At 63.0% G+C, this 57,671-nt stretch carries 45 protein-coding genes, 1 tRNA gene and 1 pseudogene (1 of these 47 running past the window's edge); 17 read left to right on the top strand and 30 right to left on the bottom strand.

Annotation, left to right across the window (positions count from 1 at the left end):
• Nucleotides 1–715 carry the 5' portion of a thioredoxin gene (gene trxA / locus X730_RS138675; protein WP_023685085.1) on the bottom strand. Its footprint begins 293 nt before the window's first position, so the window shows 715 of its 1,008 coding nt (coding positions 1–715); it begins with the start codon at nt 713–715; the stop codon falls past the left edge of the window.
• Nucleotides 716–795: 80 nt separating this feature from the next.
• The gene (locus tag X730_RS138680; protein WP_023687634.1) at nt 796–1,293 is read right to left on the bottom strand and encodes a prolyl-tRNA synthetase associated domain-containing protein; all 498 of its coding nucleotides are present in this window, start codon (nt 1,291–1,293) and stop codon (nt 796–798) included.
• 216 nt (nt 1,294–1,509) lie between these two features.
• On the opposite strand from X730_RS138680, the gene X730_RS138685 reads away from it, so the two are divergent.
• A tRNA-Gly gene (locus tag X730_RS138685) sits at nt 1,510–1,584 on the top strand.
• A gap of 128 nt (nt 1,585–1,712) precedes the next feature.
• Nucleotides 1,713–3,935, top strand: coding sequence for an SAM-dependent methyltransferase (locus X730_RS1000000165515; RefSeq protein ID WP_023827420.1), 2,223 nt, complete (start codon nt 1,713–1,715; stop codon nt 3,933–3,935).
• Between the two features lie 20 nt (nt 3,936–3,955).
• On the opposite strand, the gene X730_RS138690 is transcribed toward X730_RS1000000165515, so the two are convergent.
• A complete protein-coding gene (locus tag X730_RS138690; RefSeq protein ID WP_023672127.1) occupies nt 3,956–4,636 on the bottom strand; it encodes a redoxin domain-containing protein in 681 nt (226 codons plus the stop codon).
• A 19-nt stretch (nt 4,637–4,655) separates the two neighbouring features.
• Nucleotides 4,656–7,908, bottom strand: a pseudogene (locus tag X730_RS01000000164830) (adenylate/guanylate cyclase domain-containing protein).
• Nucleotides 7,909–8,198: 290 nt separating this feature from the next.
• Between X730_RS01000000164830 and X730_RS138695 the strand changes: the two are divergent.
• Entirely contained in the window at nt 8,199–9,959 is a 1,761-nt protein-coding gene (locus tag X730_RS138695) for an adenylate/guanylate cyclase domain-containing protein (RefSeq protein ID WP_023827419.1), read from the top strand.
• 20 nt (nt 9,960–9,979) lie between these two features.
• Here the strand turns inward: X730_RS138695 and X730_RS138700 are convergent, their stop codons facing one another.
• The 3 genes from X730_RS138700 to X730_RS138710 form a co-directional block, all read right to left on the bottom strand.
• Nucleotides 9,980–11,353: a hypothetical protein gene (locus tag X730_RS138700; protein WP_031197357.1), complete on the bottom strand. Its 1,374-nt coding sequence runs from the start codon at nt 11,351–11,353 to the stop codon at nt 9,980–9,982.
• On the bottom strand, nt 11,353–11,871 hold the full coding sequence (locus X730_RS138705; protein ID WP_023672131.1) for a GNAT family N-acetyltransferase: 519 nt from the start codon (nt 11,869–11,871) through the stop codon (nt 11,353–11,355). Before X730_RS138705 ends, X730_RS138700 begins: the two co-directional genes overlap by 1 nt.
• A gap of 136 nt (nt 11,872–12,007) precedes the next feature.
• Nucleotides 12,008–12,904, bottom strand: a complete 897-nt coding sequence (locus tag X730_RS138710) for a hypothetical protein (protein ID WP_245261420.1) — start codon at nt 12,902–12,904, stop codon at nt 12,008–12,010.
• A 226-nt stretch (nt 12,905–13,130) separates the two neighbouring features.
• On the opposite strand from X730_RS138710, the gene X730_RS138715 reads away from it, so the two are divergent.
• Nucleotides 13,131–14,546, top strand: a complete 1,416-nt coding sequence (locus X730_RS138715; RefSeq protein WP_023685078.1) for an adenylate/guanylate cyclase domain-containing protein — start codon at nt 13,131–13,133, stop codon at nt 14,544–14,546.
• Between the two features lie 15 nt (nt 14,547–14,561).
• Here X730_RS138715 and X730_RS138720 read toward each other — a convergent pair whose 3' ends face one another.
• The 7 genes from X730_RS138720 to X730_RS138750 all read right to left on the bottom strand — a co-directional run bounded on the left by X730_RS138720 (nt 14,562) and on the right by X730_RS138750 (nt 24,131).
• Nucleotides 14,562–15,041: a class I SAM-dependent methyltransferase gene (locus tag X730_RS138720; protein WP_023754929.1), complete on the bottom strand. Its 480-nt coding sequence runs from the start codon at nt 15,039–15,041 to the stop codon at nt 14,562–14,564.
• A 147-nt stretch (nt 15,042–15,188) separates the two neighbouring features.
• Complete coding sequence (locus tag X730_RS138725; RefSeq protein WP_031196756.1) at nt 15,189–16,370, bottom strand: ABC transporter permease; 1,182 nt, start codon at nt 16,368–16,370, stop codon at nt 15,189–15,191.
• On the bottom strand, nt 16,367–17,365 hold the full coding sequence (locus tag X730_RS138730; RefSeq protein WP_023672136.1) for an ABC transporter permease: 999 nt from the start codon (nt 17,363–17,365) through the stop codon (nt 16,367–16,369). Before X730_RS138730 ends, X730_RS138725 begins: the two co-directional genes overlap by 4 nt.
• A 2-nt stretch (nt 17,366–17,367) precedes the next feature.
• Complete coding sequence (locus X730_RS138735) at nt 17,368–19,266, bottom strand: ABC transporter substrate-binding protein (protein WP_023827416.1); 1,899 nt, start codon at nt 19,264–19,266, stop codon at nt 17,368–17,370.
• Nucleotides 19,263–21,158 carry an ABC transporter ATP-binding protein gene (locus X730_RS138740; protein WP_023827415.1) on the bottom strand — a complete coding sequence of 632 codons (1,896 nt, stop codon included), beginning with the start codon at nt 21,156–21,158 and terminating at the stop codon, nt 19,263–19,265. Before X730_RS138740 ends, X730_RS138735 begins: the two co-directional genes overlap by 4 nt.
• Nucleotides 21,159–21,308: 150 nt before the next feature.
• Nucleotides 21,309–22,649, bottom strand: a complete 1,341-nt coding sequence (locus X730_RS138745; RefSeq protein WP_023805878.1) for an adenylate/guanylate cyclase domain-containing protein — start codon at nt 22,647–22,649, stop codon at nt 21,309–21,311.
• A gap of 303 nt (nt 22,650–22,952) precedes the next feature.
• Nucleotides 22,953–24,131, bottom strand: coding sequence for a DUF3095 domain-containing protein (locus tag X730_RS138750; RefSeq protein WP_031197356.1), 1,179 nt, complete (start codon nt 24,129–24,131; stop codon nt 22,953–22,955).
• Between the two features lie 74 nt (nt 24,132–24,205).
• On the opposite strand from X730_RS138750, the gene X730_RS138755 reads away from it, so the two are divergent.
• Together X730_RS138755 and X730_RS138760 are read left to right on the top strand one after the other, a co-directional pair.
• Nucleotides 24,206–25,294: a glycosyltransferase family 4 protein gene (locus tag X730_RS138755; protein WP_023827414.1), complete on the top strand. Its 1,089-nt coding sequence runs from the start codon at nt 24,206–24,208 to the stop codon at nt 25,292–25,294.
• Nucleotides 25,291–26,049 carry a polysaccharide deacetylase family protein gene (locus tag X730_RS138760; RefSeq protein WP_023827413.1) on the top strand — a complete coding sequence of 253 codons (759 nt, stop codon included), beginning with the start codon at nt 25,291–25,293 and terminating at the stop codon, nt 26,047–26,049. The genes X730_RS138755 and X730_RS138760 overlap by 4 nt, the downstream gene beginning before the upstream one ends.
• A 1-nt stretch (nt 26,050) precedes the next feature.
• Here X730_RS138760 and X730_RS138765 read toward each other — a convergent pair whose 3' ends face one another.
• The 3 genes from X730_RS138765 to X730_RS138775 all read right to left on the bottom strand — a co-directional run bounded on the left by X730_RS138765 (nt 26,051) and on the right by X730_RS138775 (nt 30,230).
• Nucleotides 26,051–26,902 carry an MBL fold metallo-hydrolase gene (locus tag X730_RS138765; RefSeq protein WP_023827412.1) on the bottom strand — a complete coding sequence of 284 codons (852 nt, stop codon included), beginning with the start codon at nt 26,900–26,902 and terminating at the stop codon, nt 26,051–26,053.
• Nucleotides 26,903–27,013: 111 nt separating this feature from the next.
• Entirely contained in the window at nt 27,014–27,481 is a 468-nt protein-coding gene (locus tag X730_RS138770; RefSeq protein ID WP_023672144.1) for a cyclic nucleotide-binding domain-containing protein, read from the bottom strand.
• 34 nt (nt 27,482–27,515) lie between these two features.
• Nucleotides 27,516–30,230 (bottom strand): ABC transporter ATP-binding protein, encoded by a 2,715-nt coding sequence (locus X730_RS138775; RefSeq protein WP_023732839.1) that lies wholly within the window; start codon nt 30,228–30,230, stop codon nt 27,516–27,518.
• A gap of 262 nt (nt 30,231–30,492) precedes the next feature.
• On the opposite strand from X730_RS138775, the gene X730_RS138780 reads away from it, so the two are divergent.
• Nucleotides 30,493–31,164, top strand: a complete 672-nt coding sequence (locus X730_RS138780; protein WP_081731654.1) for a class I SAM-dependent methyltransferase — start codon at nt 30,493–30,495, stop codon at nt 31,162–31,164.
• Here the strand turns inward: X730_RS138780 and X730_RS138785 are convergent.
• From X730_RS138785 to X730_RS138805, 5 genes are all read right to left on the bottom strand, one after another.
• Entirely contained in the window at nt 31,142–32,290 is a 1,149-nt protein-coding gene (locus X730_RS138785; RefSeq protein WP_023824401.1) for a glycosyltransferase family protein, read from the bottom strand. The genes X730_RS138780 and X730_RS138785 overlap by 23 nt on opposite strands.
• Nucleotides 32,287–33,531, bottom strand: a complete 1,245-nt coding sequence (locus X730_RS138790; RefSeq protein WP_023827410.1) for a glycosyltransferase — start codon at nt 33,529–33,531, stop codon at nt 32,287–32,289. Before X730_RS138790 ends, X730_RS138785 begins: the two co-directional genes overlap by 4 nt.
• A 1-nt stretch (nt 33,532) precedes the next feature.
• Nucleotides 33,533–34,747 (bottom strand): glycosyltransferase family protein, encoded by a 1,215-nt coding sequence (locus X730_RS138795; RefSeq protein ID WP_023827409.1) that lies wholly within the window; start codon nt 34,745–34,747, stop codon nt 33,533–33,535.
• A 230-nt stretch (nt 34,748–34,977) separates the two neighbouring features.
• The gene (locus X730_RS138800) at nt 34,978–35,238 is read right to left on the bottom strand and encodes a hypothetical protein (RefSeq protein ID WP_023732834.1); all 261 of its coding nucleotides are present in this window, start codon (nt 35,236–35,238) and stop codon (nt 34,978–34,980) included.
• A gap of 99 nt (nt 35,239–35,337) precedes the next feature.
• Entirely contained in the window at nt 35,338–35,778 is a 441-nt protein-coding gene (locus tag X730_RS138805) for an Lrp/AsnC family transcriptional regulator (RefSeq protein WP_023685065.1), read from the bottom strand.
• Between the two features lie 145 nt (nt 35,779–35,923).
• On the opposite strand from X730_RS138805, the gene rocF reads away from it, so the two are divergent.
• Nucleotides 35,924–36,859 carry an arginase gene (rocF, locus tag X730_RS138810; protein ID WP_023685064.1) on the top strand — a complete coding sequence of 312 codons (936 nt, stop codon included), beginning with the start codon at nt 35,924–35,926 and terminating at the stop codon, nt 36,857–36,859.
• Nucleotides 36,856–37,917: an ornithine cyclodeaminase gene (locus X730_RS138815; protein WP_023827408.1), complete on the top strand. Its 1,062-nt coding sequence runs from the start codon at nt 36,856–36,858 to the stop codon at nt 37,915–37,917. Before rocF ends, X730_RS138815 begins: the two co-directional genes overlap by 4 nt.
• Before the next feature lie 6 nt (nt 37,918–37,923).
• Here X730_RS138815 and X730_RS138820 read toward each other — a convergent pair whose 3' ends face one another.
• A complete protein-coding gene (locus X730_RS138820) occupies nt 37,924–38,925 on the bottom strand; it encodes a LacI family DNA-binding transcriptional regulator (protein WP_023752840.1) in 1,002 nt (333 codons plus the stop codon).
• Nucleotides 38,926–39,149: 224 nt separating this feature from the next.
• Here X730_RS138820 and X730_RS138825 point away from each other — a divergent pair, with 224 nt between their 5' ends.
• The gene (locus X730_RS138825; protein ID WP_023827407.1) at nt 39,150–39,821 is read left to right on the top strand and encodes a winged helix-turn-helix domain-containing protein; all 672 of its coding nucleotides are present in this window, start codon (nt 39,150–39,152) and stop codon (nt 39,819–39,821) included.
• 56 nt (nt 39,822–39,877) lie between these two features.
• Nucleotides 39,878–41,341 (top strand): ATP-binding protein, encoded by a 1,464-nt coding sequence (locus tag X730_RS138830; RefSeq protein WP_023827406.1) that lies wholly within the window; start codon nt 39,878–39,880, stop codon nt 41,339–41,341.
• 189 nt (nt 41,342–41,530) lie between these two features.
• On the opposite strand, the gene X730_RS138835 is transcribed toward X730_RS138830, so the two are convergent.
• Nucleotides 41,531–42,400 (bottom strand): helix-turn-helix domain-containing protein, encoded by an 870-nt coding sequence (locus X730_RS138835; protein WP_023827405.1) that lies wholly within the window; start codon nt 42,398–42,400, stop codon nt 41,531–41,533.
• A 106-nt stretch (nt 42,401–42,506) separates the two neighbouring features.
• Here X730_RS138835 and X730_RS138840 point away from each other — a divergent pair, with 106 nt between their 5' ends.
• The 5 genes from X730_RS138840 (at nt 42,507) to X730_RS138860 (ending at nt 48,803) form a co-directional block, all read left to right on the top strand.
• Nucleotides 42,507–43,775 (top strand): ABC transporter substrate-binding protein, encoded by a 1,269-nt coding sequence (locus X730_RS138840; protein ID WP_023726709.1) that lies wholly within the window; start codon nt 42,507–42,509, stop codon nt 43,773–43,775.
• 180 nt (nt 43,776–43,955) lie between these two features.
• The gene (locus tag X730_RS138845) at nt 43,956–44,816 is read left to right on the top strand and encodes a sugar ABC transporter permease (RefSeq protein WP_023745911.1); all 861 of its coding nucleotides are present in this window, start codon (nt 43,956–43,958) and stop codon (nt 44,814–44,816) included.
• Nucleotides 44,813–45,649 (top strand): carbohydrate ABC transporter permease, encoded by an 837-nt coding sequence (locus X730_RS138850; RefSeq protein ID WP_023672164.1) that lies wholly within the window; start codon nt 44,813–44,815, stop codon nt 45,647–45,649. The genes X730_RS138845 and X730_RS138850 overlap by 4 nt, the downstream gene beginning before the upstream one ends.
• Before the next feature lie 13 nt (nt 45,650–45,662).
• Nucleotides 45,663–46,742, top strand: coding sequence for a sn-glycerol-3-phosphate ABC transporter ATP-binding protein UgpC (gene ugpC / locus X730_RS138855; RefSeq protein ID WP_023726711.1), 1,080 nt, complete (start codon nt 45,663–45,665; stop codon nt 46,740–46,742).
• Nucleotides 46,743–46,769: 27 nt separating this feature from the next.
• Nucleotides 46,770–48,803: an aldo/keto reductase gene (locus X730_RS138860; protein WP_023827404.1), complete on the top strand. Its 2,034-nt coding sequence runs from the start codon at nt 46,770–46,772 to the stop codon at nt 48,801–48,803.
• 178 nt (nt 48,804–48,981) lie between these two features.
• Here the strand turns inward: X730_RS138860 and X730_RS138865 are convergent, their stop codons facing one another.
• Nucleotides 48,982–49,410, bottom strand: a complete 429-nt coding sequence (locus X730_RS138865) for an Lrp/AsnC family transcriptional regulator (RefSeq protein ID WP_023672167.1) — start codon at nt 49,408–49,410, stop codon at nt 48,982–48,984.
• A gap of 150 nt (nt 49,411–49,560) precedes the next feature.
• Between X730_RS138865 and X730_RS138870 the strand changes: the two genes are divergently transcribed.
• Entirely contained in the window at nt 49,561–50,664 is a 1,104-nt protein-coding gene (locus tag X730_RS138870) for a saccharopine dehydrogenase family protein (RefSeq protein WP_023754936.1), read from the top strand.
• Between the two features lie 161 nt (nt 50,665–50,825).
• Here X730_RS138870 and X730_RS138875 read toward each other — a convergent pair whose 3' ends face one another.
• The 5 genes from X730_RS138875 to X730_RS138895 form a co-directional block, all read right to left on the bottom strand.
• Nucleotides 50,826–51,692 (bottom strand): glycosyltransferase, encoded by an 867-nt coding sequence (locus tag X730_RS138875; RefSeq protein WP_023702534.1) that lies wholly within the window; start codon nt 51,690–51,692, stop codon nt 50,826–50,828.
• A 206-nt stretch (nt 51,693–51,898) separates the two neighbouring features.
• On the bottom strand, nt 51,899–53,287 hold the full coding sequence (gene lpdA / locus X730_RS138880) for a dihydrolipoyl dehydrogenase (RefSeq protein ID WP_023827403.1): 1,389 nt from the start codon (nt 53,285–53,287) through the stop codon (nt 51,899–51,901).
• A 235-nt stretch (nt 53,288–53,522) separates the two neighbouring features.
• Complete coding sequence (locus tag X730_RS138885; RefSeq protein WP_023754589.1) at nt 53,523–54,926, bottom strand: dihydrolipoamide acetyltransferase family protein; 1,404 nt, start codon at nt 54,924–54,926, stop codon at nt 53,523–53,525.
• Nucleotides 54,927–54,928: 2 nt separating this feature from the next.
• Nucleotides 54,929–55,942 (bottom strand): alpha-ketoacid dehydrogenase subunit beta, encoded by a 1,014-nt coding sequence (locus X730_RS138890; RefSeq protein WP_023745906.1) that lies wholly within the window; start codon nt 55,940–55,942, stop codon nt 54,929–54,931.
• Nucleotides 55,943–55,944: 2 nt separating this feature from the next.
• Nucleotides 55,945–57,177, bottom strand: a complete 1,233-nt coding sequence (locus X730_RS138895; protein WP_023710316.1) for a 3-methyl-2-oxobutanoate dehydrogenase (2-methylpropanoyl-transferring) subunit alpha — start codon at nt 57,175–57,177, stop codon at nt 55,945–55,947.
• Between the last annotated feature and the right edge of the window lie 494 nt (nt 57,178–57,671).

Here is a 57,671-nt window from a genome sequence, read left to right as displayed (position 1 = left end):
TGGCACGCAGCGCGGCAAGTGCCGGCGCATTCTTCTTGGCCTCCGGCGCCGTTGCCAGCAGCGCCTCGGCGCCGTCGCTGTCGCCGGCCTCGAACAGAAGCTCGCCCAGCCCGGCAATCGCCTCGATCGTCTCCGGCGCCTGCGCCAGGATGGCGTCGTAAATGTCGGCTGCGGTCTGCGCATCGCCCGCCGCATGCGCTTCCGCCGCCGCGGCCAGTGCTTCGGCGACGGGCGGCGCGCCATTGCCCTTGCCGCCGACCTTGGTGATGAACTCGGCGATCTGGCTCTCGGGGATGGCGCCCATGAAGCCGTCGACAGGCTGGCCGTCCTTGAAGGCGATGACCGCCGGGATCGATTGGATGCCGAGCTGGCCGGCGATCGAGGGATGATCGTCAATGTTCATCTTGACCAGCTTGACCTTGCCGCCGGCGGCCTTGATCGCCTTTTCCAGAAGCGGTGTGAGCTGCTTGCAGGGCCCGCACCACGGCGCCCAGAAATCGACCAGTACCGGCTGTTTGCGCGATTCCTGGATGACGTCGGCGGTGAAAGTGGCGGTCGTGGTGTCCTTGATCAGCTCGCCAGCGGCAGGTGCTGCGCCGGGTGTCGGGCCAAGTGCCGACTTGGCCGGCTCGGCGCCGCCATATTGCACGGACGTGGTGTACTGGCCAGAATTGCCGCCGAATTGGCCGCCAAACGGATTGTTGTTGTCGCTCATGTCGTCGCCCTTCCGATCGCGCCCAGCGGAGCAGCGCGACGTCCTTAACTAGAGGTCAGTTTTCGCCATCCATGTGGCGATCAAGCCGAGACTTTCAAGATAGCAGCATCATGTCCGGTTGCCTCGACGAATCTGATGAGGTCGGCGGACGCTATCGACGTCGTCGCCTCATTGGTCAGCGGATGCGCGTTGACTGTCGCATGTGCAATCAAATCCTGGTCGAGCACCACCTTGACCCGTCTTTCGGTGTCGTTGATCAGCCCGAACACGGTGACCGCGCCCGGAATGACACCGAGCAGCTCCATCAGCATCTCCGGCTTGCCGAACGACACCCGGCCGGCGGCGCCGATGATCGTGTGAATCTGCTTCAGGTCGACGACCGCCTCCTCGCCGACGCTGACCAGGAAGAAATTGTCCTTCTTGTCCTTGAGAAACAGATTTTTCGTGTGCCCGCCCGGTATCTCGCCGCGCAGCGACTGCGAATCGGCCACCGTATAGAGCGGCGGATGGCGCACGGTCGACACTGATATGCCGAGATCGGCAAGAAAGGCGAAAAGCTCGGCTTCGGTCTTCGGCATTGGTGGTCTTCCCCTGTATCGGCGCGCGGCAAAGCCGTTTACGGCCAATGATGCCGCCGAGACAAGACCGTCATGCGGGAAGTCGATGAACCACCCGCGTGGCCGACAAGGTTCCGCCAAGCGATTTGGCGCGACCAAAAAGCCCGTCATTTCCCTGTTGCAATCGCCGCGCTCTTCAGCCATATAGGCCCGGCTTGCGGCCAAAGGGCCGTGTGAGCGGGTGTAGCTCAGGGGTAGAGCACAACCTTGCCAAGGTTGGGGTCGAGCGTTCGAATCGCTTCACCCGCTCCAGTTTCCTCTAGGGGAATCAAGCGATGAAGAGGCGCCTTTCGGGGCGCCTTTTGCTTTTTCCAGACCGGCGATGTAAGCGCGTTGCGGGACACTTGTTCTCCCTCAGAACCAGGCGCAGGTAAGACGGCGTGGCGCACAATCCCTCGGGTTCAATTTCGGCGAAAGGCGGCACCGCATCCGAAGCGCTTGCTTGGCTGGCGTTGCGGAACGCCGCGTCCGAATGCGGCTCAGGCTCGCGCTCGATCGACCCGCAGCCCCTGCGCGCGCTGCCGGCGGGACGCAAGTGGGCGCGTGAGATCGCCAAGGTGATCTTCGATGGCCTTGTGGCAGGAAGCCTTTCGGTGCCGGGGCAACTGGCTGCCCGGTGGGACAGCTTCGGCAGCGCAACCACCGCATTGATCATCGAACTCGGCAAGGTCTGGGACAATCCCGCAGCGGCTCGCCGCGTCCAGTACCAGCTTGAGCAAATGCTTCTCGAACCCGACGATCTTGCCACGCCGCGCAGGCTGGCGCGAACGCTCGGAATTCGCGTCGACGCTCGCAACCCGACCGCGACCAAACTGCCGGAGGGCATCGATCAGATTTATGCCCATCTGATGCTGGATGGCCGGATCGAGGCTGTCGTGCTGTTCGCCGCACTCGGGACGGTGACAAGCGATCATTGGATTGAATTGATCCTGGATGTAGTGCCTGCTGAGCGGCTTGCGGGAGGATCGCCTGCACCGCAAAAGGGCGCCGGCGCGACCACGTCAAACACGCCTGCAGCCGAGACATCGTTAACCATGGCGGGAAGCGAGCCCGATCCGGACAGCCACTTCGGCAAACTCGCGCAATTGGCCGCACAGGCGCATGACCTGGTTCGGTCGAGCGCTGAACCGTCAGAGCCTGTTGCGCCGCGCCGCGCACGGGTCGCGGACAAGCACGACAAGGATCGCACGGCGTTCTGGAACAGCTATTTCGCGACCGAAGATCCGTGGAACTACGGTTCGTCCTATGAGCAGGAAAAATACGAGCGCCAGCTCGAAATCCTGCCTCCCGGTCCCATCGGGCGGGCGCTTGAATTGGCCTGCGCGGAGGGCCACTTCACGCGGCAGCTGGCGCCTCGCGTCGGCCATTTGACCGCAACCGACATTTCCGCCATAGCCGTCGGGCGAGCCCACGCCCGATGCAACGATCAGCCGAATGTCGAGTTCGGCGTACTCGATTTCGCTGCCGACACGCTGCCGGGTGAGATGGATCTGATCGTCTGTTCGGAAGTGCTCTACTACTTGGATGACCTCGCCGAGCTACGGCGCATCGCCAGGAAATTCGCCGAGGCGTTGGCGCCTGGCGGCAGCTTCATCAGCGCACACGCATTCGTGTTGTGTGACAATGTCGAAAAGACGGGCTTCGACTGGAACACATTCGGTGCCCAGGCGATCTCCGAGACGCTGGCAGGGACCGAAGGCCTGGTGCTCGAGCAATCGATCCAGACCGAGCTCTACCGCATAGACCGCTTCCGCCGCCTATCGCCGGGCGATGTGGCGACGGACCCGGTGATCGATCATGTGCCGATCCGCGCGCCCATCGAAATCGGCGTCGCGCGAAATATCGTCTGGGGTGGGGCGCGAGCCTTGCGCCGCGACGTCGCACGTAACGAGCAGCGCCAGCATATCCCTGTCCTCATGTATCACGGCGTTGCCGATGAAGGTCCGGCCGCGCTCGCTCGCTTTCGGCTCACGCCCGCCGCATTCGCCAGCCAGATGGGATGGCTGCGCGCCAATGGCTTTCACGCCATTGGCTCCGAGCAGCTGGAAGCATCCATCGCCAACCGTCAGCCTTTCGTCGGCCGCCCGGTGCTCATCACCTTCGATGACGGCTTCCAGAACTTCGCCGACCATGCCTGGCCGATCTTGCGCGCCAACGACCTGAACGCGGAAGTGTTCCTGGTGACGGACCTGGTGGGCGAAAGTGCAAAGTGGGACACCGACATCGGTCCGCCGACGCCGCTTATGGGCGCCGGGACGGTGCGACGCCTCGCTGCCGAAGGCGCCTTCTTCGGCAGCCACATGGCGACGCATCGCGCCATAGATGGTCTGTCGAGCGCTGACCTGGCCGCCGAGCTCCTGCGCTCTCGTCTGTTCATCGAACGCTGGACCGGCCGGCCAACCAGGGCGTTCGCGGCGCCCTTCTCCGTCACCGACCGACGGCTTGGCCGGCTGGCTAGGGAGTGCGGCTATCGAGTAGGCTTCGGCCGCAGGCACGGGCCGGCGGACCTCCATAGCGATCTCATCGACCTTCCGCGCATCGAGATTCGCGGCGACCGCTCGCTCGATGACTTTGTCGCCACTGTGGAGGCCGTGCTCGGATAAACGGTGAACTTGTCAGTTCATTATTGGGCGACTTGCGACACGGCTGACATCAGCTCCTTCGGGTTTGGGGCGCCAAACATGTATCGCCCACCCTCCGGGACCTCCGTGAAGCTCCAGCGGACGATCCCCTGCCGGTCCAGCAGGAACTGACCAACCAGTTGTCCGTGTCCCGTGGCCATCATCTGCTCGTCGGCTTCGGTCAGTTCGTAGTGGTCCTTCTTGTCGAGGATTGCGGCGGCTGTCATCGGATCCATGGGACCGGGCAATTCGCCAGGTATGTCGACCCGCATGTCCTGTGCCGCTGCCATCGCGACCTTGTACGGCCAGTTCGTCTCGTTCTCGGTGAATTCGAGATTGGGCAGTCCAAAAGCACGATGTGAAGCGCGTTCCGGGTCCGACGCCGCAAGCAGGTTCGGCATTGGATGGTAGCGGAAATAGAGCCGCGCCCGTTCGATCGGCGTGTTGACCACCGTCAGGCTCTCCACGCCCTTTTCGCGCAGCTCCGGATCGAGACGCGCCTGAGCGGCGATGTGGCGCCGGCAAAACGCACAATGCAGACCTCGAAACAGGCCGACCAGCACCGGTTTTTGCCCGCGAAAGTCGTCAAGCGCAATCTTGCCTTCCTGGGTAATGGCGTCGAGTATCAGGTTCGGCGCCCGGTCGCCCGGTTGAAGCGGTATCAATCCACTAGGCGCGGACATGTCCAACCCCCTATCCCGGCTAGTCGAGAAAAGGCAGCACCACAAGCGCTTCCGGGTCGAGCCCGTGCTGGGCGCATATACCCTGCGCCAGGGAAAAGTAGCGTTCGGCCTCGGCCAGATTGTCGAGGTCGAGATTAAGCGTTGCGAGTCCATCATAGCACGGAAACAGCAGTTGGGGCTCGCCCGTTTCGCGGGCTACCTCCAGTGCTTCGTGGAACAAGCCGATCGCCAGTTCCGGATGGCCGTTGCACTGGTGGATCTGCCCAAGCACGATCAACGGCACTGGCAGGTGCTCGCGCTGGTCGAGCGCCCGGTCAATCTCGATGGCCTTCTCGGCAGCAGGCACGCCCTCCGTTGGACAGCGATCCGTGAAAGTACAACAAGCTACCGCCAGATTGGCGAGGAGGCGCGCCTGACCGGGGACGATACGATTGGCGCGGAAGGTGGCGAACGGGGCCANTCGTGTAGAGCACCCCGAGATTGGTGTAGCCGCGGCAGGCCGCGCCCAGCAGACCGGCGGCTTCGGCCAATTCAATGCTGCGCTCAACCTCACGCACGGCTTCATGGTTTCGCCCAAGGCGAGCCAGCGCAACAGCCTTGGTATTAAGTGCCTCGGCGGTCACGAGGGTGGCATCATCGGAGACATGTTCCGTTGTCAGAGAGCGTACGCAATCCAGCGCCGCGTCTGCCCATTTTGCCGCGAGAGTGTGATCTCCGCTGCGGAACGCCTGTCGGCCACGTTCTTGCCAGAGATGCGCCTGCTCGATCGGGGCATCCGCTCCATCGAGGAGCGCTGCCGCTTCAGCGTAGCGCGATTCCGCGTCGTCCCGCTTGCCCACGTCCCAAAACAGCCGACCGATCTTGCGCAAAACGCGCGCCGCCGCGACACGATCGGCTGACTCGCGATAGGCCTGCAGCACCGCCTCGTAGTGGCGGTGTGCAATCTCGCGGCGGCCTGCCGGGCCGCTCAAATCCGCAATGCGCTCTGCAATTGCCAGTTTGAGCGGTGTTTGCCCGATCGCGCCCAACGCAATCAGTGCTCGCTCGTAGAAACGAAGGGCGTCGTCATTGGCGTATATCATGCCAGCGCGATCTCCCGCCGCCTGCAGGTAATGCGCGCCCCTCTCCCGCTCGGCGCTCTGAGCGAAATGATGACCGAGCACGGCCAGATCCTCGAACCGTTCCGGCTTGTCGCCGCCCAGTTGCTCCAGGGCGGCACCTACCCGGCGGTGGATGTCGGTCCGGCGTTGCAGGAGCAGATTCTGGTAGATCACGTCCTGCAGCAATGTTTGCGTAAAGCGGTAGCTTTGCGACGAGACCGAGCCTGATCCGGCAACTTCCTCGATGATTTCCGCATCGCAAAGCAGTTCGCAGCCCGCTTCCAGTCGGCCGGGGTCGGCTGCCACGGCTTTCAGAAGCGTGGCATCGAAGCGCGGGCCGATTACCGCGGCTTCCTGGGCCAACCGGCGCACCTCTTGCGGCAGCCGGTCGACGCGAGCAAGCAACATTGCCTGGATCGTGGCGGGGATGCCGGTTGCGACTTCGCCTGCCACGGTCCGCCATTGCTGGCCCTCGCGCACCAATACACCGCGATCGATAAGGCCGCGAACGATCTCCTCCAAGAAAAGCGGGTTGCCGCCCGCGCGCTCGAGGATCTGGTCGAGAAGCCCTCCTGCGGCGTTTACCCAGCTCTCGCCGAAAAGCGCCGCCACCAGGCGGCGTCCGTCATCGCTGTCGAGCGGCGAAAGCCTGAGCGCTGTGTGGCTGACCCGACTTGAGTCGAGTTGGTCGTTGTCCGACGCCGGACGATGCGTGACCAGCAACATCAGCCGCGTGCGTTCCAGTCTGTCCATCACGAAACGCAGTGCCTCGAGCGAGACGGAGTCGGCCCAGTGCAGGTCTTCGACGACAATCAACAGCGGCGACAACGCAAGCCGCCGTTCCATGATTGTGCGGACCGCGTAGAGAATTTGCCGCCGCAGCTGCTCGGGCTCGACATGCTGCAAGGTGGCATCGGGGTCGCCGAGGCCAAGCACATGGTAGAGCAAAGGCATCAGCCGCTTCGCCTCCTCGCCCTGCAGGCCGAGATCGGCAAGCAAGGCTGCGAGCTTGCCCCGCATTTCGTCCCCATTGTCGTTTTGCATCATCCCGGCAGCGCTGCGCACCACTGCACCCAGGGCGCCAAATGATTGTTCACCCAGCGGTGAGCACGTGGCCTGCCGCACGGCGACGTTGCGAAAACGATCCTCGTCGCCGACGCGGGCGACGAACTCCTTCACCAACCGCGACTTCCCGATACCGGCTTCGCCGACGAGGCGGACAAGCTGGGCCGAGCCGCCGCACGCCAAGTCAAGGCTCGCCAGCATTCTGTTGAGCTCCGCATCACGACCTATTATGGGCGCACTGAGGCCGAGCGCCTCGAGCCCGCGCGCTGCACGCGGCGCCGCAAGCGGTGCATCCAGTCGGTGGACGAGCACACTGCCAGCCTTGCCGCGAAAGACGACATCGCCCAGCGACTCGTACGAGAAGGCATGCCGGGTCAGCCTGTGCGTGAGTTCGCCCACCAGCACCTCACCCGGTGCAGCCAGCGATTGCAGGCGTTGCGCCGTATTCACCGTGTCGCCGGTCACCGAATAGGATTTGGCGGTGCCGATGCCCAATCCGCCAGTAACGACCGGACCCGTGTTTATGCCTATGTGGAGCAGCAGCGGCGAGCCGGAGTGGCGGGTGCTTTCACCGAGCCGCGCCGTCCGGGCGATCATGTCGAGAGCGGCTCGAAGCGCACGTTCCGGATCGTCCTCATGCGCGACCGGCGCACCGAACAAGGCGAGCAGAGCGTCGCCGATGAATTTGTCGACGAAACCACCAAAGCCTTGCACGGCCGCCGTCAATTCCTTGAACAGTTCGTTCTGCAGCGCCTGCATGACCTCGGGGTCGAGCTGCTCGCTGAGTGTCGTGAAGCCGCAGAGATCGGCGAACAGCACCGTTACCGTTCGTCGATCGGCGTCGGAGACGGAATGCGGCCCCTCTTCGCTTTCGATGTTCGGCGATGGAGCTCGAGAGGGCTGCGCAATGGTGCGGCTTGGTGTCGGAGCAGGCCGTTCGGCAGCTTTTGCGGACGCACCGACGCTTGCCCCACATTTAGGACAGAACTCGAAATCAGGTGCGCAGGCGTAGCCGCAACTGGCGCATGGCACGGGCTGGCGGCGGCCACACTTCGGACAGAAGGCGTAACCGCCCTCGATCTCGAAACCGCAGCCCGAGCAGTTCATGGACACCTCACCAGAGCATGATGCCGAAGAGTGTGAAGCGGTTTTCGGACGACATCATGCTCTATCTCTTTGACCTTGGGCCATGACGCGTGATCTCGCCACGCTCGTCACGGCCGGGGTATTCACAAGGATGAACCGATAGTCGTCAACCGGCAAGCGGCAGCGCAAATGGGCATCGGTCTGGGTTCGGCGGTGGAGCACTGCCGATACGGGCGGCTGCGTGGCCGTGATTTGCGAAAATTCCCTCGTCCCGCCGTCTTCCTGCTATGATGGAGATGAGGAGGCGACCCATGAGCGAGAACCGTAAGCTGGCCGCAATCCTGGCTGCAGATGTGGTCGGATACAGCCGGCTCGCGAGCGCGGACGAAGATCGTACCTTGGCGAGGTTGCGGGCACTGCGCAGCGACCTGATCGATCCGATCATTGCAGTGCACCACGGGCGGGTTATCAAGCGTACCGGAGATGGGGCGCTGGTTGAGTTTCGCAGTGTGGTGGATGCCGTGCGCTGCGCCGTTGAGATTCAAAACGGTATGGTTGAGCGCAATGCCGGCGTACCGCAGGAGCGCCGCATCGAGTTCAGGATCGGCATCCATCTGGGCGACGTGGTCGAAGAGAGCGATGGCGACCTGATGGGTGACGGCGTCAACATCGCCTCGCGTCTGGAGGGCGTTGCGGCGCCCGGCGCCATCTGCCTGTCCGAGGATGCCTATCGCCAGGTCAAGGCCAGGCTTGACCTCTCGGTCAGCGATCTCGGCAGCACACAGCTCAAGAACATCGCCGAGCCGATCCGGGTGTATTCGCTGCAGGTCGGCGCCGGGGCCAAGGTCGTGACCTCGCAAACCCCGACGAGCCCTCCGGCTGCGGCAGCGCCGCCGAAACTGTCGATCGCCGTGCTGCCGTTCGCCAATATGAGCGGTGATGCCGAACAGGACTACTTCGCCGACGGCATCTCCGAAGACATCATCACGGCGCTGTCCAAACTGTCACAGCTCTTCGTCATCGCTCGCAATTCGTCGTTCATCTTCAAGGGCCAGAACGTCCATGTGCAGGATGTCGGCACGAAGCTCGGCGTGCGCTATGTCCTTGAAGGCAGCGTACGCAAGTCGGGGAACAAGGTACGCATCACCGCGCAGCTCATCGATGCAATTTCAGGCGGCCATCTTTGGGCGGAGCGGTTCGATCGCGATCTGACCGACATATTCGCCGTGCAGGATGACGTGACGCAGCACATCGTCGGTGCGCTGGCGCTCAATCTGACCGAGGATGACCGTCTGCGGCTGGCGCCCGAACACCAGCGCAACCCGGAGGCGTATGACTGTTTCCTGCGGGGCCGGGAGCTGTGGCACCGGCTGACGAAGGACACGAACGTCGCGGCCCGCGAGCTCTTGCAGCGGGCCATCGAACTGGACCCGAAATTTGCCTCTGCCCACGCTTTCCTAGCCCTCACGCACGGGCTCGATTACCTCAACAGGTGGGGTGCGTTGGACTCGATGGCGCAAGCGGAAGAGGCAGCAACGCGAGCGGTAACGCTGGATGACAGCGATCCCTGGGCGCACTGGGCGCTGGCATCGGCCAAGCTTTACACACGACGGCATGATGAAGCCATCGGCGAGGTCGAGCGCGCGATAGCCCTCAATCCGAACTTCGCCGAAGCGCACGTCGCCCGCGGCGAGGCGCTGTATTATTCGGGTAGACCCGCGGAGGCGCTAGAGAGTTTCGCCCGGGGAAAGACCTTGAATCCATACTTTCCGGATGTGCTTCTGCACTTCCAGGCTTTGGCATCGTTTCAACTGGGAAGGTACGAAGAGGCCGTCGACCTCTTGCTGCAACGGCTGGCTCGCAACGCTGTCACCGACGTCTCGCGTGCGCTTCTGGCGGCATGCTACGGCCATCTGGGCCGTTTGGAGCAGGCCCATGCGGCATGGCAGGACCTGCTTCGCGTCAATCCCGCCTATTCGCTGGAACACCGTCGCAAAGTCTTGCCTTACAAGAACCCTGCCGATTTCGAACTCATGGTCGAGGGGCTCCGCAAGGCCGGCGTGGTGCAATGACGGGCTAAAGCCCGGCCGGGTCAGAGGCCTGAGGCCCGGCCGATCTTGCGCCATCGGGCGTTTTCGCGAACCGGTTTCAGGTCATCGGTCGTCTCGGCAAATGTCCGCAACCGGTATTGCCGCAGCAGGTCCGGGAACAGCGCCCCTTCCGGCAGTCCGGCAAGCTGCTCGCGGACCGAGATTTGTTCATCGATGACCCGCATGCCCCAGGCATTTTCCCGAACCTGCAGCTCGGCGGCCAGATCGCGCTCTTCTGGCGCGTTTTCATCAAGCGCAGCCAGCACGATCGAGTGAAAAAGCGCGACATAGCCAATCTGTCTCAGGCCGCCCACAACCCGCACGCGCGGCAATATGGCAAGGGCAAGGAACATCAGGAACAAGTCCGGCAAAAGCAGGCCGTCCAGCAGTGCCTGCTGGAGATGCGGCCGCTCGAACGGGATGGAAAGACCATGCGGCCTGTCAGGCTCGATCAGCCGCCCGTTCTCGAGGACGAGCTTGCGCACGCGCTGCTCGCGGATGCCCCAGAAATAGTCCGTGGCATTGGGCAGGAACCTGCCAAATGGGCCCGATGCGGCTTCTTGCAAGGCATGGTCGAGACGCCGGCGCCTTGCGGGCTCGAGGAGCAGCCTGGAAAGAAGGCTGCCTTCATCTTCCAGATGCCGCGACACGACAGTCGCGGCCAGCCTATCATCGATGAAAACCGGCCGAGCCATGCCGGAACGATCCCAATCGGCGACCAGATCCTCGTTGAGTTCTGTCAGCGCATCGGCGGCGGTTGCAAACACCTTGTCCTGGCTGGCAAGCAGCGTGCCCAGCCAGCTTCTGGCATCCGTCTCATTGCCCACCGTTTCGAGCGCGCGCCCGTTGAGGGCGACGGGACCGGCCGCGCAGGCGCTTTTGCGGCACAGTTTGTGGCGCCCCATGCCAAACAAATTGACCTTGTCGTCGCCGACATCGAGCCATCCCGGCCCCTCCCGGCCGGTTGTCTCCATGGTCATGGTCGTTCCCATGAAGCCGAAAAAAGCCGACAGCCTGTTTTCGACCGCGCCGAGCCAGGCAAGCAGCAGGGCATCGAAGGTGATGCGATCCATCAGAAGCAGGCAGTGCAGGCCGGACTGGATAACCGGTCTGTGGTCGAATTCGTTGAGGGCCTTGCCGATCGCTTCAGGCTGCATGATCGCACCGAGGCGCTGCTGCAGGACGTCGCGCAGGATCGAGCGGGCAGCAATCGACGGGGCCGATCCAGGCCTTGCCACCGGCCGCCACAGATGGCGGGCATAATCGGAAACCGGTGCATTCCAGTTCTGCTCGATGTCACGCACGACCTCCGGGCAGAGCAGCGACAGCACGGCCAAAATGTCCACCGGAGGGGCAAGGGCAGGGACGGTGGTCATCAGAACCGCAGCCGGGCCATGCTCAGGAGGTCGTGGTACTGCCCGTCGGTAAAACCGGCCTTCACATGCCGGCCTTCGACCTCGAAGCCATGGCTTGTGTAGAGACGGATGGCCGGTTCGTTGTCGGCATAGACAGTCAACTCGACCCGCTTAAGGGCGCGCCAATTGTCGGCCACGTCAAGCAGCGCGCCTAGGATGGCAGAGCCGATGCCTCTGCCGACAAAACCATCGTCAAGGCCGATATTGATCTCGCCGATATGCGAGCGGCGCGGCGAACCCTGCGCGACCAGGCTGCCATGGCCGACAACCTTGCCGTCCGACTCGGCAACGATCCAGGTGGTTTCCGGGCCGGACTTGGCGATGCGCCGCTCCACCTGCTCCACCATCTCGAATGGCATCCTGAGTGTGCCCCAGCGGAAGCCCGGCATATTGAAGATAGCGCAAAGCGCCTCGGCATCGCTTGGCCGGACGGCCCGGAGCTGCGGCTGGATTTTCTCTAGGGGTGGCGTGCTGGTCATGGCTTTTCCGGCTACAGCAATTCCAGGAAAAGTGTGAGCGGTTTTCCGTCCGGAATTGCGTCAGAACAAAGGACAGAGGCAATATGCCCGGCACGATGCACCGGACGTCACCTGAAAATCCAGCCGTCTCTGCGACCTATGCCGATTGCGCGGCAAAATGCCGGGGGGCGGCGTAGAATTTGAGGATACCGCTGATGCCGATCCAGCCGAAAAGGGCGAGCCAGCACAATGTCCCGGCCGCCGTCCAGTCGATCCGGTGCACGGCGGCGTCGGTGATGACGAGGCCAAGAACGGCAAGCAGGCCAACCAGAAACTGCGCCAGGCCGAGCACCAGCAATTCCTCACGCGGCGCACTTCTCCAGAGGAGATAGGTGCCGCCTGCACCCGCGAGGAAGATGGCACTGTAGACCTGGGCGTGGAAGGCATCGATCGGCCATGGCCAGAAGCCACCGAATGTCAGGGGAAACAGCAACAGGCCGACGCCGTAGACCCCGAGGATCGTCATTTCCACCGGTAGGTAGGCGCGCCATGCGGGGTTTAAGATCACGCCTTTTGCAGAAGGGCGGGCCCTTGCCCGCCACAGGAACAGCGCGGATACAGCGGCCGACGCAAGATAGACCAGAAACCATAGCCAGGGGGCTTTGCGCTCGAAGTTGAAATAGCGAAGGTTGATGAACGAAGCCGCCGACACGATGACGGTGAAGATGAAGGCCATGACCAGTACAAGCCTGCCGGGCGACCAGCGATTCCAGACCAGCAGCGCCGCCATCACTGCCATTTCGGCGGTGTAGAAGCCGCCGAGGAAGCGGGCATTGAACGGCGTGACGGCCCAGGGCCAGCGCGGCTTGACCAGCGCAGGCGCGAAAAACAGGCCGGCCCCGACGATCAGGACGATGATGACCCCCGCCGAGAAAAGGCGCAGGGCCGCCGGAAACGGCGGGTTGTCGCGTGTCGGCATGGAGAAAACCCCAGAGATGAATGCCCCATGGGCTATCATAGTTTGGAATTCAACAAATGGAAATTGACCTGTCACCAGGCTTGTCCATTCGAATGGCCGTACGGTTCATTTCGCAGTATGATGGAGCGTTCGGGTCGAAGATCGGTCCGGCCAACACGCCTAGAGCCGGATGATTTCAGGTCTGTCCGACCTGAAATCTGAATCCGCCTCTAAATCAGGAAATAGAGGATGATGTCGTCCGAAAACCGCTTCACACTTTTCGGCATCATGCTCTAGCGGCGCAATTTCCGGAGCCTGCACGATGACCGAAGCTCAGGATCTGTTCTCGCTTCTGCGGCAATCGACCGATGTCGATCCGCAGGCAATCGACGCAATCCGGCAAACCATCGCCGAGGGCAAGGACCGCGAACTTTGCCGCATCAATGCGCTGGCCTTCGCCAGCAAGCATGGCCTCGACGAGGAACGCACCATAAGCGCCTTTCTCCATGCGGCGCGGGTGGGCATCTTCGACATTTCCTGGAATGTTCTGTGCCCCGGCTGTGGCGGCGTGCTCGACACCAACGCCACGCTGAAAACCATGCAGAAGGACGAATACACCTGCGCGCTGTGCTCCCAGGGCTATTCGCCGACACTCGACGAGATGGTCGAGGTGACATTCACCGTCAGTCCCCGTGTGCGCAGGATTGCCGCCCACAATCCACACGAACTGCCGTTGGTGGAATATTACCGCCAGATCTACTGGGCGTCCGGGGCCGATCTGCCGGACGAGGATCTGGCGGAAAAGATGGAAGCGTTCTCGCTGGAAGATATCGAGCTAGCGCCCGGTGAAAAGGCGGTTCTGCACATCCAGCTTCCGCCCCAATTTATCATCGTCTTCGAGCCGGTCACGCATTCGGCCCAGTTCATCGACGCGAAGGGCGAACCGGCAAAAGAGCGGCGAAACCTCTCTCTGGCCTTCGACCGCGACCATGTCCAGAGCCAGACGCTGGAGATGCAGCCCGGCCCATTGCGCATTTCGCTGGAAAACAGGACCGACACGCGCGTGCTGCCGACGGTCTTCATCGCCTGCCCGGTATTGCATGATTTCCTGGGCAAGCGCCGGCCCTTCGTGACCGCCAAGCGCCTGCTCACCAACCAGACGTTCCGGGATCTCTATCGCACGGATACGCTCGACATCAACCAGCGCCTGAAGATCACCAGCCTGACCTTCCTGTTCACCGATCTGCGCGGATCGACCGAGCTTTACGAGCGGGTGGGCGATCTTTCAGCCTTCGATCTCGTGCGCGAGCATTTCCAGGTTCTGCACGAGATCGTCGCGGCGGAGGCAGGCGCGGTTGTGAAGACGATCGGCGATGCGGTGATGGCGACCTTCGCGACGCCTGACCGTGCGATTGCCGCGGCGCTGCGGATGCGCGACGCCATGCGGGCGCTCAATGACAAAAGCGGGCGCGAGGACCTTCTGCTAAAGATCGGCGTTCATGCCGGCCCCTGCATAGCCGTGTCCATGAACGAGCGGCAGGATTATTTCGGCCAGACGGTCAACATTGCTTCGCGGGTCCAGAACCTCGCCAACGCACAGGCGATCTTCGCCACGCGTGCGGTGGTCGACGACAATCTCACCGCCGATCTGTTGCACAGGAACGCGCTGACGCCCGTGCCGCACGAGGTATCGCTGCGCGGCATCGAGCGGGAGATTGCGGTGTACACGATCCCCTGAGGGTTTCTCCGCCCCTTACACGCGCCTGCAGATGAAATAACGATCGGCTGATACCGGCGGCGGCGGCGGGAGCTGTTGCAGAAGAGGGTGATCCAGCGGCGTGCCGCTGACCGCAATGCCGCCGACGCGAAGCAGGCGCGCAATCAGATCGGGAAGCCAGGTAGCGGTCACGGCATCGCGATCTTCGTAGCCGGTGCCGATGTCGGCATGAACAAGGGCGGCGTCGATGCCGATGAACCTCTCCGCCGTCTGGCGAATTTCGCCCAGCACGAGATTTTCAGCGTCGGGAATCGAGCTGGCGTGTGCGGCGAGCACCCGGTCGAACGCCACGATTCGGCGTCCGGGCAGGCGCTCGCGCAGATGGTGGAATGTCCGGCCATTGCCGAGGCCGAGCTCCACCACTGGCCCTTCTATCTTCGCCACCTCAGCGCAGACAAGATCGAGAATGTCGCGCTGTGCGGTCATCCTGCGGATGAAACTGTCGAGGCGACTCATATGCGATTGTATGTCCTGAACCAGCAACCCCGCTCGAGGCTTGCCGCATATAGAGGCGAACGACGAACGCTGCAATAACGCAACCGGCCGCCGACAAGCGTCATACCGGGTGGAGTGTTCGGCAGGCCGCGCGGTGGAACAGCGATATCACTTGTAGGGGTCTGCGGCGTCCCGCAAACCGTCGCCGAGGAAGTTGAACGCCATGATGACGAGGATGACGGGGAGCATCGGCAAAAGCAGCCATGGATAGAACGCGATCACGCTGACGCTGCGCGCCTCGGTGAGCAGGATGCCCCAGCTGGTTATCGGCGCCCTCAAGCCGAGCCCGAGGAAGCTCAGCGCCGTTTCGCCCAGGATCATGCCAGGGATGGAGAGCGTCGCCGTCGCGATCAGATGCGACATGAAGCCGGGAATGAGATGCCGCCTGATGATGCGGCTGCTCCCCGCGCCCATCAACTGCGCGGCCAGAACGTAATCCTCCTCGCGCAAGGCCAGAAGCTTTGAACGCACGGCTCGCGCCAGTCCGGTCCAGTCGAGCAGCCCGAGGATGACGGTGATGCCGAAATAGATCAGGATCGGACTCCACGTTATCGGCATGATCGCCGCCAGGGCCAGCCATAGCGGAATGCTGGGAATCGATTGCAGGACTTCGATTATCCGTTGGACGATCAAGTCGAAGATACCGCCGTGATAGCCGGCCAGTCCGCCGATGACGATGCCGAGCAGGAAGCTGAAACTGATGCCGACGAGGCCGATAGTCAGTGAAATGCGTGCGCCATAGATCATGCGCGAGAGCACGTCGCGCCCCAGCCTGTCGGTGCCGGCCAGAAACAGCTGCCCGTTTTCGGCAGGACAGACAAAATGCCTGTCACCTTCGATCAGGCCCCAGAACCGATAAGTGTCGCCCTTGCAGAAGAAACGGAGCCGCTGAACATCGTCGTGCTTCTCGATGTAGTTCCGCTTGAGCGTGTCCATATCCAGCGTCATCTGGCGGCCATAGACGAACGGCCCGACGAACTCGCCATTGTGGAACAGATGCACGTGCTGCGGCGGCGCATAGATGTAGTCCATGTTGCGCGAGTGCAGATTGTAGGGCGCCAGGAACTCGCAGATAAGTATCCCGGAATACAGCACTGCCAGAAATATGCCGGATATAAGCGCAAGCCGGTGTTTGCGGAATTTCCACCACATCAGCCGCAACTGCGATGCCTGAAAGACCTTCGATTGCTCCGGCGTCATCGCCTCGACCGACTGCAGGTCGAAGGGCGCGCCGGAAATGTAGTGTTGCAGTGGAGCACCCGGAGCGGGCAGCGGCGAGTCCTGCTTCATTTGGTGCTGCCACCCTGCAAACGAATTCGTGGATCAAGCAGCGCCAGCGCCAGGTCGGAAATCAGCACGCCGATGACCGTAAGGAAGGCGAGGAACATCAGGAATGACCCAGCCAGATACATATCCTGGCTTTGCAGCGCCTTGATCAGCATCGGCCCGGTCGTTTCCAATGACAGAACGATAGCCGTGATTTCGGCGCCGGAAATGATGGCAGGCAGGATCGAGCCGATGTCGGAAATGAAGAAATTGAGCGCCATGCGCAGCGGATATTTGACCAGCGCCTTGAACGGATGCAGGCCCTTGGCGCGCGCGGTCACGACATATTGCTTGTGCAGCTCATCGAGCAGATTGGCGCGCAGCCGCCGGATCATGCTCGCCGTGCCGCCGGTGCCGATGATCAGGACCGGGATCCAGAGATGGGCGAGGATCGACTTCGCCTTGGCCCAGCTCATCGGCTCGCCGAGATATTGCTGGTCCATGAGATGGCCGATGGAGGTGCCAAACCAGATGTTGGCGAAATACATCAGGATCAACGCCAGCATGAAATTCGGAATGGCAAGGCCGAGAAGGCCGAAGAAAGTCAGGCCGTAGTCGCCCCAGCTGTATTGATGCGTGGCGGAGTACATGCCGATTGGAAAGGCGATGAGCCAGGTGAAGATGATCGTGACGAAGGAAACCAGCACGGTCAGCCACATTCGGTCGCCGACGACGTCGCGAACCGGCAGCTCATATTCGAAGGAATAGCCGAAATCGCCGTGCAGCATCCCGCCCACCCAGTAGAAGTAGCGAATGACCGGCGGCTGGTCGAAACCATATTCCTTGCGCATCATCTGGATGCGGTCGGAATCCACCGCTTCGCCCTGGGCGCGAAGCTCAGCGACATAGCTGTCGAAATAGTCCCCCGGCGGAAGTTCGATGATGGTGAACACCAGCGCCGATATGACCAGCAGCGTTGGAACCATCACGGCGATGCGCCAGACAAGATATCGAAGCACGCTCAGGAGCCTCCAAGCCAGAATGTGTCCGGCATGTAGACACCGAAATAGGAGGTCGGGTCGTAGCCGTAGAGTGCTTTGTCAGGCAGGTTGCGCAGCCGCGAGGATACCAGAATCGGCTGAAGTGTTTCGTTCACCGTACCGATAGAGAACACCTGATCGGTGTAGATCGACAGCATCGAATTCCAGATTTCGGCGCGCTCGCTGGATTCGGTCGACCCGTTCCAGCGCTTGAGCAAAGCCATCAACTCGACCACTTCAGGAACATCGGGCGCCTCACCCATCTTGCCATGCGACAGATAGTAAGCGCCCCAGAGCGGCCATTGCAGCTGGTCGTCGATGGTGGGGGCCAGCTGGTATGGATTCATGTCGGCGGTCGGCACGCCATTGTCGATGCCCGACGACATCGACATCAGGATCTGGCCGCCAAGCGCGCGGCTGCGGAAGATGTCGCGCTGCGAAGTCCGGATGAACAAAGCGATGCCGATCTTGCGCCAGTGATCGGTGATGAGTTCGAGCGCATCGGTTTCCAGCGTGCTTTCGCCGGCTGTTTCCACGATGATCTGCGCCGGGCGTCCATCGGGAAGTAGCCGCAGGCCGTCATCGTCACGGGCCTGAAGCCCGACCTCGTCAAGCAGCGCATTGGCCTGGTCGGGATCGTGGGCGATCCAAGCTTTCGCGAATTCCGGCCGGTAGAGCGGGCTCTCCGGCAAGACCGTGTCGGCGCTTTCCTGCGCCAATCCGTAGAAGACGGCCATGTTGATCTCGCGACGGTCGACAGCGAGCGAAAGGGCGCGTCGCACGCGCACGTCACGCAAAAGGCCGCGCCACACCGGGTCGGCACAATTCAGATTTGGCATGAGGGCCAGCCGCGAACCCTGTGTGCGTTTCCACAGATGCATCTTCACCGGGTAGCGCTTCTCCGCGTCCTTCAGGAAGGAGTAATCGCTGAAGTCGATTCCCATGCATTGCAGGTCGCTCTCGCCCGCACCGGTCTTGGCGGAGATGATCGCCGACGAGCTGACATTCATGATGATCCGGTCGACATAGGGCAGTTGCCGGCCGTTCTCGTCTGTTCGATGAAAGAACGGGTTGCGCTCGAAGATGAACTGCTCGGCCGGCGGCTTGGTCCGGTTCTGCCAGGGGTCGAGTGTCGGCAGATCCGGGTTCTCCGGGCGATACTGCCGCGACATGCGGATGTGCAGCAGCGTCCATTTTGCGGTCCGGTTCTCCTTCATCAGGCCGGCGAGCCGGAATGGATCCTGATATTTCTTGTGGAACTGCTTGAGATAGGCGGCCGGCAAAACAAGCGGTGTCGGCGAAGCAGCGGCAAGCTTGGGCAGGAAGTCGGGATTGGGCGCATCCCAACTGTAGCGCACCGTCAACGGATCGACGATCTCGAAACGTGGCGGCTTGCCGTCCGCCAGCAGGGCAGGGGCGAGCCCGCCTTGCGAAAGCTCATCGTTCAGCCACACATCTTCCCAGCAATAACGAAAATCCTCCGGCGTCAGCAGGCTGCCGTCTGACCATTTATGGCCTTCACGAATCTTGAACGTGAAGACGCGATCATCCTTTACGTCGAAACTTTCGAGAATGTCGGCCTGAAAGTTAAGCTTTTCGTCATAGCCGACCAGCCGGGAATACCCGTAGATCGTCATCATCCGGATATCTTTCTGGCTGCCGATGATCGTACGCAGCGTGCCGCCATACTGGCCGGGCTGCCGGCCCATCGCGGCGAGGTTCAACGCGCGCGGGCTTTTGGGCAGGCGCTCCGCGAGTGGCGGCAGAGCCCTGGCTTTCAGCTGCGGCTGAAGAAAATCCGGCTCCAGATCGCCGGCGCGCGCCGTGCCCGGCAGAAATGCCGAAGCCATGAGACCAAGGACAGTGCGGCGGCTGATCAATGGCGTAACTCGCTGACATCGGCCGAACGTCGGGCCAGCACGAGATGGCCGCCGCCGAGATCGAGCGGCGACAGCATATCCTCTTCGCCCTCGTCGCGGAATTGCGGGCCCCATGCGCTGGTGTCGGAAGCGCCGCCGAGCTTCAGCGTCTTGAAATCCATGGGCCGGTCGAGATCGGGGAAAGGGACTGCGGCGAGCAGCGAGCGCGTGTAGGGGTGGATCGGTTTCCTGAGCAGAATTTCGCGCGGTGCAAGCTCGACGATACGCCCGCCGCACATCACCGCGATGCGGTCCGCCATGTAGTCCACCACCGCCAGATTGTGGGATATGAACAGGTAGGTCAGGCCCAGTTCCTTCTGCAGGTCCTTCAGAAGGTTCAGGATCTGCGCCTGCACGGAGACATCGAGCGCCGAAACCGGCTCGTCGCAGATCAGCAGTTCAGGCCCCAGCGCCAAGGCGCGCGCAATGCCGATACGCTGACGCTGCCCGCCGGAGAAGCTGTGGGGATAACGCTGGATGAAGCGCGGATCGAGCCCGATTGCCTGCATCAGGCTCTTGACTGTGGCTAGCCGGGACGCGGCATTGCCACGTTGATGGATTTCCAGTGGCTCGCTCAAGATGTTTTCCACGGTCATGCGAGGCGAAAGCGACGAGACCGGATCCTGGAAAACCATCTGGAGTTTCGCCCGCAGCAAGCGCAGGGCGTCTCCCTCGGCTTCCAGGACGTCGATCGGTCCGTCGCGGCCGTTGAAGATCACGGAGCCGCCGGTAGGGGTGACGGCCCGCATCAGGATCTTGCTGACGGTGGTTTTGCCGCAACCGCTTTCGCCAACCAGGCCCAGGCACTCACCTCGCCTGATGTCGAAGCTGACGCCGTCCACGGCGCGAACAGAGGTCTGATGGCTCCCGCTGAACCATCCGGAGTTGCGGATGGTGTAGACCTTTTTCAGATCCCTGACCGACAGCAGAATGTCGTCCGGCCCCTTCGCTTCCGGCGCCGTCTGCTTGCCCAGCAGGGTCCCGACATTCACCGGCACCTCGCGGAGCGCCTTCAGTCTTTCGCCAGGCTTCAGGTCGAAATGCGGAACGGCTGCCATGAGGCCCTTCAGGTAAGGGTGGCCTGGCCGGCGGAATATTGCCTCCACAGGGCCTGCTTCCATGATCTCGCCATGGTACATGACGACCACCTCGTCGGCGACATTGGCGACCACGCCGAGGTCGTGCGTGATCAGCAGCATTGCCATGTTGAGCTTGGTCTGGAGCCCACGAAGCAATTGCAGGATTTGCGCCTGGATGGTGACGTCCAACGCCGTCGTCGGCTCATCGGCGATCAACAGAGCGGGCCGGCAGATAAGCGCCATGGCGATCATAGCGCGTTGCCGCAATCCTCCCGAAAGTTCGAATGGATACATGTCGTAGGCGCGCTTGGGATTGGGAAACCCGACGAGGCCGAGCATTTCCTCGGTCCGTGCCTTGCGCTCCGTCCGATCCATGTGCGTATGAATCTGCAGGGATTCGCTGACCTGGTTGCCGATCGTGTGCAGCGGCGACAGCGATGTCATCGGCTCCTGAAAGATCTTGCCGATGCGGCTGCCTCTCAACGCCCGGATTTCGGGTCCGTCTCGCGGCATCTGCAGGATATCCTGCGTCGTGCCGGGCTGTTTGGGATCGGAAAACAGGATACGGCCGCGAACATGGGCCGTGTTCGGCAAGATGCCCATCACGGCCTGGCTGAGAACCGATTTTCCGGAACCGGACTCACCGACAAGTGCGGTGACCTTGCCGGGCAGGACGCGAAGATTTGCCCGCCTGACGGCATGCAACGGTCCCCCGACAATGGCAAAAGAGATGCCAACATCCTCGATCCGCAGCAGATCAACGCCTGCATCCATTCCCACACCAGCCCCAATCTGGCGCCTCCCGACCGGCCCCAAAAAGCAAGACTAGCGCATTGTCAGCGCAGAGCAACTTGGATTCGAAACGAATTCCCCGGCGACCGGCGGCCGGACAGCATACCAGGCGTCCAGATCGGATGGTGGTGACTACTGGAGCTTCCTCCGGTCGCCCGCCGACAGCCGCGCGGCATCGCGATGAAGCAGCATGACCTGCTCGGCGTCCGATATCCGATCGTGAAACGGCTGCAGCGCAGCGTCTTCATCGAGTGCGAGAGCACCCGACAGATCGGGTGAAAGCACCGTCAGCTTCTGCTTGCTGCCCGCCAGTTCCTCCTCGCCGAGCGTCAGCCAGCTGGCGGCCCCGCAATAGCCGGCGAAGTCCTTGCTGGCGAGAACGCTGTGCGGATATTTCTTAGTCAGGGTCTGGAGACGCTGGACCTCGTTTACAGCCGAGCCGAAGACGGAGAATGTGAGTCGGTCGGTAAGCCCGACATTGCCGAACATCACATTGCCGACATGCAGGCCGATACCAAATTTTATGTCGCCCAGTCCTTGCTCTTTTCTGCGCAGATTGAGCTCCATCATGCGCATGCTGGCCTTGTGCGCAGCCGCAAGAGCAGCCTGGCAGGCGATCTCTGACTGCGCCCGGTGCCTTTCGCAGGGGTAGACGGCAATGAATCCATCCCCCAGGAAACTCATGATCTGCCCGCCTTTGCGATTGAAAGGTGCTGCGATGGCATCGAAAAACTGGTTCAGCGTATCGATATAGACTTCGCGGCCGGAGGTTTCGGCGAGCCTTGTCGACCCGCGCATATCGCCCATCACCAGCGCGGCCCGGATTGTGTCGCCCTCGCCGCGCTTGATCTGGCCGTCCAGCACGCGCCTGCCGGCGTCACCGCCGAGATACGTGGTCATCATGTTGTCGGCGAGCTTGGTGAGCACCGCCATCTTGCTTGCTATGGCGAGATGGTTCTGGATCCGCAGCAGCGCCGAAATCATGCTGTCGCTGAAGCCTGAAGCACTGTCGGTGGACCAGGACCCCAACATGCCCTGACTTGTATCGCCGTTGAAGGGATGGACGAAAGCCATGTAATCGGTGACGCCCATAAGCCTGAGCTCATCGAAAACAGGAAACTCCGACCGCACCGACGGGTCGAGCCGGCGCCGCAGATGGTCGAGCTTGTTGCTGAGCAGATGGTAGTATGGGCTGGTCAGGAATCTGTCGGAATGGACGCCGTTCTCACTCCGGAAGCCTTCCACTTCCAGGCCTTGGCCGCGAATCCAGGTGAAACCGAGCGCGTCATAAAGCGGATGCAGCATCGAAAAGCTCAAATGCACCCGCTTCAGCGGCAGGCCGGCAGCAGCCAGCCGTTCACAAAAACCCTTGACCAATGTTTCCAGGTCGTCGCCCGCCAGCGCCGATTGGGTCAGCCAATCGGCAACCTTATCCATGAGAATGTTGGAAATTTCTGCTTGCGCTGTGCTCATGCTATCTCGAAACCCGTCGAAGACGAGCCATCTCCTTTGATCCGCAAATTCTCGAAGTCAATGAAGCCGGCTTCGGGGGCAGAAGCCGGCGAAGAATATCCCAAATGACTGTCCTTGCAGGAAGCAAGCAGACGTCGACCGCACAAATCACCTGCGACACTATGTGGCGAGGCTGCCGGCGAAGTGCAATCCCGATCCTGACATCGCGCAAAAAATTGGTCGGCTCAGGCACCGTCGGGCTCGCCGGGTCTCAAGAACCATGGCCGAGGCGCATTGCGGAAAATCGATTTCCCCAAGCCGTCGTCAGACCGGCGCCTTCGCCTTCAGGCTTGCGGCAGCCATTGCATAGCCGCCGGCGGCGCCATCGATGAAGTGAACATGATCGCGCTGCAGCGGCGAGATGACGAGGCATGTCATCAAGGCCGACTTCTGGCGGTGCAGGCCATAGTTGCAGATGCCGGCCTCTTCCGCCTGTTTCAGCCGGTTCTCGATCCGCTGCAACACATCCGCGTCGACGTCGATGGTCATCTTCAAGCCGTCGTCGAACTTGCGGAAATCCGAATTGCTGGCCACCTCGCGTTTGTAGACCTTCGGGTCGAAACCGCCGATCGTCCAGCCCAATTTGTCGGTGACGGCCGTAAGCGTCATCAGGAAGATCACCCACAGCTTGGCCAGCCACCGCCGCCCCGGCGGCGCCGTGGCCCGTGCCTCGACATCGAGACCGGCGGGCAAGAGACTATAGGCCGGACCGTCCACCGGCACCGGGTGGCCATCGCGCTCCTGCCTGCCGGCAAGGGCGATGATGTCGGAAGCCAGAAACTGGAAACCACGCAAGTCGCGCGATGCCCCCGGCACGGCTATGATCGAGACAATTTCGCCATGCCGGGCTTCGATCGGGTTCCAGCGGCAGGAGAGGCCGGTCAGATCCGGCCGCGCGCCGGCCGGCGCGGGGTCGATGCGGTAGCGCCCGGCTTTCATTTCGGCTTCCGCCCAACTGCCGCCGCCGCCGGCGAACATGGCATAGAAGGCTGCTTCGGAGGCCTGGAACCTCGCCACGCGAACGTCGAGGCCTTGCGCTCTTATGTCCTTTATCGGCACGATTGCGGCACGCAAGGTCAGATCCAGTTCGTCCGCCACCCATCTCTGGACAGAAGCCAGCGCGTTACGGGCGATCTCCAGCGCCGAGCCGGGAAACGCCACGAGCGCGCCGTCGCCGCCGAAGACGAAGGGAAGATCTTGCCGTCCCAGCGCGTTGAGCAGCGCCGAAATGACGCTGGCGCCGGCCATATTGACGGTTTTGTAGCGCCCGGCTTCGATCGCCTTGGTCGAGCCGACGATGTCGGCGGTGGCCAGCGCCCAGCCATCGGGGAGAGGCCGATAGTTATCGACATCGGCAACGCTTTCGAACTTTGCGAAGACCGGCAAAGAAGCGACGAACGGGTCGGACGCGACTGCTGTTTCCATAAGCATCAGATAGCACATTCCAGCGCTTGAAGGTGAAGTCGATCATGCCTCGAAATTGACTTGGGCAGGCTTTGCGATGATAGGATCGCGCGATGCGAATTGCCTTCTACGCCCCGCTGAAGTCGCCCAATCATCCCGTTGTCTCCGGCGACCGCCAGATGGCACGGATGCTGGTCCAGGCGCTGCAGCATGGCGGGCATAGCGTCGAACTGGCATCGGAGTTGCGCTTCTATCTACGCCAGCCGGAACCGAAAAGTTTCGATGCGCTCATGATCGAGGCCCGGGACGAAGCCGCGCGACTGACAAGGCTTTGGGACCGTGACGGCAAGCCCGATCTCTGGTTCTCCTATCATCCCTACTACAAGGCGCCCGACCTGATCGGGCCCGAGCTGGCGTTGGCCTTTGCCATCCCCTATGTGACGGCCGAAGCCTCCTATTCCGAACGGCGCAACGCCGGTTCGTGGGCCGATAGCCAGGCATTGGTCGCGCGAGCCATCGAACAGGCGGCGCTGAACATCTGCTTCACGCAAAGGGATCGCCAGGGGCTGGCGGATGCTGTCCCCCACGCCGCTCTCGGTATGCTTTCACCCTTCATCGACACATCGGCATTCCACGAAATGCCGGTACTGGATTATCCGACGCGCCTCGTGACCGTCGCCATGATGCGCCCGGGCGACAAGGTCTTGAGCTATCGCATGCTGGCGCAGGCGCTCGGGTTGATCGGCCATCTCCCCTGGACGCTATCGGTCGTCGGGGACGGACCTGCCCGTGACGAGGTAAAGGCGCAATTCGCCGGCTTGCCCGCCGACCGTATCGAATGGCTTGGCGCCATCGAGCCGGCCGCCGTGCCGGATGTCCTTTATCGCGGGGGAATCTACGTCTGGCCGGGTTACGGCGAGGCCTATGGCATTGCCTATCTTGAAGCACAGGCCGCCGGCCTTCCGGTGGTGGCTCAGGACATTGCCGGCGTGCCGGAGGTCGTGCGGCATGGCCAGACCGGGTTTCTCACCCCGCCGGGCGATGTGGGGGCGTTCGCTTCGGCCATCGCAAGGCTTCTGGCCAATAATGACGAAAGAACCATCATGGCTGCAGAGGCCAGACGTTTCGTTCTCGAAGAACGCTCTCTCGGTGCTGCAAAGGCCCGTCTGGCGGAACTTCTCAAGATGATCCCGTTGTCATGACGTCCGACCCGATTTGGCAGCCTCTGGTGGACGAGCTGGCGCATCGGCAACGGTGGGGCCGCAAGGCAGAGTTCTGGCTGCGCGACGACGACGCCGTGGATCCGACGCCGGCGCTCGATCGGTTGCTCGACCTCACCGGTGACTTCGCGGTTCCGGTCACTCTGGCCGTCATTCCGGCCCGGACCGACGGGACGCTTGTCGTCCGGCTTGACGCCGCGCCGCATGCCACGGTCGCCATTCATGGCTGGGCGCACCGAAATCATGCGCCCGAGGGTCAAAAAAAGCAGGAGCTCGGCGCGCATCGGCCACGCGAGGTGGTGCTGGATGAGCTGGCCGGCGGGCTGTCGCGTGTAACCGGCCTGCACGGCGCACGTGCGGTTCCGATGCTGGTGCCGCCCTGGAACCGGATCGACGCCGGCCTGGTACCCGACCTCGGATCGATAGGATTTGCGGCATTGTCGGTGTTCGGGCCGCCAAGGCCGGCTTCCTTGGCGGTCATCAACAGCAATGTCGACATCATGGATTGGCATGGCACGCGCGGCTGCCGCGATCATGGTCTGTTGGTTCAGGCCATCGTCGCGCAATTGCAGCGTGCATTCGACGGCGGCGAACCGGTCGGCCTGCTCACCCACCATCTCGTCCATGATGAATCGGCATGGCTTTTCCTCGAACGGCTGTTCACGATCACCGCGCGGACCGAAGCCTGCGCATGGCTTCCGATCAGCACATTGACCGAACGCAGCGCCGGAAAATAGCTCAGCGCTTTTTGTGCAAGACTGGAAATGTGAGCGTCTGGCCATCCCGCGCCGCAAAAGCGCCGGCAAACCTGTCCTTGGCCAGTTTCTCCATCTCGTCCAGCTCATCGTCGGTGCGTGCCGGATCGTGGTGAAACAGCGCAAGCCCGCGCGCGCCGGCCGCCTCGCAGAGCTTGACGCCCTGTTGCCATGTCGAGTGCCCGTTGCCGCGGTAGCGCTCCAATTCCTCCTCGGTGTAGGTGCAGTCGTAAATGACGAGGTCGGCATCTCTGATCAGGCCGAGCACCGCCTGGTCGAGTTTGCCCGGCTCGTGCTCGGTGTCTGTGATGACCGCCACGACGCGGCCCCCCCATTCGACCCGGTAGCCGATGCAGCCGCCCGGATGGGTAAGACTACCGGTTCGTACAACAACTCCTTCGCGTGGCCGAAGCAGGTCTCCGGATGCGAAATCGCGGCAGTCGAGGCTCGCCTTGCAGACACCGAGTGTCACCGGAAACCATGGCGGCCGAATGAATTCATCGACCATCTGCCGCGTCGTCATGCGTCCAGCGAGATGCCCGGACCAAAGCGTAACTTTGATGCCTCGTTCATAAATAGGCTTGAAAGCCGGCAGCCCGATGATGTGATCGTAATGGCAATGGGTAAAAAACAGGTCGAAATCGGTGACGCCCGACGCCCGAAGCGTCCTGCCGGCAGGCCGCAGGCCGGAGCCCGCGTCGAACAGAAGCGTATGATTGCCGCATTGCATCTCGATGCAGATCGTGTTGCCGCCATAGCGAGCAAATTCTGGCCCCGACACCGCAATGCTGCCGCGCACGCCCCAAAACCTGACAAGGAAGAAATCGTCGTCCATGCACCCTTTCGCCCATCGTAGCCAACCAACTGCTGCCAGAGTCGTTCCAGGAAAGGTGTGACACGGTTCCGGAAACTGCATCCAAACAAAGAAACAGAGCGGCTCGCCGCTTCAGTGCAACTGTGAATCGCTCTCGGCCGTTCGTGCGTCGATCAGGTCCGCGGTCGTACTGCTTAGCCTATCGGCAAGAACCCGCAATATCTCGATGGTCATTTCGGGAAACTCCTTCATAAGCCTCAGGAAATGGTCCTTGCGGATTCTCAAGGCCTCCAGCTCACTTGCCGCTTTGACGGTGGCAGTACGGGAGCTGTTGCACAATATGGCAATCTCGCCAACGATCGAATTTGGCAGCAATTCGGCAACTTTGATCGGCCCATTGTCGGAATCGACCAGAATATCCGCGCTGCCAGAAAGGATGACATAGGCGGCGTCTGCCTCGTCGCCCTGCCGGAAAAGAATCTGGCCGGCACTGTAGTTCACGCGATCGGACGTGAACGCGAGCAGCTTGAGCTTTGTCGGCTCGATGCCAGAGAACAAGGGAACGCGTTGCAGCATTCCAACTTCATCCTTGAGCAGCATTGTCGCAAACCTTCCTGAATTCGCGTTTGCCAGACTATGACACAAGTTCCTTGAAGATACCGTTTCCCGCCAAGAGTGTCTCGTGTGTTCCGTCTTCCACCAATTGGCCTGAGTCAAAGACCACAACCCGGTCGAACATCGTCGCCATTGCCGGATTCGTCACCACCCACACAATTGCCGGCGAATGGCCGTCGCGTCTGGCTTCGTCGAGCACATTCCGCAGCACCTTGTCCTGCACGCGCTGGTCGAGCGCCGACAGCGGCCGATTGAGAATGAGGAAATCGGGACGCTTGAGCAAGGCGCGGGCAACATCGAGCTTCTGTCGCTGTCCGCCGGTCAGCCGCCTGCCGGCGGCGCCGACGTTGAAGTCCAGGCCGACATCCAGAAGCTCGGCATAAAGCCCCAGTTCGTCAAGAATATCATAGACGATGGAGCGAATGCGGTCCGGCGCGTCGGGATGGTTGTTGCCGACACGCCCGAACAGGACGTTGTCCATGACGGTGGCCGCGGCGATGTATTTGGCAGGGTCAAACCGTTCGACAGCTTTCTCCAGCTCGGCCGGCAGGTTTTCATAGAACTGGTTGCGTGCAGCGATGATCTTGCTCATCAGCTCGTCGGTCAAGAGGCCGAAGCGATGCCGGGGCTCGATATAGGCAAAGCTCAACGTGACCATCATGGCGCGGTCGTTCTCCGAAACCGCATCGTAGGGGCGATTCTTGAGCCGTTGCAGCAAGGTTTCGTAGGCGGGTATCTCCTCGGCGCTCATGAAGGCGAGCTGCTGGAAGAACTGGTGTTCGGGCGGCAGGTCGGCAAACAGCTCGATCGCCTGTTCGGCGATCTCCATGCCCATTTCGTAGAGCGTGCGGTCGAGGCCGGCTTGCTTCAGCACGGAAGCAAAATAGGGATTGGACGCCAGTGCCTTGTGAGCCAGTTCGGGGCCGGCCGCAGCGCCGAAGAGCAGGTTCTGGCCGATCGTCGCTTCCTTGTTGTAGGCGCCCGGTTCAAAAGGAACCACCAGCGCGCTCAGGCCTTCTTCCTCCAACCGGGTTCGCAGCGCCGCACGCAATTCGACGATCCGCCCGGCAAGCTTCGTGTGGCGCTTGAGGTCGGCCGAAGAGCGCAAGCCTAGATCCAGAATGTCGCGCGACAGAAGAACCGCGTCGAGCACCCGGCGCACGGCTTCGAAGAGGTCGTGCGGGCCGGTGGCGCCGGCGGAGGCATAGTTGATCCAATCGCTGCGGATATCGAGATCCGGATTGCCCGACCGGCGCGCCTCGTCGATATTCCAACGGTGCTGGTCCGCCGCGGCGCCGTCATATGTCACCGATGTCAGCGGCGCATGCTTCAACCCGTAGAGCAAATTGTCGCGCAGGCTTGCCTGGAACAGGAAAACATCCGACGAAGCGTAGGACATGCGCCGGCCGGTCACGGCTTCGGGGAGATCGAGCAAGTCATCGGAGCCCGAAACGATCCTTCCGCTGTCCGGCCAGGTCAGCCGCGCAAAGGCTTCCGCAAGCGCCTCCGCTCCCCCTGTTGCGGTGCTGACCAGCGCCACCGTCTCACCCGGCTTGACCTCGAGCGAGATGCGATTGAGGAGCATTGCGCCGCCATCGTCTGCTATCGACAGGCTGACCGCCGACAGCGGCTTGGTCATCGGATCGGGATCGTCGACCGTCAGTGCTCCGATTTCCGGCGCGATGATATTCTCGACGGTGAACTGTTCGACGACCTGCTGATATTTGACCTGGACATCCTGCCGGTCCTGATCCCAGTCGATCAGTTCCTTCATCGGTCCGGGCAAGTCCTTGTAAGCGCCGATCACGGCCACGAGCTGGCCGACATCCAACCGCCCCTGGATGACCAGATAGCCACCGATCATGTAAAACAGAAAGGGCGTGAGCTGCGCGAGAAAATTGTTGAGGAACTTTACCATGAATTTCCATTGGTAAAGATCGAAGCGGATTTTGAAGATGAGCCCGAGCCGGGCTGCTATGTCGGCGCGCTCGTAGTTCGACGTATCGTGGACGTGAACCGCGCCGATGCCGTCGACGATTTCGCCAACCCGGCCTGAAAGCGCGCGCGCCGTCAACTGCCGCTGGCGCCCGAGCACGAGCAGCCGCCGCCGCATTCGCGGGATAAGCACGATCTGGATCGCCACGATCACGACCGCTATCATTCCGAGCCAGACGTTCTGGACCATGATGAACAGCATGGCCGTCAGCGCCTGGCCGCCGAGCAGCACCGGCTGCAGGAAGGCATCGCCAATGAAGCCGCCCAGCGGCTCCACCTCGTCCTTCACCATGGTCGCCACTTCGGCGGATTTCACCCGCTTGAAGTAAACCGGCGGAAACCGCAGCACACGATCGACCAGATCGAAACGAATACGCCGCAGCATGCGTTCGCCGAGCCGGCCCTTGTAAGTGTTGATGTAGAGCTTGAACAAGCCGTTGATGACGACCAGCAAGAGGAACACAAGGCTGAGCGCAAGCAGGGTCGAGGTGCGGTCCAGTTGAAAACCGGAGAAGAACTGGACCTCGCCGATGAACGGCAGGTTATAGTGCAACCGCATGAATGGCAGGGTCGCGCCCGGTTGCTCGAACCCCTTGCCCTGGATCGGGCCGTTGACGATCAGCTTCGGCAGGTCGAACGACATGAAATACGGGACCATCGAAAGCACGACGATCATCAATATCCAGAGCTGCTGCTTCCTGGTGTGCGTCCAGATATAGCGGGCTAGGCTGGTTTCCATATGCGATTGTCAGTTTGAAGGATGCGGAATGTAAAGGCACCTGCTGGCAAATGGTGTATCGGCCATGTCTTCGCCGCCAACGACGAGCTCAAAGCGGCAGCTGCGCGCCAGGCGGATGGGCGCCGATGGTCCGGACAAATTCAATCGGCCTCCTCCGGGCAATGGCGAAACGGCTTGCGGCACAGTCGCGTCCGCAAGTCGAACAGGCAAGAGGCAAGATTGCGTTGTGTCGCCGGAAATCCCAACATAGAAGACGAATATGATGGATGTCACGCAACCACGCAATGCCGGCATGGGTGGGCATGAGCAAGCCCTGGACCTCACGCGGGGAATTGCCGCCTACGTCGACCACCCTCTCGTGGCCGGGCTGGCGCGCGTCATCGCCAAGCATCCGCAGGCCGATATCGCCAATGCCTTCAACCACAAGCAGGTCGCCTGCAAGATGTGGGCGCTCGACAGGCTGTTCGAAAGCGACGGCGGCCGGTTCGAACGCATATGGGTTCTGGGTGGATGGTACGGCGTATTGCCGGCGATGCTTTTCAACGACGCCCGCTTCGACATCGCGGCGATCGACAGCATCGACATCGATCCCGAAGTCGGCGCGGTCGCCCGGACACTCAACCGGCAAGCCGGCGAGCGGTTTCAAGCGCTGACGGCAGATATGTACACACTCGACTATGCCGCCGGCGGGCCTGACCTGGTGGTCAATACGAGCTGCGAACACATAGCCGATCTCAGCGCCTGGCTTGCCCTGCTTCCGCGGGGTACGAACGTGCTGCTGCAGTCGAACGATTATTTCAGCGAGCCGACGCACATCAACTGCGTGGCGTCACTTGCGGCCTTCGAAGCCATGGCGGCGCTGCGGCAGATCAGGTTCTCCGGCGAATTGCCGACAAAAAATTATACACGCTTCATGCTGATCGGAGCTGTTTGAAGCGCTCGCGCAGGATTTGCGCCGAGCGCCGCGCCCCTTCCAGATCGAGACGATGCGCGGCTGGCGGCGGTCCGGCAAGCGCCTGCTCGATCGCATGCGCCAGACCTTCAGGCGTCAGGTCCTGTTCCGTCAGCACCGTTGCAAGACCGAGCTCTTCGAGCATCAGAGCGCGACGCGTCTGCTCGGTTTCCCCGCCGGCTGCAAATGGAACGAGCAGCGAGCGACACCCCGCGCGCATGACATCGCAGACCGTGTTGTAACCCGCCTGCGAGACCGACAGGCGGGCGCCGGTCAGCAGGCTGGCGAAATCCCCGCGGAACCGGAAGATGGACAGGCGTGGGGAGGCATCGCGTGAAATCGCGTCAAACTCGTCCTTCGGCAGGTTTGGGCCGGTGATCAAACACCATGTCCAGGCGTTATCGGCACTTCGCGCCGCCGCGACGGTGGATCTGACAAGGCTCTTTCCGGCCGCCCCGCCGCCAACCGACACCAGAACGTCGAAGCGCTCTGAGGCCGCTTGCGCCGGCGGCGCGGCAACGAGCCCGGTGTAGGCGACCTCGGCCCTGATCGCCCCAGCCAGCGGAAATGTCTTGTCGATGGTTGCGAAAGCCGGATCGCCATGGACCATGACAAGATCGAAATGCCTGTTGACGATATCGACCGTTTCTTCGTTTCGGCTCGGCTTCACGCGCTCCTGAAGGATGTCGCGGACGGACGCCGCCAGCAGCGGTCTGGGCGATGTCGCTTCGATGGCCTCGATCAGTGGCAAGAGTTCGAAACGCATCTGCCGGCGTCCAAAGGGAAACGCCTCGATAATGACGATGTCGGGCCTGTAATCCCGGAAAGCCTGCAGCAGCATCTCTGAGCGCCGCGTCTTGAAATCATCGTCGATGGCTTTGCCCTGCAGGTCGACAAGTCCGGAAAATCCTTCGTCACCGGAGGTGACAGGCGGCAGGGTCACGGATTTTACACCCGATCCCGGAAATCCCGCGATCGGCGCTCCGCCGGTCACGACGGTGACGTCGAACCCGTCATCGACCAGAGCCGCCGCAATGCGGCTGGCGCGCGCGAGATGGCCGATGCCGAGCAGGTGCTGAACATAGAAGAAAGCGCGCAGCCGCTTCATTCGGCGGCCCGCCACTCCCGCTCGAACAGTTCCTTGAGCTGTCCAATGCCTGCCACATGATCGAAATTGCTTCGCACGCGCCGCTCCGCGGCGTCGCCGAGACGGGCGCGGAGGACGGGATCGCGGATCAGGCGCTCCAGCGCCTGTGCCAGGGCAGTCGGGTTTTCCGAGGGAATCAGCAGCCCGGTTTCATCCGACGACAAAAGCTCCGGCACGCCGGAAATATCGGTCGACACGCAGGCAAGCCGCTGGCTGGCCGCCTCCACCAGAACATTCGGCAGGCCGTCCCGGTCGCCATCCGCGGTGATCCTGCAGGCCAAAGCGAAAATGTCGGCGCTGCGGTAGTGCTCAAGCACCTCCTCCTGCGCCAGCGCGCCTTTCCAGGAAACGCGCCCCTCCAGCCCGAGCCTTTGCGCCAGCGCCTTCAGCCGTTTCAGTTCCTCGCCGCCACCGATATGCTCGAAACACCACGCCAGATCGCCAGGCAAGAGGGCAAGAGCCTCCAGCAACGTATCATAGCCCTTCTTTTCAACGGCGCGTCCGACACTCAAGATCATGACCGGTTCGGCCGGCGCCGAGCCGTCACGCTGTTTTCGCGCCTCGCCGAAACTGCCGAAGCGGTCAAGGTCGAGCCCATGATAGCTCAGATGCACGGACGAACTGCCGTTGGCGAGTTTTTTCAGATGGTCGAAGCCGGTTTTCGTGCACGTGACCGTCCAGCGCGCCGAGGAAAGCTTGCCGGCCAGATCCCAGTCCGCCGACGTCCAGATGTCCTTGGCATGGGCTGAGCAGCTCCAGGGCAAGCCACGAAGCTGGCTGGCATAGCGCGTCACCGATGCCGGCGTGTGCGCGAAATGGGCATGCAGCCATCCGGCATCTTGCGGCCATTCGGCCGCCAGCACCAGCGCTTGCCCGAAGCGCCGCGCGCGATTGCGGGTAAAGTCGCGGCGGATATCGGCAGCGAGCGATTTGAGCGCGCGCCAGAAGCCAGGCCGCGGCAGACAGGCAAACAGCGACCGAACCACGCGCAGCGGCTCTCTGTGCAGATATTCCGGCAGATAATGGACGGGGGCCTTGATCTCGTCATGCACGGGATGACGTTTTGCGTCGGTCGGCCGCCTGAGCGCGAAAAGTATCAGGTCGAACCCCGCACGCTCCAGACCGAGCAGCTCCTGCGCGATGAAGGTTTCCGACAGCCGCGGGTAGCCCTTCAGAACCACGACGATCTTGCGGTGTTGCAACTCAGTTCATGCCTTCAATGACCGAAAGGTGATGGCCGGCCCGCCGGTCGAGCAGTTCCGCGACGATTTCGGAAATATGAGGCAGCCCTTCCAGCGTCAGATGCGCATTGCTCTGCGATGGGCGGGGCCGGCCCGGCAAAACCTGCAGCGCATCGGCAAACCGCTGGGCATCCTCGGCCTCCTCGGGCAAAAGCATCTCGATGAGGCCGAGTTCGGCTGCGCGCCGTGCCCGGATCAGCTGTTCCTCGCGCGGCGTGACGCGCGGCACGATCAGCGCCGGCTTGTCGAAAGACAGTATCTCGCAATAGGTGTTGTAACCGCCCATCGCCACCACCGCCTTGGCGCCGGCAATCAGCTCTTCCATCCGGTTGTCGAATTCGATGATCTTGACATAGGGGATCTTGGCCCCCTTCCGGACCAGCTTGTTGCGCTTGCGCGCCGGCATGTAGGGCCCAAGCACGATCAGCGCCCGGTGCTGCAATCGCGAATCCTGCTGATAGGCCTCGATGACGTTGTGGATCAGGTCGGCGCCGTCACCGCCGCCACCGGTGGTAACCAGGATATAGTCGCCCTCGGGCCGGTGGCCGGGCAACTGGTTCTGCTGCAGGCTCCGTTGCAGGAAACCGACGAACTTCATCTTTGCCCTGACCGCCGGCGGCACCTCCAGGCCGGTCAGCGGATCGTAGAAATCCGGCGGGCCATAGACCCAGACCTTGTCGTAGAACAGGCCGATCTTGCGCATCACATCCCTGCGTGCCCACTCCGCTTCGAGCAAATGCGGCGCGTCCATCACCTCGCGCAGGCCAAGCACGAGCGTGGTGCCCCGCGTCTTGAGGTAGGACAGCGTATCCTCGATCTCTCCGCGCAGCCCCAGCGGTTCCTTGTCGACGATGAAGATATCCGGCCGGAAGCTCTCGGCTGTGTGGCGGATAATCGACTGCCGCATCCTTAGCGTCTCATGCAGATCGATGTCCTTTTCAAGCGAGGTGTATTCGCCGTTGCGCAGCTTGATGACGCTGGGAATCTTCACGAAGTCGACGCGGGCGCGGTAGTCGAAGGCGCCGGCGATGGTCGCGCCCGAAATGATAAGCACCTGAAGACCGCGGAAATCCCCGACCAGCGAATGCGCGATCGTTCGGCAGCGCTGCAAATGGCCGAGCCCGAACGTGTCGTGGCTGTACATGAGAATTCGTGCGTCTTTTGCGTGCTGTGTCATTGTGAACGTCTTTTAGAATTCTCGCCGGACCGTGGGCAACCCCGCAGGCTTCGAAACCATTCTCGCGGGTCTAACGACCTGTTTTGAAACATGGGGGCGAGAGGTACGCAACGGCATTCTTCACCTGGGCACGAATGCCAGGGGGCGCTGATTGTGGCGCCATGCCTTGTCTTCGCCGATGATAGACGGCCCGAGCACAAATCTCTGTCATGAGGCTTGACCCCGTGGAATTAAATGCCCTGCGGCCTGAGGCAGGCAAAGCGAACATTGCGAAAAATCAAGGGCGACCAAGGCGAAATGAGGCTGCCGCACATTGTGAGGAGAACCCGCACCTTGGGAAAATGCTTCATAATCCATCGAAACACAACGGCCGCCAGAGGCCGCACGTTGCGGCCTTTTATCCTGCCATCAGCCTTGGCCTGTGGCAAGCGTCCGGTCCTTGCACCGTTGAAGCTGGTGCAATCTCGCGTCATGCCGGCTTCCTCCGTCATGTGGAGGATAGCTGCGGCCCCAATGAGATTCGTCGGCCAGGCGACCCATTCGCCAGTTCCGCCCAAAGCTTTGCGTGAACACGCCGGCCGGAACGGCGGCTAAGCCAGCCGTGCCCTTGTCGTCCTCGGCGTTGCCAGCAGCAGACTTGTCTCGCTGCCGGTTATCCCGGGGATGAGCCGTATCCGCCTAAGCACCGCGTCGAAATCGGTGAGCGACGCCGTTCCGAGTTCGACCACCAGGTCCCAGCGGCCATTGGTGGTGTGAATGGTCGAAACCTCGGCGAGGCCGCCGAGCGCCCGGACCACGCGGTCGGCGGCATGGCCCTCGATCTCGATCATCATCACGCCGCGTATCCGCTGGTCGACCGCGTCGGCGCGCAGCACCACCGTGTAGCCGATGATCTCGCCCGTTTTTTCCAGCCGCTCCATGCGCGCCCTGACCGTGGCGCGCGACACCCCGAGATCGACCGCGAGATCGGAGATGCTGCGCCGGGCATCATGCCTGAGCAGCGTGACCAGCCTTTCGTCGAGCAAGTCCATGATTCTATCCACTTGACCAAACTGACTTATCGGGTTGATAAATCATTCTTCTCGAAATGCCAATTTCGCCTGTTCAAACTGCCGGGCCGGGATGGTTCATTCCACGCATCAACCGCCCAATCAATTTACAAGGACAACAAGAACCATGCGCTGCAGGATCGTTGGCGCGCCGGTGCAGGACGGCGCCGGCAGGATGGGATGCGAGATGGGGCCAAGCGCGCTGCGCACGGCCGGGCTTGTCTCGGTGCTGTCGGAACTTGGCCACGAGGTCGAGGACTGGGGCGCGGTGCAACCGGCCGCAGTGCGCGCTATCGTCCACGGCAATCTCGCGCTGAAGGCCCTGCCGGAGATTTCCGCCTGGACCGCGGCAATTGCCGAGACCGCCTATGCGGCTTCGCGGGACGCCATGCCGATCTTCCTTGGCGGCGACCACGCGATATCGGCCGGCACGGTGTCGGGCATAGCCCGCCGCGCCGCCGAACGCGACCGGCCGCTCTTCGTGCTGTGGCTCGATGCGCATCCGGATTTCCACACGCTCGATACCACCGTCAGCGGCAATCTGCACGGCGTGCCGCTCGCCTATGCCAGCGGCCGACCGGGCTTCAACGGTTATTTCCCGGACCTGCCTGTCGCCGTCGATCCTGCCCACATCTGCGTCATGGGCCTGCGCAGCGTCGATCCGGCGGAGCGCCGGGCGCTGAGCGAAGCGGGGGTTACCGTGCACGACATGCGCACCATTGACGAGCACGGCGTCGCACCTTTGCTGCGCGCCTTCCTGGCCATCGTCGAAAAGGAAAACGGCCTGCTGCATGTCAGCCTCGACGTCGACTTCCTCGACCCCTCCATCGCGCCGGCCGTCGGCACCACCGTGCCCGGCGGCGCCACCTTCCGCGAGGCGCATCTGGTGATGGAGATGCTGTCCGACAGCGGCCTGGTCTCCAGCCTTGATCTGGTCGAGCTCAACCCGTTCCTCGACGAGCGCGGCCGCACCGCCACGCTGATGGTCGACCTCGCCGCCAGCCTGATGGGCCGCCGCATCATGGACCGCCCGACCCGCAGCCATTCCGGAAGCATTGCATGACCCAGCCTTCCCGCCTTGCCATCGTCCCCTTCGTCAGCGTCGACCGCATGATGAAGCTGGTGCTGACCATCGGCGTCGAGCGGTTCCTCACCGAACTCGCCGCCTATATCGAGGAGGATTTTCGCCGCTGGGAGCTGTTCGACAAGACGCCGCGCATCGCCTCGCACAGCCATGACGGCGTCATCGAACTGATGCCGACCAGCGACGGCCGGCTATACGGCTTCAAATATGTCAACGGCCATCCCAAGAACATGCGCGAGGGGCGCCAGACCGTCACCGCCTTCGGCGTGCTCGCCGATGTCGGCTCCGGCTATCCGATGCTGCTCACCGAAATGACGATCCTGACGGCGCTGCGCACCGCGGCGACCTCCGCTGTCGCGGCCAAATATCTGGCGCCGAAAGGCGCGCGCTCGATGGCCATCATCGGCAATGGCGCCCAGTCCGAATTCCAGGCTGTCGCCTTCAAAGCGCTGCTCGGCATCGACCGGCTGCGGCTCTACGACATCGACCGCTCGGCTTCGGAAAAATGCGCCCGCAACCTCGCCGGCAAAGGCTTTGACATCACCATCTGCGCCACCGGCCAGGATGCTGTGGAAGGCGTCGACATCATCACCACGGTGACCGCCGACAAGCTGTCCGCCACCATTCTGACCGACAACATGGTCGGTTCCGGCGTGCACATCAACGCGGTCGGCGGCGACTGCCCCGGCAAGACGGAACTGCACCGCGACATCCTTTTGCGCTCCGACATCTTCGTCGAGTTCTCGCCGCAGACGCGCATCGAGGGCGAAATCCAGCAGCTCCACGCCGACCATCCGGTGACCGAGTTGTGGCAGGTGATGACCGACAAGGCGGAAGGCCGCAAGACGGCGGAACAGATCACCTTGTTCGATTCCGTCGGCTTCGCCACCGAGGATTTTTCCGCACTGCGCTATATCAGAGACCAGCTTCAGGCCACCGGCCTCTACGAGGAGCTCGACCTGCTCGCCGATCCCGACGAGCCGCGCGACCTCTTCGGCATGCTGCTCAGGGCAGCGCTGCAGCCGGCAGCCGCCTGAGGGGCTTCAGCCGCGCAACGGCGCGCAGCTCTCCCGTTCGACGAGCACCGGGGTGAGCACTTCGCGGCGCGAATGCGCCGCCGGCTCGGCAACCCGCTCGAGCAGCAGGCTGACCGCCCGCGTGCCGATCTTCTCGACCGGCTGTGCGATCGTCGTCAGTGGCGGCCAGGTGGTGACGGCATAGGGTATGTCGTCGAAGCCGATCATCGACATGTCGCCGGGGACCCGCAATCCGCGCCCGCGCAGCACTGTCAGCGCGCCCATGGCCATCAGATCGTTACAGGCAAACAGCGCCGTGATCCCCGGCGCCTGCGCCATCAGCCGCTCCATCGCCATGCGGCCGCCGGCGAAGTGGTAGTCGGAATCCACCACCGAGGCCGGCGGCAGGTCGAGGCCGGCTTCCTGCAGCGCCCTGGCGAAGCCGCGCAGGCGGGCGGGGCTGGAGCTGGAATCGCGCGGGCCGCCGATGACGCCGATCTTCTCGTGGCCGAGCCCGGCCAGATAGCGGCCGGCGAGATAGCCGCCATGATCGTGATCGACCAGCACGGAATCGACATTGACCGAATGGATCTCGCGGTCGATCAGCACCGCCGGGACGCCGGGCAGAAGGCTGGAGAACACCCGCGCATGATCGGACGAGCCGGCAAAGATCAGCCCGTCGATCTGCTTGGCCATCAGCACCTGTAGGTAGCGCTCCTCCTTCTCGGCGCTGCCGTCGGAGTTGCACAGGATCACCGTATAGCCGGCAAGGAAGCCGGCATCCTCGATCTGGCGCGCCACGCCGGCGAAGAACGGGTTGGAATTGTCCGGCAGCAGCAGGCCGATGGTCTTGGTCTCGCCGCGCCTCAGGCTGCGCGCCAGCGTGTTCGGGCTGTAGCGCAAGGCGGCGATGGCCGAATGCACGCGCTCGGCCGTCTCAGGCTCGACATGGCGCGTGCGGTTCATCACATGCGAGACGGTTGCGACCGACACTCCGGCATGGCGCGCGACATCGGCAATCGTCGTCATTTCTTGTCCCCTGACTCGATTAGCCTAATGATTGCGTAACCGGATGTGTCGCACGCTAGAGCGCAGCTTTCGAGTGTCAATGTCCCTTTGAGCAACCTGCTGAGCGGAGCGATCTGCCGCCAAGAAAAAGCCGCAAGGCTGGGTGCTTGGTGGTCGACCTGTTGTCGCAACCGGATAAGGTTCGAGAGCCGGGAACTGCTCAATCGCCAACGATCGGAACAACGATGCGACTTCTCCTTGTCGAGGACGACCCACGCACCGCCGACTATGTCGTCAAGGGCCTTGGCGAGGCAGGCCATATCTGCGACCTCAGGCGCGATGGCCGCGACGCGCTGTTTGCCGCGACACGCGACGCCTATGACGTGATCGTCGTCGACCGCATGCTGCCCGGCCTCGACGGCCTGTCGATGATCAAGGCGGTGCGGGCAGCGGGCGTGCGTACGCCGGCGATCTTTCTGACCTCGGTCGGCGGCGTCGACGACAGGGTTGAAGGGCTCGAGGCCGGCGGCGACGACTATCTCGTCAAGCCATTCGCCTTTTCCGAACTGCTCGCCCGCATCAACGCGCTCGGCCGTCGCCCTGCGGTGCAGGAGCTGAAGACGACGCTGCGCATCGCCGACCTCGAAATGGACCTGATCCAGCGCCGCGTCACCAGGCAGGGCCAGGCGATCGACCTGCAGCCGCGCGAATTCAGCCTGCTCGAAGTGCTGATGCGCGGCGAGGGCCGCGTCATCACCCGCACCATGCTTCTGGAACGGGTCTGGGATTTTCACTTCGACCCCAAGACCAGCGTCGTCGAAACCCATATCAGCCGGCTGCGCGCCAAGATCGACAGGCCGTTCGAAACCGCGTTGATCCACACCGTGCGCAACACTGGCTACAGTGTTCACGACTGAGGCGCGGCATGACAGAAACTTGCCATGACTGAAGCTTGCAATGACTGAAACGCACTATGACTGAGACAGGCTCTCGCCTGCTGCGCAGCACGCCGTTTCGGCTGGCCCTGACCTTCGCCTTGCTGTTCGTGCTCGCCTTCATCCTGTCAGGCGCCATCGTCTACCAGCTGATGAGCGCGGATCTTGCCGAGCAGCTCGACCAGTCGGTCAAGGAGACCTATTCGGTCGTGGCGGTGACCTATGCCGGAAACGACCGGGAGGATCTGGTTTCGGCAGTCGACAGCCACGCCGCGCTCAGCCCGAGCAAGGAACAGCTGTTCTCGCTCACCGATCCCGCCGGCAATCATCTGGCCGGGAATTTCACCGCCGCCGACCTTCCGGATGGCTTTTCCGATTTTGCCGCTTCCCTGCCAGGCGTTGCGCCGGACACTATGTACCGCGCCTGGACCGGTTCGGTCGGGCCCAACAGCCTGACAATTGCCTTTTCGCTTTCCGAAACCGAGGAGCTGGAACGCATCGTTTTGATGAACTTCGGCTGGGCCACCCTGATCATTTCAGGGCTGGCGGTGGCTGGCGGCGCCTTGCTGGCGTCGCGTGTGCAGCGTCGCCTCGACGGCATTGCCACCACCATGGACGATGTCTCCAACGGCCGGCTCGACGCCCGCATTCCACTGCTCGGCAATGGCGACGACATTGACGGCGTCTCGCGCCAGGTCAACGCCGCGCTGGAGCGGCTGGCGGCGCTGGTGGACGGCATGCGCCAGGTCAGCGCCGACATCGCGCATGATCTGAAGACGCCGCTCAACCGGCTGCAGATGATTTTGGAAGCTGCGGCCGACAGGACCGCGCGGGGTGAGGCCGTTGCCGATGAGCTGGCGGAGGCACGTGGGGAAAGCCTGCAGATCAACGATACTTTCGATGCGCTGTTGCGTATTGCCCAGATCGAGGCCGGCGCCCGCAAGGCGCGCTTTGTCGATCTCGACCTCACCGGCGTCATCGATGCCATTGCCGAAATCTACGCCGGTGTCGCCGAGGATGACGGCAAGTCGCTGTCGGCCACGATCGTCCACGGCACGCCATGCCTGGTCCACGGCGACCGCGACCTGCTGACGCAATTGTTTGCCAATCTGGTTGAGAACGCGCTGCGGCATTGCCCCGATGGCACGGCAATCCTTCTATCGGTGCGGCGGCAAGGCGACCGCATTCTGGCTGAGGTCGCCGACAATGGCCCCGGCATCCCGGCGCAGGAGCGCGAAAAAGNGCGGCAAGGCGACCGCATTCTGGCTGAGGTCGCCGACAATGGCCCCGGCATCCCGGCGCAGGAGCGCGAAAAAGTGTTCCAGCGGCTCTACCGGCTCGACTCCAGCCGCACCACGCCCGGCAGCGGCCTTGGCCTCAGCCTGGTGCGGGCAATCGCCGACCTGCATGGTGCAACGATTGCGCTGGAGGATCGCCGGCCTGGGCTGGCGGTAATTGTCGGGTTTCCTCGGGCGGAGGGCACCGGTCCCGGCTTGAAATGACAACGCCAGAGCCAGGTCGACCCCACTCCGTCGAGCGAAGCAGCGACGGAGTGGGGGAAGGCGCTCATGAAACGCGAAGTCGCTGACAATTCTCCAAGTTGATGATCGCAGTCGACAAAGGTGGTCGCGATTAGCCTTGCACATGTTTCCACCCGAACGGCTGCGGGTTGATCAAGACGACCGTTGAACCTACCGGCCCACCGCACCCCGGCGAAAATCCGAGGGCGACATCCCCGCCAGCTTGCGGAAGGATTTGTTGAAGGCGCTGAGCGAGCCGAAGCCTGAATCCATGGCGACGCGCAGCACATTGGCGTCTTCATGCATCAAAAGCGCCTGCGCATAGCTCAGCCGCAGCAGGTTCATATATTCGTTGAGCGTCATGCCGGTCGACTTCTTGAAAATGCTCATGGCGTATTTGGGATGGATGTCGGCCGCCGCCGCGATGTCGACGCAGTCTATGTCGTAGAGGAAATTCTCGGCGATGAAGTCGCACATGCGACCGACATTGCGCAGCGATTGCTGGTCGAACGGGCCGCCGGGTTCCTGGCCGATGGCGGTTTCCGGCACCAGCCGGTAGGGCTCGAAGCGCACCCGCTCCAACCGCAGCAGCAGCTCGTTCACGGCGTGCTCGGTTATCGCCGGATCGCCCGAGCGGAAATAGCGGTTCCAGCGTTCGAAATTGTGATGATCGGCCTGGTCGGTCGCCGATGTCACCAGCGTGGCGCCCGTCATCAGCCGGTGGCGGACATCCGTCGGCAGGGGCAGGCGGAAGAAATGCACCAGCGGCAGATGCGCGCCGGCATAGATGGCGTCGTCGGAGAGATCGTCCATCTGGTGCGGCAGCCCGCCCCAGAACAGGCACATGTCGCCCGCCGTGAGCGCGATCTCGTGCTCGTTCATGCGGTAGTGCACGCTGCCGCGGACGATGAAATTGACCTCGACCTGGGCATGCCAATGCGGCTTCAGCATCACCAGCGGATGGTTGTGAAACATCTGCAAAGCCATCGGCAGGCCTTCGACGCTGCTGGCGCCAGGCTGGTAAAACGGCCGTTCCGGCATCTTACTTTCCGCCCATCTTTTATTCCCGTTGTCAGGGACAAGCCTTCCGCGCCGCCTAGTCTAGCCATGCTCGCGAAGAGAGAGCAAATGAAATGGGAGGATTTCAATGCGCACGACACTGATCTGTGCCGCGCTGGCGCTTGGCCTGGGCTCAGCCCCGGCTTTGGCGCAGTCCGGCGAAATCACGATCTGGAGCTGGAATATCGCCGCTTCGTCGCTGAAGGCTACGGTGGCCGGCTTCAACAAACAGTATCCCGACGTCAAGGTCACCGTTCAGGATCTCGGCAACCAGCCGACCTATGACAAGTCGATCGCCGGCTGTGCGGCCGGCGGCGTCGGCCTGCCCGATATCGTCTCGATCGAAAACGGCGAGGCCGAGAACTACTGGAGCCAGTTCCCCGATTGCTTCGTCGATTTGCACACGCTGGGCTACACCGCCGACGACCAGAAGAAATTCCCGGATTTCAAGCGCACCGAACTGGAGGTCGGCGACAAGGCCTATGCCATGCCGTGGGATTCCGGCCCGGTCGCCGCCTTCTACCGCCGCGACTTCTACGAGAAGGCCGGCGTCGATCCGGCCTCGATCAAGACCTGGGACGATTTCATCGCCGCCGGCAAGAAGGTCCAGGCCGCCAATCCCGGCGTCACCATGACCAATGCGGATTTCAACGGCGACACCGAATTCTTCCGCATGATTTCCAACGAACAGGGCTGCGGCTATTTCGCCGCCGATGGGCAGTCGATCACCGTCAACCAGCCGAAATGCGTCGACACGCTGGCCAAGATCAAGGACATGAAGGACGCCGGCATCATCTCGTCGGCCGACTGGGGCACCAAGATCACCAACAACACCGCCGGCACCGTCGCCACCCAGGTCTATGGCGGCTGGTATGAGGGCACCATCCGCACCGAATCGGCCGGCGAAAACGGCAAATGGGGTGTCTATCTGATGCCGAGCCTGACCGCCGACGGCCCCCGCGCGGCCAATCTCGGCGGCTCGTCGCTCGCCATCACCTCGGCCTCGAAGAACAAGGAGGCCGCCTACGCCTATCTGAAATACACGCTCGAGACCAATGAAGGCCAGATCACCATGCTCAGGGATTTCGGCCTGGTGCCGTCACTGATCTCAGCCCTCGACGACCCCTACGTCTCGCAGGGCCTGCCCTATTGGGGCGGCCAGGCAGTGTGGAAGGACATTCTCGCCACGCTGCCCAAGGTGGTGCCGAGCCGCGGCACACCGTTCCAGAGCGACGCCGAAATCATCATGCGCGCCGTGCAGACCAAATATCTCGGCGGCGGCTATCCCGATGCCAAGGCCGCCCTCGACGACGCCGCCAGCCAGATCGCTTCGGCGACGGGACTGCCGATCAAGTGACCAAGGCGGTGATGCTGGCGGGCCAGATATAGGGCAATTTGCCGGACTGTTGGCGCTGCCCCTCACCTGCCTGCCGGCATCCTCTCCCCGTATAGTGACGGAGAGGGGACGGCCTTAATAATTGACGCCGGCTAACAACACGCCGGATATCAGCCGGGAAAGAGGAAGGAGGAGGAAACCATGCGCTACCAGAACGCCACGGCCTATCGCTTCCTTACGCCCTACCTTCTGATCTTTGCCATCTTCTGGGTGTGGCCGATCATCTCCTCGTTCATGATTTCCTTCCAGGCGACGCGCACGGTGCCCTGGCGCTTTGCGCCGACGTTCAACTGGGGCCGCCTGATCGGCGACCCCGCTTTCTTCAACGCGCTGAAGAACACGCTGCTCATCCTCGTCATCCAGGTGCCGGTGATGATCTCGCTGGCGATCGTCATGGCGGTGCTGCTGAACTCGCCGCTGCTGAAAGCACGTGGCCTCTACCGCTTCGCCTTCTTCGCTCCGGTGGTGGTCGGCGAGGTCGCCTATTCCGCCGTGTTCCGGCTGATGTTCAATCTCGATTTCGGCATCATCAACAAGCTGCTCGCCGGCGTCGGCCTGTCCAAGATCGACTGGTTCTCCAACGTCACACCGGCCATGGCGCTGATCATGATCGCGGTAACCTGGCGCTGGGCCGGCTACAACGCCATCATCCTGCTCGCCGGCCTGCAGTCGATCCCCGAGGATGTCTATGAAGCAGCGACGCTCGACCGCGTCAGCAAGCTCAAGCAGTTCTTCTACATAACGCTGCCGCTGCTCAAGCCGGTCATCGTGTTTTGCGCCGTGCTGTCGATCATCGGCACCATGCAGCTGTTCACCGAGCCGTTCCTGATCACCGAGCGCGGCGGCCCCGGCGGCGGCACCGAGACGCTTGGCCTGCTGCTCTACCGCCAGGGTTTTCGCTCGCTCAATTTCGGCTACGCCTCGGCCGTGGCCTACACCATGGCGGGCTTGGCAATCGCCATCACGCTGGTGCAGCTGTGGCTGACAAGAGAGCCGAAATGAGTTCGCTGTCGCAACGCCGGCTCGGCCGCAGCGTCCTGCTGCATCTGGTCCTGACGCCGCTGGCGGTGATCTGGCTGTTTCCGCTGTGGATGATGGTGGTGTTTTCGACCATGCCCGACAACGGCATTTTCAGCCCCGGCATCGAGCTTCTGCCGCACGGCAATTTCGTCGACAATTTCAACAATCTGCAGCGTGACACCAATTTCGTCGGCGCCATCGGCATTTCGGTGGCGGTGGCGGTGACCTACACCTTCTTCTCGGTGCTGCTGACCTCGATGGCCGGCTGGGCGCTCGCCCGCTATCAGTTCTTCGGCAAGGGCGCGGTGGTGGCGATCATCCTCGGCACCATCACGCTGCCCTATGCGGTGGTGCTGATCCCGCAATTCATCATGGTGGCGCGCGACTTCCAGCTCGCCAACACCTGGATTGCGCTGATCGTGCCACCCTTGTTCAATTCGCTGGGCGTGCTGTTCATGCGCCAGGCTTTCTCGATGATGCCGGCCGACCTTTTCGACGCGGCACGTGTCGAGGGCGTCAAGGAATGGCGTATCTTCCTGTTCGTCGCTTTGCCGCTGGCGCGGCCGATGCTGGCGGCGCTCGCCATCATCCTGTTCCTCGCCTCGTGGAACAATTATCTCTGGCCGCTTTTGATCAACAGCCAGCCCGGCGCGATGACGGCCCCTGTGGCGCTCGGCACGCTGATCGGCCTGACCAAGGTCTCATGGGGCGGCATCATGGCCGGCGCCGTCATGTTGACCGTACCGATGCTGGTCGTCTTCGTTCTGCTGCAGCGCCATTTCATCGCCGGCATCGCCGCCGGCGCCGTCAAGTAGGGACAACAGCGATATGGCGGCAGTCACCCTCACCAATGTCGTAAAACGCTTCGGCGTCTATGAGATCATCCATGGCGCCAACATCGATATCGCCGATGGCGAGTTCGTCGTCTTTGTCGGCCCGTCGGGTTGTGGAAAATCGACGCTGCTCAGGATGATCGCCGGGCTGGAGGATATCAGCGGCGGCGAGATCGCCATTGGCGGCAAGGTGATGAACGATGTCGAGCCGGCCGAGCGCGGCATCGCCATGGTGTTCCAGTCCTACGCGCTCTACCCGCACATGAGCGTGGAGCAGAACCTGAGCTTTGGCCTCAGGATGACCGGCAACCCCAAGGAGGACACCGAGCGGCGGGTGAAGCGGGCCTCCGAAATCCTGCGCATCACAGAGTTGATGGCGCGGCGGCCCAGGCAATTGTCCGGCGGCCAGCGCCAGCGCGTCGCCATTGGCCGCGCCATCGTGCGCGAGCCGCAAGTCTTCCTGTTCGACGAGCCGTTGAGCAATCTCGACGCCGAGCTGCGCGTCCAGATGCGGGTCGAGATCTCGCGCCTGCACAAGGAACTCGGCACAACGATGATCTATGTCACCCACGACCAGACCGAGGCGATGACGCTGGCCGACCGGATCGTCGTGCTGCGCGGTGGCCATGTCGAGCAGATCGGCCGGCCGCTCGATCTCTACGACAATCCCGACAACCAGTTCGTCGCCGGCTTTGTCGGCTCGCCGAAGATGAATTTCATCAAGGGCCGCGTCGTCGGGCGCAACACGAGCAGCGTCACCGTCGAGCTGGTGGGCGAGGAAAAGACCCGCATTATGCAACCATTGACCGGCGCCGTGCCGCAAACAGGAGCCAAGGTCATTGTCGGCGTGCGGCCCGAACATTTCGGCAATGGCGGCGAAGGCGACGCCGACCTCACTGTCGGCATCGACGTGGTCGAGCATCTCGGCGGCACCAGCTTCATCTATGCCAGGACCGCCCATGGCGAAGACCTGGTGATCCAGCGCGACGCGGCAAAGGTCCCCGACACCCAGGAGATCACCGTGTCCATCCGCAAATCCTATCTGTTCGATGAAAACGGCCAGCGGCTGCGCTGACCTTCCAGCTATGCAAGGAGAATGATCATGACTGCAACCGCGCCCATCCGCTGGGGGATACTTGGGCCCGGCGACATCGCCAAAGCGTTCGCCCGCGGCGTGGCAGGCTCGCGCACCGGCACGATCGTGGCGCTCGGCGCCCGCAATCCCGGCAAGGCAGGCTTGGCCGAGACGTTTCCCGGCGCCCGCATCCTCGACGGTTACGACGCGCTGCTCGCCGACCCCGAGGTCGATGCCGTCTATATCGCCATCCCGCATCCCGGCCATGCCGAATGGGCAATCAAGGCGGCGGAAGCCGGCAAGCATGTGCTGTGCGAAAAGCCGCTGGCGCTGACCGCCTTCGAGGCCGACGCCATGATCCATGCTGCGCGCAAGGCCGGCACCTTCCTCGGCGAAGCGTTCATGTACCGGCTGCACCCGCAGACGGCGAAGCTGGTGGAACTCATCAAGTCGGGCGTCATCGGCGATGTCAGGCTGATGAAGTCGAGCTTCGGCTTCGCCATGCCGGGCTTCATGCCCGAGCACCGGCTCTACGCCAACGATCTCGCCGGCGGCGGCATCCTCGATGTTGGCGGCTATCCCGTCTCGATGGTGCGGCTGATTGCCGGGGCTGCGACTGGAAAACCCTTTGCCGAGCCGGACAAGGTTGTCGGCACCGCCCATCTCGGCAAGTCCGGCGTCGACGAATGGGCCTCGGCGCTGCTGCATTTTCCCGGTGGCATCGTCGCCGAGGTATCCTGCAGCATCTCGCTCAAACAGGACAATGTCCTGCGCATCCTCGGCACCAAGGGCCGCATCGAGGTGCCGGATTTCTGGTTCGCCGGCGGCGGCAACCGCGATGGCGGCCCTGGCCGGATCGATGTAATTCTCGCCGACGACACGCGCGAGACCATCAGCGTCAACGAAACCCGCCATCTCTATTCCTTCGAGGTCGACGCCGCCGGCGAGGCGATCCTGGCCGGCAAACAGGAGTTCGCCTGGCCGGGCATGAGCTGGGCCGACAGTCTCGGCACGCTGCGTGTGCTCGACAAATGGCGCGCTGCCGTAGGGCTCGAATATGAAATCGAAAAGCCGGCTAAGCGAACCAACACCCTTTCGGGCCGGCCGCTGCGCACCGGCGGCACCGCCATCGGCAAGCGCAAGATTCCGGGCCTGTCGAAGCCGGCCTCCGTGGTGGCGCTCGGCTTCGAGGATTTCCGCACCTTCTCGTCGGGCGCAATCCTGCTCGACGCCTTCTTCGAGGCCGGCGGCAATCTGTTCGACACCGGCTACGTCTACGGCGGCGGCTACACCGAAACGCTGCTTGGCCAGTGGCTCAGGAATCGCGGCGTGCGCGAGCAGTCGGTGATCATCGCCAAGGGCGCCCACTCGCCGCTCTGCTATCCCGATGTCATCGGCAAGCAGCTCGCCCAGTCGTTGGACCGGCTGCAGACCGACCATGTCGACCTCTATTTCATGCACCGCGACAACCCGGATGTGCCGGTCGGCGAGTTCGTTGACGCCATGGACGCCGAGGCCAAGGCCGGCCGCATCCGTGGCCCGTTCGGCGGCTCGAACTGGACGATGGCGCGCATGGACGAGGCGATTGCCTATGCCGAGCGCACCGGCAAGCAGAAGCCCGGCGTGCTCTCCAACAATTTCTCGCTGGCCGAGATGCTGGAGCCGATCTGGGCCGGCTGCATCACCTCGTCGACCGACGACTGGAAATCCTGGCTGACGAAAAGGCAGATGCCCAACTTCGCCTGGTCGAGCCAGGGCCGCGGCTTCTTCACCGACCGCGCCGGCCGCGACAAGCAGGACAATGAGGAGCTGGTGCGGGTCTGGTATTCCGAGAAAAATTTCGGCCGCCGCGACCGCGCCATCGAGCTGGCGCAGCGCCTGGGCAAAAGTCCGATCCACATCGCGCTCGCCTATGTGCTGGCGCAGCCCTTTCCGTCGGTGCCGTTGGTCGGCCCGCGCACGCTGGACGAGTTGGAGGACAGTTTGAAGGCGCTGGATATCAAGCTGTCGGCGGAGGATGTGGCGTGGCTGGATAGCGGGCCGGAAAGGCGGCGGGCTTAGCAGCTAATCTCCCCCCTTGAGGGGGAGATGTCGCCGAAGGCGACAGAGGGGGTCGCCTCGCGTGGAGCGCTAACCTCCTTCTGCAGCGGCAGGTAGGCCGAGCCCAGTCGAACGACCCCCTCTGGCCTGCCGGCCATCTCCCCCGCAAGGGGGGAGATTAGCAGCTCATGCGTTCCACCTACCGATCGATCCGTGTCGACAAAATAATCGACGACGACGTCCGCTCGACCCCGTCCATCGCCCCGATCTCGTCCAGCAACGCATCCAGATCCCTGATCGACGGCGCGTCGACGATGACGATCATGTCGAAATTGCCGCTCACCGAGTGCAGCGTCCGTACCGGCGGCAGCGCCTGCAGCGCCCGCACCACCTTGTCGGCGAGCTTGGGCGTGACGGTGAGCAGCACATGCGCCCGCACAAGCCCCTGCTCGTAGTCCGGCGCCATCCGCACGCCATAGCCGGTGATGATGCCGCGCTGTTCCAGCCGCTCGATCCGGCTCTGCACTGTCGTGCGCGAAACGCCGAGCTGGCGCGCCAGCTCAGTGGTCGACGCGCGGGCATTGGCGCGCAGCAGGGAAAGCAGTTTTTGTTCGGCGTCACTGAGCATTTCGACGAACCTCGTCGGCGTATCGTTCAAGTGCAGGGTTCATTTCAAACGATCCCACGCTTCCTTTCGACAGGCAAGCTGCGATTCTTGAAGGCATCGCGTCCACCGCGCGGCGGTCTGGGCCAAAGAGTTTTCACGAGGGGCAAGGTCATGAAGAAAATCATCGTCGTCGGCGCCGGCAAGATCGGCTCCACCATTGCAGGCATGCTCGCCGACAGCGGCGACTACCACGTCACCGTTGTCGACCGCGCGGCGGCGCAGTTTGCCGCGGCCGAACTTCCCGCCGGCGTCGAGGGGCTGGAGCTCGATATCGCAGCGCCGGGCGCACTCGAGGCCGCCCTTGCCGGCGCCTTCGCCGTGCTGAGCGCCGCCCCCTTCCATTTGACCACGCGCATCGCCGAAGCGGCCGCCGCCACCGGCGTGCACTATCTCGATTTGACCGAGGATGTCGTCTCGACCCGCCGCGTCAAGGAGCTGGCCAAGTCGGGCAACAGCGCCTTCATTCCGCAATGCGGCCTGGCGCCGGGCTTCATCTCGATCGTCGCCAATGATCTCGCCAGCCGCTTCGACACGCTGGAAAGCGTTCGCATGCGCGTCGGCGCGCTGCCGCAATACCCGTCCAATGCGCTGAACTACAATCTGACCTGGAGCACCGACGGCGTCATCAACGAATATTGCGAACCCTGCGAGGCGATCGTCGAGGGCGAGCTGATCGAGGTGCCGCCGCTGGAGGAGCGCGAAGAGTTCTCGCTCGACGGCGTCACCTATGAGGCCTTCAACACCTCCGGCGGTCTCGGCACGCTGGCCGAGACGCTGAAGGGCAAGGTGCGCACGCTGAACTACCGCACCATCCGCTATCCCGGCCACGCGGCGATCATGAAGGCGCTGCTCAACGATCTCGGCCTGCGCCACCGCCGCGACGTGCTGAAGGACATTTTCGAGAGCGCCCTGCCGGCAACGCTGCAGGACGTGGTCATCGTCTTCGTCACCGTCTCGGGCCGCCGCAATGGCCGCCTGCTGCAGGAAACCTACGCCAACAAGATCTATTCGCAGCGCATTGGCAGCCAGGTGCGCAGCGCAATCCAGATCACCACTGCCTCAGGCATCTGCGCCGTGCTCGACATGCTGGCCGACGGCACCTTGCCGGCGACCGGTTTCGTCAAGCAGGAAGACATCGCGCTGGATGCGTTTCTCGCCAATCGTTTTGGGCGCGCTTATGCGCAGCACGAGATGGTGAGCCGGCTGGCGAGCTGAGCTACTTCACCCTCCCCCTTGTGGGGAGGGTCGGCGCGCAATCGGAGCGAAGCGGAGATGGCGAGACGGGGTGGGGGGTGAGCGCCGACGGTTGGCGAGGACCCCCACCCTGCTCCGCTCCGCGATCGACCCTCCCCACAAGGGGGAGGGTAAAGCGCCCGCTACTTCCGCAGAGCCATCGGTCGTCCGAGCAGAAACCGGATGAAGTTGCCCGCGGTCCGCGGCGCCATGCGGGGCTGCGTCGCCTGTCGTGGCGCGCTTTGCCTTCGCGCTGGCACCTTGGGTTCGACACCCGGTCGGCCCACCGTGAAGGAGGGCCCCGAGACCGGCTTCCCCCTCAACACGTTGGCGGCGTTGTTGTCATGGATGACGATGCACCATTGCGCGCCCTTCGATGCCGCCACGACGGTGTTGAAGCGCGTCGCCATTTTTGCGTGGTGCTCGCTGTAGACGCCGCTCATCGCCGGCGATCTCCTTTCGACCAGCGTGCCGAACGCCGACGTGACATAGTCGTGGTGCGTGTAGCGTCCGCTTGCCGTCTCGAAATTCTGGCCGTCCGGAAAGGCAATGTAGAGCGGCTGCAGGTCCACCACACGCTTTTCGATCTCCCGGCGCGCGTAGTGGTCGACGCGCTCCATGAAGGTCGGCGCCAGCGCGTCGTCGCTGTCGAGCCGCGTTAGCGAGACATACTCGGCATCGCTGTCGTCGTGGACGAAAGCATTGAAGCGATTGTTGTAATCGTCGCCGGCCTCGACAAGGATCGGCCTGACGTCGACACCGGCCACGCAGCTGCACACGGTGCGAATATAGTTCTCGTGCGTATCGGCATCGAACGCCACAAGGACGGTAAAATCCTTCAGCGACTGGCCTTCGAGCGACGACGCGCAATAGGTGTCGAACAACGCCAGGCGCTCGACCAGCCAGACCGGGTCGAGATTGGCGCGGCCCTTTCCGTCCCACTGGCTTGGCTTGAAGCCAGCGGCGATGTTGTAGCGTATGGCGATGTATTTCTTCAGGCCGGTGTCCATGGACCGACACTTAGTACATTCCGCTGATCTGCGACAACCAACGGCTGGGCGGCCACCCTCCCCCTTGTGGGGAGGGTCGGCTCGCGGTCGGAGCGAAGCGGAGATGGCGAGACGGGGTGGGGGTGAGCGCTGACGGTCGGCGAGGACCCCCACCCCGCTCCGCTACGCGGATCGACCCTCCCCACAAGGGGGAGGGTAAGCGCACTTCAAACATGCAGCGCGTGGCCCAGCGCCTTCAGCGCCGCTTCCTGGAAGCCTTCGCCTTGCGTAGGATGCGCATGGATGGTCCCGGCGATATCCTCCAGCCGCGCGCCCATTTCCAGCGCCAGGCCGAACGCCGCCGCCAGTTCCGACACGCCTTGCCCGACCGCCTGGATGCCCAGCACCAGATGGTTGTCCGCGCGGGCGACAAGACGAACAAACCCGTCCTCGCCGAGTTTCGTCATCGCCCGGCCGTTGGCGGCGAAGGGGAACTGGCCGATCTTGATTTCGCCTGAAGCCTTCGCCTCCTCCGGCGTTAGCCCTGCCGTCACCAGCTCCGGATCGGTGAAGCAGACGGCCGGGATCGAGCGCTTGTCCCAGCTGCGCTTGTGGCCGGCGACGATCTCGGCCACCATTTCGCCTTGCGCCATCGCCCGGTGCGCCAGCATCGGCTCGCCGGTGACGTCGCCAATGGCATAGATGCCGCGCATCGAGCTGCGGCACTGGTCGTCGATCTTGATGAACTTGCCGGCCACGTCGAGATCGATCTGATCGAGGCCCCAGCCCTCCGTCACCGGCTTGCGGCCGACCGTGACCAGGATCTTGTCTGCCGCGATTTTGGTGCTCTTGCCGTCCGCGGTCTCGACCAGCAGCGCGTCGCCCTTGACCCCCTTGGCCTTGGCGCCAAGCATCACCTCGACGCCGATCTGGGCCAGCCGTTTCACCACCGGCCGGGTCAGTTCCGCATCATACTGCGCCAGCACGCGCGGCAGCGCCTCGACCACGGTCACCGCGGCGCCCATTTTGGCGAACGCCATGCCGAGTTCCAGCCCGATATAGCCGCCGCCGACCACGGCGAGCTTTTTCGGCACCTCGCCGAGAGCCAGCGCTTCTGTGGATGAAATCACCGGGCCGCCGAACGGCAGGAACGGCAGTTCCACCGTCGCCGAGCCGGTGGCGATCACAACCGTTTCGGCGCGGATGATCTGGGTGCCGGTCTCGGTCTCGACCGCGACGGTCTTGCCGTCGCGGAACGTCGCCCAGCCATAGACGGTCTTGACCTTGGCCTTCTTCAGTAGCCCGGCAACGCCCCCGGTCAGCCGGCTAACAATGCCGTCCTTCCACGCAACCGTCTTGCCGAGATCGAGCACGGGCGCTGCTAGCGAGATGCCGAGCGGACTGCTGCCGCCGGCCATATGCGCGACCTTCTCGAACTCTTCCGCCGCATGGATCATCGCCTTGGACGGGATGCAGCCGACATTGAGACAGGTGCCGCCCGGTTTGCCGGCTTCAACGATCACCGTATCGATGCCGAGCTGGCCGGCACGGATAGCGCAGACGTAGCCGCCGGGCCCGGCGCCGATGACCAGCAGCTTGCAGGAGATTTCTTTCATGGCGTGACCCTTTGATGCGAGGGAATGTTCCGTCGCGATCCTTCGCGCCCCCCTCTGTCCTGCCGGACATCTCCCCCACGAGGGGGGAGATCAGCAGCTTCTTCGCTTCGCTCATTCCTGCAACGATGGAGATTGGCGAAACCCTGCGTGACGTCCAATCTCCCCCCTTGTGGGGGAGATGCCTGGTAAGGCAGAGGGGGGCGCTGTCCCGCCGTCATCTCGGTCGTTCCGCCCCTCAATCCACAAATATCAGCGCTGGCGTCTCAATCAGCGCCTTGATCCGCTGCACAAACACCGCCGCATCCCAGCCGTCGACCACCCGGTGATCGAAGCTCGACGACAGGTTCATCATCTTGCGCGGGATGAACTGGGTGCCGTCCCAGACCGGCCGCACCATCATCTTGTTGACGCCGACGATCGCCACCTCAGGATGATTGATGACCGGCGTCGTCGCCACGCCGCCCATGGCGCCGAGCGAGGTAATGGTGATGGTCGATCCCGACAGCTCGTCGCGGCTGGCCGTGCCGGACTTCGCCGCTTCGGCCAGGCGGTTGAGCTCGGCCGCGCAATCCCAGAGGTCGCGCGCCTCGGCGTGCTTGACCACCGGCACCACCAGGCCCGACGGCGTCTGCGCGGCAATGCCGATATGGACGCCGCCATGCTGATGGATGATGCCGGCCTCGTCGTCGAACAGCGCGTTGATGTTGGGCTGGTCGGCAATCGCCTTGACCATCGCCCGCATCAGGAACGGCAGCAGCGTCAGCTTCGGCCTCTCCACACCCTTGCGCTTTTCCTTGTTGAGCGCCGCGCGCAACTCCTCGAGTGCTGTGACGTCGATCTCCTCGACATAGGTGATGTGCGGGATGCGTGACTTCGCCAGCGACATTTTTTCGGCGATCTTGCGCCGCAGTCCGATGACCTTGATATCCTCGACGCTGTCATTGCGCGCCAGACCCGACGCCTTCGCTACCTGCGGTCCGCGTGCCAGGAATGCCTCGATATCTTCGTGGCTGATGCGGCCGGCAGGGCCGGTACCCGACACCTGGCGCAGATCGATCCCCGCCTCCTTCGCCCTGAGCCGGATGGCGGGCGACGCCAGGGGCTTTTCGCCCTCCGGGCGCGGCGCGCCGGTGGGTGCCGCACCTTTAGATGTCGGCGCAGTACCCCCACCCCTGGCCCCTCCCCACAAGGGGGAGGGGGATTCAGTCTCAGCTGCCCGTGCGCTTTTGGCTGCTGGTGCAGGTGGTGGCGACTTGGCGTCGGATTTCGTGGCCGAAACGCCTCCCTCTTGTGGGGGTCCGGAGGACGGGCGAGACCCGTGGCTCGCCCCGGCAGGGGTGGGGGTCGGTGCCGCCGTGACCTCTGACAATTTCGAGCCTTCGCCGACATTGCCCTCCCCCGCCACTTTCAGCCGCACGATCGGCGAGCCGATCGCCACCGTGTCGCCGATCTCCGCGCCCAGCCACAGGATCTCGCCATCGACCGGCGAAGGTATTTCCACCGTCGCCTTGTCGGTCATCACGGCGGCAAGCACCGAGTCCTCGCGCACGAGGTCGCCGACCTTGACGTGCCACTCCACAAGTTCGGCCTCGGCGACGCCTTCGCCGACATCCGGCAGCTTGATGATGTGTTCGCCCATCCCTAGGCTCCCATGGTTTCGAGAAGCGCGCGGCCGACACGGGCCGGCCCCGGGAAATAGTCCCATTCCTGCGCATGCGGGTAGGGCGTGTCCCAACCGGTGACGCGCGCCACCGGCGCTTCCAGATGGTAGAAACAATTTTCCTGCACCAACGCCGACAGCTCGGCGCCGAAGCCGGAGGTCAGTGTCGCCTCGTGCACGACGACGCAGCGTCCGGTCTTCTTCACCGAAGCGACTATCGCGTCGAGATCGAGCGGCAGCAGGGTCCGCAAATCGATGATCTCGGCATCGATGCCGGTTTCTTCCACAGCCGCCTGCGCGACATAGACCATGGTGCCGTAGGCGAGCACGGTGACGGCCGAGCCCGCCCGGCGGATCGCCGCCGTGCCGAGCGGCACCGTGTAATGGCCGTCGGCGACCTCGCCCAGTTCATGCTTCGACCATGGCGTCACCGGTCGGTCGTGATGGCCATCGAACGGTCCGTTATAGAGCCGCTTCGGCTCCAGAAAAATCACCGGATCGGGATCCTCGATCGCCGCGATCAGCAGTCCCTTGGCGTCGTGCGGATTGGACGGCACCACCGTCTTCAGCCCCGACACATGGGTGAACAGCGCTTCCGGGCTCTGGCTGTGCGTCTGGCCGCCAAAGATGCCGCCGCCGGTCGGCATGCGGACAACGATCGGGCAGGTGAAATCGCCGTTCGAGCGGTAGCGCAGGCGTGCTGCTTCCTGCGTCAGCTGGTCGTACGCCGGGTACATGTAGTCGGCAAACTGAATTTCCACGCATGGCTTCAGCCCGTAGGCGGCCATGCCGATGGCCGAGCCGACAATACCGGATTCGTTGATCGGCGCATCGAAGCAGCGGCTCTTGCCGTACTTCGCTTGCAGGCCTGCCGTGCAGCGGAAGACACCCCCGAAGAAGCCGACATCCTCGCCATAGACGATGACGCGTTCGTCGCGCGCCATCGACACGTCCATGGCGTCGCGGATCGCCTCGATCATGGTCCGTCTCGGCATGGTCAGACTCCCGCCTGCTGGCGCTGGCGCCTGAGATGCGGCGGCATCTCGGCAAACACGCCCTCGAACATCTCGCGCGTCGACGGCTTGCCGCCGGCATGCAGCGTGCCGTGGCCTTCAGCTTCCTTCTGCGCCGCGATCACCGTCTCGAGGATTTCCGCTTCGGCCTGGGCGTGACGCTCGTCCGACCAGACGCCGCGTTGGATCAGATGGTTCTTCAGCCGCATCACCGGATCGCCGAGCGGCCAGGCGTCGGATTCCGTCTTCGGCCGATAGGCCGACGGATCGTCCGAGCTCGAATGCGCGCCGGCACGGTAGGTGACATGTTCGATCAGCGTCGGCCCGAGATTCTGCCGCGCCCGCTCCGCCGCCCATTTGGCCACGGCATGCACGGCGAGATAATCATTGCCGTCGACGCGCAGCGCCGGAATGCCGAAGCCGAGGCCGCGCGCGGCAAAGGTGCCGGAGCCGCCACGCGCAATGCCTTGAAACGTCGAGATCGCCCACTGGTTGTTGACGACGTTGAGGATGACCGGCGCCTTGTACGTCGAGGCGAACACCAGTGCGGAATGGAAATCGGATTCGGCCGTCGAGCCGTCGCCGATCCACGCCGCCGCGATTTTCGAATCGTTGCTGATAGCGGAAGCCATCGCCCAGCCGACCGCCTGGATGTATTGCGTCGCCAGATTGCCGGAGATCGAGAAGAAGCCATGCTCCTTCGACGAATACATGATCGGCAATTGCCGCCCTTTGAGCGGATCGGCCTCGTTGGAATAAATCTGGTTCATCATCGTGACCATCGGATAGCCGTCGGCGATGAGCAGGCCGGCTTGCCGATAGGTCGGGAAATTCATGTCGCCTGGCGCCAGCGCCTTGCGGAAAGCGCAGCTCACCGCCTCTTCGCCCAGATGCTGCATGTAGAACGAGGTCTTGCCCTGGCGCTGCGCCATCTGCATGCGCGCATCGAAGCTGCGCAGCGTCATCATGTGGCGCAACCCCTCGAGCAGCTCCTCGTCGGTGAGCAGCCCGGCCCACGGCCCGACCGCCTCACCGGTGCGGTTGAGCACACGGATGATCGAAAACGCCATGTCGCGGATGGTGCGCGGATCGACATCGATGTCCGGTCGCGGCACCGAGCCGGCCTTGGGGATCGGCACGTTGGAGAAGTCGGGCGTTCCGCCCGGCCGCACTTCCGGCTCCGGCACATGAAACCGCAACATCCCAGCATCGGTCATGACCATGGTCCTCCCATTTGCCTGGCGTCGATATTTGCACATCCGCGCGCCCGGCACAGCGCCAATTCATGGGGCGCCGCAACCCATCCGGCGTCACGGCCGGCAGGCGACCCCAAGATGCAGATATGTCTGCGAAATTTCTTGTCGATGTTGGGGAGCAGCGCGCAATTAGGCGCAAAGTTTTGCAGGATTTCCGGCAGATAGTCACTTCACGGCATCCGGGAGAGATGAAGCACCAAGGTCGGCGAACTCGCGCTTTCCTCTCCCCGTGATCGGGGGAGAGGTGTCGAGCGAAGCTCGACGGAGTGGGGGTCGACCCTTGGGCGCTAGGCAATGCTTGAGATAGTGCCCTTCCTTTGTCCGTTCGCGGCGATTGCCACGTGGCTCCCCCACTCCGTCTCGGCTTCGCCGTGTCCAGCCGATAGATGGGTAACACTTTGAACCGGATACATAGGTGACACTTCTCTCCCCCTATGTGTCCGCCGCAGCGCCAA

The organism is Mesorhizobium sp. L103C131B0, from assembly GCF_000502275.1.
Taxonomy (GTDB): Bacteria; Pseudomonadota; Alphaproteobacteria; order Rhizobiales; family Rhizobiaceae; genus Mesorhizobium.
The sequence above is the reverse complement of the archived record's forward strand: the minus strand, read 5'-3'. Positions and strand labels throughout refer to the sequence as shown.

Bases quoted from the DNA above. Each gene is read 5' to 3' on its own strand.
- X730_RS138815 (WP_023827408.1), top strand. From the start codon at position 36,856: ATGACCCAGCCTTCCCGCCTTGCCATCGTCCCCTTCGTCAGCGTCGAC.
- X730_RS138770 (WP_023672144.1), bottom strand. From the start codon at position 27,481: ATGCTGCTCAAGGATGAAGTTGGAATGCTGCAACGCGTTCCCTTGTTC.
- X730_RS138785 (WP_023824401.1), bottom strand. From the start codon at position 32,290: ATGAAGCGGCTGCGCGCTTTCTTCTATGTTCAGCACCTGCTCGGCATC.
- rocF (WP_023685064.1), top strand. From the start codon at position 35,924: ATGCGCTGCAGGATCGTTGGCGCGCCGGTGCAGGACGGCGCCGGCAGG.
- lpdA (WP_023827403.1), bottom strand. From the start codon at position 53,287: ATGAAAGAAATCTCCTGCAAGCTGCTGGTCATCGGCGCCGGGCCCGGC.
- X730_RS138805 (WP_023685065.1), bottom strand. From the start codon at position 35,778: ATGGACTTGCTCGACGAAAGGCTGGTCACGCTGCTCAGGCATGATGCC.
- X730_RS138835 (WP_023827405.1), bottom strand. From the start codon at position 42,400: ATGCCGGAACGGCCGTTTTACCAGCCTGGCGCCAGCAGCGTCGAAGGC.
- X730_RS138775 (WP_023732839.1), bottom strand. From the start codon at position 30,230: ATGGAAACCAGCCTAGCCCGCTATATCTGGACGCACACCAGGAAGCAG.
- X730_RS138885 (WP_023754589.1), bottom strand. From the start codon at position 54,926: ATGGGCGAACACATCATCAAGCTGCCGGATGTCGGCGAAGGCGTCGCC.
- X730_RS138680 (WP_023687634.1), bottom strand. From the start codon at position 1,293: ATGCCGAAGACCGAAGCCGAGCTTTTCGCCTTTCTTGCCGATCTCGGC.
- X730_RS138765 (WP_023827412.1), bottom strand. From the start codon at position 26,902: ATGGACGACGATTTCTTCCTTGTCAGGTTTTGGGGCGTGCGCGGCAGC.
- X730_RS138750 (WP_031197356.1), bottom strand. From the start codon at position 24,131: ATGTGCTATCTGATGCTTATGGAAACAGCAGTCGCGTCCGACCCGTTC.
- X730_RS138755 (WP_023827414.1), top strand. From the start codon at position 24,206: ATGCGAATTGCCTTCTACGCCCCGCTGAAGTCGCCCAATCATCCCGTT.
- X730_RS138740 (WP_023827415.1), bottom strand. From the start codon at position 21,158: ATGGATGCAGGCGTTGATCTGCTGCGGATCGAGGATGTTGGCATCTCT.
- ugpC (WP_023726711.1), top strand. From the start codon at position 45,663: ATGGCGGCAGTCACCCTCACCAATGTCGTAAAACGCTTCGGCGTCTAT.
- X730_RS138825 (WP_023827407.1), top strand. From the start codon at position 39,150: ATGCGACTTCTCCTTGTCGAGGACGACCCACGCACCGCCGACTATGTC.
- X730_RS138865 (WP_023672167.1), bottom strand. From the start codon at position 49,410: ATGCTCAGTGACGCCGAACAAAAACTGCTTTCCCTGCTGCGCGCCAAT.
- X730_RS138800 (WP_023732834.1), bottom strand. From the start codon at position 35,238: ATGACGGAGGAAGCCGGCATGACGCGAGATTGCACCAGCTTCAACGGT.
- X730_RS138720 (WP_023754929.1), bottom strand. From the start codon at position 15,041: ATGAGTCGCCTCGACAGTTTCATCCGCAGGATGACCGCACAGCGCGAC.
- X730_RS138850 (WP_023672164.1), top strand. From the start codon at position 44,813: ATGAGTTCGCTGTCGCAACGCCGGCTCGGCCGCAGCGTCCTGCTGCAT.
- X730_RS138760 (WP_023827413.1), top strand. From the start codon at position 25,291: ATGACGTCCGACCCGATTTGGCAGCCTCTGGTGGACGAGCTGGCGCAT.
- X730_RS138870 (WP_023754936.1), top strand. From the start codon at position 49,561: ATGAAGAAAATCATCGTCGTCGGCGCCGGCAAGATCGGCTCCACCATT.
- X730_RS138890 (WP_023745906.1), bottom strand. From the start codon at position 55,942: ATGCCGAGACGGACCATGATCGAGGCGATCCGCGACGCCATGGACGTG.
- X730_RS138780 (WP_081731654.1), top strand. From the start codon at position 30,493: ATGGATGTCACGCAACCACGCAATGCCGGCATGGGTGGGCATGAGCAA.
- X730_RS138895 (WP_023710316.1), bottom strand. From the start codon at position 57,177: ATGACCGATGCTGGGATGTTGCGGTTTCATGTGCCGGAGCCGGAAGTG.
- X730_RS138695 (WP_023827419.1), top strand. From the start codon at position 8,199: ATGAGCGAGAACCGTAAGCTGGCCGCAATCCTGGCTGCAGATGTGGTC.
- X730_RS138690 (WP_023672127.1), bottom strand. From the start codon at position 4,636: ATGTCCGCGCCTAGTGGATTGATACCGCTTCAACCGGGCGACCGGGCG.
- X730_RS138820 (WP_023752840.1), bottom strand. From the start codon at position 38,925: ATGACGACGATTGCCGATGTCGCGCGCCATGCCGGAGTGTCGGTCGCA.
- X730_RS138795 (WP_023827409.1), bottom strand. From the start codon at position 34,747: ATGACACAGCACGCAAAAGACGCACGAATTCTCATGTACAGCCACGAC.
- X730_RS138845 (WP_023745911.1), top strand. From the start codon at position 43,956: ATGCGCTACCAGAACGCCACGGCCTATCGCTTCCTTACGCCCTACCTT.
- X730_RS138860 (WP_023827404.1), top strand. From the start codon at position 46,770: ATGACTGCAACCGCGCCCATCCGCTGGGGGATACTTGGGCCCGGCGAC.
- X730_RS138745 (WP_023805878.1), bottom strand. From the start codon at position 22,649: ATGAGCACAGCGCAAGCAGAAATTTCCAACATTCTCATGGATAAGGTT.
- X730_RS138875 (WP_023702534.1), bottom strand. From the start codon at position 51,692: ATGGACACCGGCCTGAAGAAATACATCGCCATACGCTACAACATCGCC.
- X730_RS138700 (WP_031197357.1), bottom strand. From the start codon at position 11,353: ATGACCACCGTCCCTGCCCTTGCCCCTCCGGTGGACATTTTGGCCGTG.
- X730_RS138715 (WP_023685078.1), top strand. From the start codon at position 13,131: ATGACCGAAGCTCAGGATCTGTTCTCGCTTCTGCGGCAATCGACCGAT.
- X730_RS138725 (WP_031196756.1), bottom strand. From the start codon at position 16,370: ATGAAGCAGGACTCGCCGCTGCCCGCTCCGGGTGCTCCACTGCAACAC.
- X730_RS138840 (WP_023726709.1), top strand. From the start codon at position 42,507: ATGCGCACGACACTGATCTGTGCCGCGCTGGCGCTTGGCCTGGGCTCA.
- X730_RS138705 (WP_023672131.1), bottom strand. From the start codon at position 11,871: ATGACCAGCACGCCACCCCTAGAGAAAATCCAGCCGCAGCTCCGGGCC.